This is a genomic window from Bryobacter aggregatus MPL3 (assembly GCF_000702445.1).
Taxonomy (GTDB): Bacteria; Acidobacteriota; Terriglobia; order Bryobacterales; family Bryobacteraceae; genus Bryobacter; species Bryobacter aggregatus.
The window spans coordinates 1,266,200-1,323,532 of record NZ_JNIF01000003.1 but is presented as its reverse complement, the minus strand read 5'-3'; the positions used below and the strand labels follow the sequence as shown (position 1 = coordinate 1,323,532).

The following is a 57,333-nucleotide window of genomic DNA, read 5'->3' as shown; positions in this document are numbered from 1 at the left end:
GCGGCAAAAGGGAATGAACGTCTCGATGACTTGAGTGCCGACTACAAGCTGAACAAGGGCCTCTTCATGGCCTTCCTTCTGATTTCGATATCGCTCGCGGCTTCGCTGCTGGGCCTGATCCCGGTGAACACGGGCTCCTGGACCCTCGGCATCTTCGCCACCTGCGTGATTGCAGGCCTCTGTTCCTTCGTGCGGATGGACTATCACAGCCGCAAGTATGCGCAGACGCTGTTCCTGCAGTTTCTTGCGACCGTGCCTGCGGGGCGCGAAGGCAGTGGCAAAGGGGAAGGAGGCGGCGGTGGCATGCCGATGGGCTTCGGCGCGGGCACGCGGGGGCGCCTGCCCCATCACGACGACGATGCCGCTTAGCTACTCCCAGCGCAACGCGGTCACCGGCGCAATCCGCATTGCTTTGCGAGCCGGCACATAGCCTGCCCCCAGCGAGACGATCACTACCAGCACCACCGATACGGCCATCACGATCGGGTCCCAACTCTTCATCTCATAGAGCAGGCTTTCGGTATATCTCGCCAGCATCAGCGCAGCGGGCAAGCCGATCGCAATGCCGATGGCGACCATCCAGCCCACTTCCTTCATCACCAGTTTGCGGATGTCCGCGGTGTCGGCGCCCACTGCCAGGCGGATGCCAATCTCCCGTGTTCGCCGCGACACCGTAAAGGCGAGCACGCCGTAGAGTCCGATGGCTGCCAGCAGCGTGGCCAGCACGGCAAAAGCGGCGGCCAGTGTCGAGATCATCCGGTCCAGCCCGATGTTCTGATTCACCTGGACGGCCAAGGTCTTCAAATCCTCCACCGGAAGATTCGGATCGAGTTCCGCCACTGCCTTGCGTACCAGCGGCAGAATCTGATCGGTGGGCACGGCGGTGGCGACATAGAGCATCGCGTAACTCAGGTTCTTATCCTGCTTGTAAGGCAGATAGAACATGGGGGGAATCGCGTCCTTGACGTCGCTGTACTTTGCGTCTTTCGCCACACCGACAATCTCGATGTCGTTCTTCTGCCCGGCGCCCACTTGCATGCGCTTGCCCACCAAGCTCTGGCCTTGTCCGAACTTGCGAACAAAGGACTCATTCACCACGGCCACCTTCGGAGCGTTCTCGCCATCGCTATTGGTAAACTCCCGCCCAGCCACCAGCGGGATGTGCATCAGGCGAAAGAAGCCAGGCCCCACATCGTTCAGCATCGAATGCGTGTCGGTGTCGGGGCCGGCCTGAAAGCCATCGACAGAAACATTGCTGCCATAATTGCTTCCCGCAATCAGCGGCACTAGCGAAACGGTCGCCCCCTGCACGCCGGGAATCGCCGCCAGCTTGCCTTCCAGTTGCTCAAAGAGCGCCTTCGCGCGGACTGGTGTGTATTTGTTCAGCTGCGGCGACAGGCCGAAGGCGATCACATTCTCGGTTCTGATGCCAATATTCACCCGCATCACATTCACCAGGCTCTGCAGAAACAGTCCGGCCGAGACGAGGAGCAGCAACGACAGGGCGATCTGTGCGGTCACCAGCGTGCGCCGGAAGCGTGCTGCTGCGCCGCTGCCCGATACGTTTCCAGCCTGGTCTTTCATCGCACTACTAAGGTCTTGCTTTGCCGAATGTACGGCGGGAAACAAGCCGAACAAAAAGCCCGCCAGAATCGAGACACCCAGGGCGAAGGCCATCGTCGACGGCCGGATTCCGGCGGACACCACCGCGTGGAGCCCTCCATCGAAGAAACTCGCAATTCCCATCTGCGTCGCATAGGCGACAAAAAGGCCGGCGATACCCGCCAGCAAGGCGAGCACAAAGGATTCTGTCAGAAGCTGTGCGATCACCTGGCCGCGTTGGGCTCCCAGCGAGAGCCGGATCGAGAATTCCTTGGCCCGGTTTGCCGAGCGCGCCAGCAGCAAGTTCGCGATGTTTGCGCAGGCAATCAACAAAACGAAGCCAGTGATGCCCAGCAGGAGGATCAAGGGGGTGGAAGCCCGCCGGAACATCTCGCTTTGCCCCTGTTCTCCTGGCGTCAGGGTCAACTGCTGGCCGAGGAACTCCTTCTTGAATCGCTCGCTTGCGCCTTTCTGGAGTGGCATGTCCACTTCGCGGATGATCCCCATGAATTGCACCTGCAAGGCGGCTTCGGCCTGCTTCAGGCTCACGCCGGGCTTCAGGCGGGCAAACAGATAGGCCCAGTAATTGCGCCGTTCGTCCAGGCCCTTCCATCCGGGCGACAGCTCCTCGCGCATGCTGATCGGCGCGTAAACCTGAGGGAAGGACCCGAGCGTTGTGCCGTGGAAGCCTTCCGGACTCACGCCAATGACGGTCATGAGAGTTCCATTCACCAGAATCGGCTGGTTCAGAATCTGAGGGTTGCGATTGAACTTTTCGGTCCAGTAGGAGTAATCGAGCACGAGCAGAGGGTGCGCGCCAGGAGTGCGATCGTCATTAGGGCCGAAGAGGCGTCCGAGCGCAGGCTGCACACCCAGAACCGGAAAGTAAGACCCGGAAACCAGCATTCCATCCACATTTGCCGTTTGTCCTTGATAGGCAAGATTCGCGCCAAAGCTACGATGGGCGGCCATGCCGGTGAATACGGTTTGCTGCTTTTCGAGGTCGCGGAACATCGGGTAGCTGAAGATCGACTGTCCGCCGCCGGCGTTGTTGGTCGAGTTGCTGCCACTCCTTGGTCCATTTGCGGAAATGTTTACGAGTTCCGAGGGGGCGCTCACTGGCAAGGGCCGCAGCAAAACTTGTTCAAACACCGAAAAGATCGCGGTATTGGCTCCAATGCCAAGCGCCAGGGAGAAGATTGCGACAACAGACACCACAGGACTCTTTGCGAGAGTGCGAAGGGCGAACCGCAGATTGTGCATGAAGATATTACGCAAGCCGCGCGGAATCGTTTAGTGGATTTTCGGGCTGGGAAACAAAAAAACTACAAAAGGTGGGATGAAAAAGGTCGGCGGGTGTCTCAACTTCGGGGTGAATATTTGAGGCACCCGCCTTCGTAACGGGGATATGTCTAACAGTCGGGAATCCTCGGCGCTCTCGTTACACGGTCTGCAAAATTTTTCAAAAGATTGCGTACCCGCAGCAATCAAATGCTACGTCCGCTGGCTCACGGTTGGCCGGGTACTGCGATTTGCTCCCATTCCGACGGCATAGCTCTGCTAGAATCGAGACGAACCCAATGGACGTACGTGAAAAAGTAAAACAGATTATTGTTGAGCAGCTTGGCGTGGACGAGGCTCAGGTCGACGACACTGCCAGTTTCGTTGATGACCTTGGCGCGGATTCGCTCGACATCGTGGAGTTGGTCATGGCCTTTGAAGAGGCTTTCGGCATCGACGTGCCGGACGAAGACGCGGAGAAACTGACCACCGTCAAAGCCGCGATCGATTACATCGAAACCAAAAAGAAGAAATAGACTGGTCCCCATCCCTTGCCACGCCGTGTCGTAGTCACTGGTATTGGGTTAATTTGCTCCGTCGGAAATCAAACGGAAGCAGTCTGGAAGTCCATTCTGGCGGGAAAGAGCGGCATTGGGCCGATCACCCGCTTTGATGCCTCCCAGCATGCCTGTAGGATTGCCGGCGAAGTCAAAGATTTTGACCCAGCCTCCTTCATTGACAAAAAAGAAGTCAAGAAGATGGGGCGCTTTATGCATTTCGCGATCGCAGCCACCGATGAGGCGCTTGCGATGAGCGGGTTGAAGATCACTCCCGAGAACGCAGAACGCGTCGGTGTTTACATCGGCAGCGGTATCGGCGGCTTCGAGGTGATCGAACGTGAACACGAAAAGCTGCTCAAAGGCGGCCCCGACCGTGTTTCGCCGTTCTTCATCCCAGCCTCCATCGTGAACCTTGCCTCCGGTCAAGTTTCCATCCGTACGGGCGCCAAAGGCCCGAATTCGGCAGTCGCTACTGCCTGCACCACTGGCGCACACGCTATTGGCGACTCCTTCCGGCTCATCCAGCACGGCTATGCCGATGCGATGATCGCCGGTGGCGCCGAAGCGACCGTAACGCCTCTGTGCGTTGCCGGCTTTGCCTCGATGAAGGCGCTCTCCACCCGCAATGACGACCCCGAACATGCCTCCCGTCCCTGGGACCGGGATCACGACGGCTTTGTCATCGGCGAAGGCTCGGGCATTCTCTTGCTCGAGGACCTGGAGACGGCAAAGGCCCGTGGCGCAAAGATTCTCGGTGAGATTGTCGGTTACGGAATGTCGGGCGACGCCTATCACATGGCTTCCCCCAGCGAAGATGGCGACGGCCCGCGCCGCGTCATGTTGAATGCTCTGAAGGATGCGGGTCTTGAGCCGACGGCAATCGATTACATCAATGCCCACGCCACCTCGACCCCTGCTGGCGACGTGATTGAAGCGAGAGCTTTCAAGGCCGCGCTCGGTGAATATGCCTACAAGGTGCCAATCAGCTCCACCAAGGCGATGACCGGCCATTTGTTGGGCGGCGCCGGTGCGCTCGAAGCGGGCATTACGCTGATGGCGATTCGCGACCAGATCGCGCCCGCCACGATGCATCTCGACAACCCCGCCGAAGGCTGCGACCTCGATTTCATCCCCAACCAGGCACGCCCCATGAAGATCGATCTCGCCTTGTCGAATTCCTTCGGCTTCGGCGGCACCAACGGTTGCCTGATCTTCAAGCGCTACGCTGAATAAAGATGAAGATCCTCGTCGCGATCAAGCAAGTGCCGGCTCGCGACTCCCAACTCATTGCCTCCACCGATGGCAAATGGGTAGACGAGTCGAGCCTCGAGTACGAAATCAACGAGCCCGATGCCTATGCGCTTGAAGAAGCGCTGCAGTTGAAGGAAAGCGCCGGCGGTGGTGAAGTGATTGCCGTTTGTGCCGGCCCCGACCGGGCCTCCTCCACCATACGGGAAGCACTCGCCAAGGGTGCAGACCGGGCAATCCACATTGAAGTGGAAGACATCGCCAACTGGGACACGCTCTCGGTGGCAAAGCTCCTCGCTGCTGCCGCCAAAGCCGAATCACCAGACCTGGTGCTAACCGGCTTGCAGTCCGACGACGTCGGCGCGGGCCAAGTCGGTGTGGTGCTGGCGGAATTGCTGGGCCTGCCCCACGCGACGATCATCATGGAAGTGGTAATCGACGGCGCCACGGTACGGGTGAAACGCGAACTCGAAGACGGCTGGTTCCAACATGTCTCGATGCCGCTTCCTGCCGTACTCACCATCCAATCAGGAATCAAGAAGCTGCGCTACGCGACGCTGATGGGCATCAAGCGCGCGAAGACCAAAGAAGTGAAGTCGCTGAGCCCTGCCGATCTGGGTGTGGCGAACACGCCGTCCTATCAGGTAGTCAGCGTGATGCTGCCGCAGAAGTCAAAGCAGACGGTGATGTTGCACACGGTCGCCGAATTGGTCGACAAGTTGAAAAACGAGGTACGGGTGATATGAGCGGCATCCTTGCAGTTCTCGAAGCCGGCCAGAAGATCTCGCTCGAAACCCTCGCTGCTGCCCGGGACCTTGGTGCGAAGCTCCAGCTTCCGGTTCATGTGGTCGAGCCCGACCGCAACTACACCGCCGATGATTACACGGACTCTCTCGCGCAGCTCATTCGCGAGAAGAGCTTCGACCTTATTCTGTTTCCGCACACCTACCAGGTGCGCGACTTTGCGCCGAAGCTGGCAACGCGTTTTGACCGCGCGCTGATTTCCGACGTCATTCGTCTGCGTGTCGAAGGCGCCAAGCTCTTTGCCACCCGGCAGCTCTTCCAGGGCAAGTTGAATGCCGAGCTGGAGCCGATCGGCAAGCCGATTTTCCTCTCCCTGCAGGCCGGAGCTTATGCCCCGGCAGAGGCGCAAGCACCAACAGAAACGCTGCCTGCCGCAGGCACTTCCCGGCAAAAGCCGGAAGAGCGCTACCGCGAGGCGCAACGCGCCGTTGATCTCAGCGCCGCGCCGATCATTGTCAGCGTCGGCCGGGGCATCAAAGAGAAAGAGAATCTCAGCCTTATCGAAGATCTGGCCGCTGTGCTCGGTGCAGAAATCGCCGCTTCGCGGCCCATCTGCGACAACGGCTGGCTGCCGATGGAGCGGCAAGTCGGGAGCTCCGGACAGACCGTTACGCCCAAGCTGTATCTGGCGATCGGCCTCTCGGGCGCCATCCAGCACCTGGTTGGCATGAAGGGCTCCAAGACCATCGTTGCGATCAACAAAGACCCGAACGCGCCGATCTTCGAGGTGGCCGACTACGGCATCTGCGACGACCTCTTTGATGTCGTGCCCGCCCTCACCGCAGCTATCAAGGCCGCCAAAAGCTAGAAGTCCTCTCCTTCCGGCCCAGCCTCGGCTGGGGGGACTTTGCCCTGCCTTCAGTTGAGGCGACTCCCGCAAGTCGTGGCAAACCTATAGGCCCGAACCCAAGGCTGCGGAGAATCCACTTTCAGGATTGCAGTCCGTGGAGTACCTCTCGCCGGGCGTCGTTCCCTTGCAGCATCCATTGAATGTCCGTACGGCGCTCGTACTGTTTTCGGGCTTTGGAGGCGGTGATCCCTCGAGCTTCTTAAAAGTGAATTGCCGCTTCTAGACACCCTCGATGCCGGCGCCGCTTTTCGTTACTATGACGGCATGGCGCCCCTTCTTGCGGTCTTTCTCGTACTTGCCGCGACAGCCGAACCGCTCTCGAAAGAAATGGAATACCGGCTGTCTCTCGCGCGTGCCCTGCCTGCCCCTTACTCTGCTGCGGTGATCGTTGCTCTGATGCCGTCAGCGAAGCTCAGCCGTGGCCAGGCAACCGCGCTTGCCGAGGAAGCCTACCAGTTGGCGGGCGACGATCAGGCAACTGCCGTGCTTGCCTGGACTGCCTATCGCGACAACTACGATCCGAAGACCAACCCGCTTCTCGACTTTCCCCAACGCGAACGCACCCGTCCCGCAAGCTGTGAGCAGACCGAAGTCAACGACCCCAGAAACTACTACCGCAACGCTCGCGCGGCCGGTGATGCGGAGTTCCAGCTTGCCTTACGCAACATTCGTTCAGCGGTGGAGGTGGGACGGGCCATCGAAGTGCTTGCCGGGTTGCCGCCGGTCGAGCAGAATGCGCTCGTCCCCCGGCTGACACGTTTGCTGAGTACAGCGAGCGGTTCCGATCGCGAGTTCCTCTACGCCATCCGTTTCACGCGGCTCCACTCCACGATCCTCGAAGTGGCAGAGGACAGACAGGTGACTTCCGGACGGATGCTGCTGGCGAGCTATCGCAACTTCCTCACCACCAACTTGTCTGGCATGCGCTGCGCCAACAATCGTGCCGAAGAGTTCAAGGGCATCCTCGAAGAATTCAATCGTACGGCCGACAAGATTGGCGGCGTACCCATGCTCCCCTATGAGGCGGCGCGCGTGATTACAGTCGATCCGGGCACCAAGGCTGATCGCATCACCAGTTTCCCGCTCACCTACAAGGTGGCCCAGGCGCCGATTGACGACGTCAGCGTCACGGGAATGTTGCATGAGATTGAGCAGTTTCAGCCGGAGGAAACCCCGGCGACCGGGCCGATCCTGACGGCGAAGGTCTCGATCTATCAGAAATTTGCCGCCCGGCTAAAAGGCAATCGCTTTGAAGACCGCGTGGTGCGCGAGTGGGTACACTTTGTCGCCTACAGCCAACTCCAGGAGGAGAACCCCAAGCTTTGGTTCGCCTGCGCCAGATCCTTTGCCGACTGGGCAAAGAACGATACCGCGAAGCTTTCCGAGCTCGCCAGTGCCGGAGACCCGGCACTGGCCGCTTATGTCCGGTTGGTTACTTTGCTGCCTGAATCCGAAGTAACTCGCGTGCTTCCTTGATGATCGGGCCGTAGACTTCCTTGTCGTAGGGCGGGCAGCCGCTGGGGAACTGTCCCAGATCGTTGTGCTTCTGCCGCATCAGCCAGGTGCAGAAGGTCACAGTGCGGCAAACCTGCTTCGCATCGAGTTCGCCCTTTTCAAGAATGTCCTTGGCAAAGTGCGGATAGGCGAGCGCGCCCCGGCCATAGCCAAAGAAGGCGATATTGCCTTTCTCGATGTTGGCCGCCGCTGCATTGGGCGCATAGATCTGCAACCAGCTATAGCCGGTGCCCACCATCGGCAGGCCGGGAAAGCTACGCTGCAACTCGCCGGCAATGCGGAAGTGCCGCTCAACGCCAAGCAGCGGGTGCTCCGGCATCTCGTAGTTGCCATCGTCCGGCTTCTCAAAAGGACGGCCCACATGCGGGTTGTAGTAGGGGCAGCCGATCGAGACATTCAGCAGGTCGATACCCGCCTTCTGGTAGATCGTGATCGCGTCTTTGACGTCGGCCAGATCTTCCTGCAGCGGGTCTTCGCGGTTGACGCCAAAGCCGTGTGGATAGGGCAAGGGGTAAGGAAGCGGCACTCCGATATTGCCTTGCGCGGCATCCTTCACATAGGGCACGCTATCAAAGCAGCCCAGGCGCATGGTCATCGTGAAATGATTGCCAAACTTGGCGCGCAGCTTGCCAAGGACGTTGACCGCAAAGCGGGTCCGGTTCTCGATGCTGCCGCCATAGCGGCCTTCGCGAAGCTTCGCCCCCATCAGCTCTGAAAGCAGATAGCCGTGGGTCACTTTCATGTCGAGCGAGGTGAAGCCGGCCTCTTTGGCCAAGGCCGCGCCGGCGACGTAGTCGTCCTCCATGCGCTCCAGTTCGTCGTCGCTGATGACAGGATGGTCCGCTGGCGTGTTCGACTTCTGGTCGATCAGCGGATTGTGATAGGCGATGGTCTTGTGCGGGAACGAGTAACGGCCGGAATGGGTCAACTGCATCGGCACGAGTAGATCATCCACCGTGCCCCAGGTGGCCTTGTGGCGCTTTTCGATCTCCGACAGAATGCTGCGATAAGACGCAACGTTCTCGCGGGTGATCCACAACTGCCGCGCGTTGGCGCGCCCGTCGCTGCGAATCGCAGTGGCCTCAAACCACACGAGCTTCGCGCCGCCTTCGGCAAAGCGCTGGTAGCGGCGAACGGTCAGTTCTCCGGGAGTGCCATCCAGCTCTGCGTCGCATCCTTCCATCGGATGGATGCACATGCTGTTGCCGATCTCGCGGCCAGCAACGGTAACTTTACGGGCGAGAATTTCAGAAACACGGGATTTGTCGTGGACAAACGCCGTATTTCGGCAGCCGAGCTGCGCCGCTTCAGCTTCAAGCTCGCTGAGCGTCTTGTATTGGAAGTACCTCATTTTCCTTCTTGTGTCCGGGGAGCAATGCAATTGCGATTGCACCAATGGCCGCCATCACGAACACCACGTTTAAGGCTACACCATAATCGCCGTAGTTCTCGCGCAGCCACGCCACGCCGTAAGGGAACCAGGTTTGCCCAATCGTGTCTGTCGGCAGGATGATTGCCATGGCCCGGAACAGCGAGTTCACTCCAAAGCGATCTGCCGCCATCAACGGAATCATCATGTAGTCGGCGCCCATGCCAAAGCCGAACAGGATCGAGAACAGATAGACGCTGAATTCCTGCTCCGGCCGCACCAGCAACAGCAGCGGAATGGTGCCGGCAACGATGAAGTAGGTGATGAGCATGACGACTTTCTTCTGGAAGCGGTCGGCCATGTAGCCCATCACCATGCGCCCGGCCACCGAGCTCAAGGAGATGATGAACAACGCGTTCGCGCTCGTCTCATTCAGCAGCGCCTGCGTGCTGAAGCCCTGTTCCTTGAAGATGAACTTCATGTGCTGGTTGACCGAACCGATGGCGCCAATCGAACAGCAACTGCCCACCAGCAGGAGCCAGAAGGAGCGTTGTCCCAGCAGATAGCGGAAGCTCTTCGGCGCAACCTTCTGATCGGATGCCGCTTGTGCGGCCCCGTCCGGAAACTGGCCCAACTCCGCCGGCTTGTCCTTGATGCCGAAATAGGCGAGCGGCCAAACCAGCAACATCAGGCAACCGATGACCACCAGCGCCTGCTGGAAGCCGAAGTTCTCTGTAAGCGGCTTGGCAATCAACTTCTGCGAGATAGCCGCAAACACGCCAACGCCCAGATACACCACCGCCATCGCCTTGCCACGGTTGGTGCGGAACCACTGGCTCACAATCACCTGATGGACAATCGGGCCCGAAAAGATGTAGCCCACCGTGTATAGCACCCAGAAGGACCAATAAACGTAGATCGAACTGCCCATGGTGCCAAAGCCAACAAAGGCAAGGCCTGTCAGCCCGGTACCGGCGATCAGCAGCTTGCGCGGACTAAAGCGATGCACCAGCAGCGGCCCCACCCAGAGGGTGAGGGTGGCGGCAATTGGAAAGCCGAGCGTGATGTCCTTGCGGCTCCACCCGAAAGTCTTTTCGTAGTAGTCGTAGAAGAACGGCATGCCGTAGTAGGGAATCCCCACCGAAATGCCGAAGGTCAGGAAGGCGAGAGCGACAATCCACCAGCCGTAAAAGCTTTTCTGCGCAGTATCTTGAGCCATTGGAAAAGTTTAAGGTATCACAGCGTGCGCAGGTGAAAACCGCCATCGACATTCAGCTTCTGTCCGGCACAGTAGTCGAGCAGTCCGTCGGCGATGGCGCGCACTGCTTTTGCGATGTCTGAGGCCTCGCCCATGCGCCTCTGTGGCAGCAGGCCGGCGGCAATCTTTTCCTCGTACACCGACTCGACCTTCGAGATCATGTCGGTCCGGATGATGCCTGGCTGGATCTCGAAAACCAGAACGCCTTCCGGGGCCAGGCGCGCCGCATAGGTTTGGGCGCACATCGATAGGGCTGCCTTGCTCATGCAGTAATCGGAGCGATTCAGGCTGGTGGCATAGGCCGAGAGCGAGGTGACAAAGACGATCCGCCCGGAGCGGCGTTCCACCATCTGGCGGGCAACGGCTTGGGTGAGAAAGTGCGGCCCCTTGAGGTTGGTGCCCACCAGCTCATCGAAGCTCTCCTCGGTCGCATCGAGAAGATCCCGGCGCTCGCGCGGGGCGATTCCGGCATTGTTCACTAAGAGATCGATGCCACCAAATTTTTGCTCGGCAAAGGCGACCAGAGCCGCGCGATCAGCGGCAGAGGAAATGTCGCTCTGGAGAATTTCGGCTCCGGTTTCTGCCCGGAGGCTCTCCGCTGCTTCCCGATTGCCACGATAGGTGGCAATCACCTGGTGTGTTTTTGAAAGTTCCTGCGCGATGCCGCGCCCAATGCCACGGCTTGCGCCCGTGACGACAGCGATTTGTTTATGCACTCTTGCGGGATTTGATGCGATCGAGAATGCCGCCAGCGATGACTTTGCCCTTCTCGAATGCTTCTTCGTACGCCGCGCGGCGTTCGCCGCGCGTGTATTTGTAGCCCAATCGGTAGTATCTCTCAAGACTCTTGCCGACAACAAAAGTACCGGCATAAGCTACTGCCGCTTTGGGAATGAGCCCACCGCCCATCGGAATCTTTCCCACCAGTTCGCGTGCTACGGCGCGCCAGCCGAAGGCGCCGGCAATGATCGAGCCGATTTCGGTCCGTTGCTCGCCATAACCCACCCGGTGATCGTTTGCCGCACCCAGCAGGAAGGTCAACCGGATCTGATTCATGGTCAGAATGACGGAATCGGAAGCAAATTCGCCTACCGCCCAGGTCAATCCGAGGATCGGCGCGATGTTGGGCAACGCGGTGGCGAGTGCAAAGCCGGCATTCTCCAGCGAAACTTTGTGGATCAGACGGGTGCAGACTTCTTCCCGGAAGGGCTGGAAGAGCCGGGCGAGAGGCAGGCCCAACTGCTCGTGCTTGTCGAGGATCTGCCGCACCACTTTCTTCGGGTCATCACGGCGGAAAATAAAGGCATCGGCCGGAGCAATGGCGTCCTCAGCGTAGATCTCGACATCAAACTGCGGCGGCTTGTTCAGCTCGCCAGCCAGATAAATCATCTGCGAGGCTTCGGTTCGCTTGGCCGGAGAAATGCCCGGCGGCAGCAGCCAATCGGCCATCGCCGTATAGCTCGAGGCCTGGGAGGCAATGAGATGAATCGCCACCGGCTGCTCGGCGGTCGACCGGACTTCACTCGGATTCAAGGTCGAGATGGCCTTACGCAACTGTGGAAGAAAACTCATGTTACTCACCCCTAATTTTACATACGTAGTACAGCGTCCAGCCGTTGCCGCCACTGCCCATTTAACCCCACACGTAGTATCGAACACTCGGTTGGCAGCCACTGCAGCACTGCATCTGTCATCGGATGAAAGTGGAGTGATGGTGAGACTAAAAACACGCGGGGAGCGTTTCTGCTGAGCTCCAGCCCGGGAAAGTACCCAGAGCCTGGAAAATCTCCGTGATCGAGGTGGTGACGCACCCGTAGCCAGTAATCAAAAGCCTGCAAGGGCAGATGGATATCCTCGCTCGCCTTCAATTCGAGGATCGCCAGACGGCCCTCGAGGTCGATTCCCAGCAGATCGACGGCGCTACGCTCGCCCTGCAGCGATCCGAGCGCCTGCCCGTAGATCCAATCCGGCTGGAGGCAGGCATCGATTTCAGTCAGATGGCGGCGCACCTCCGCCTCCAGCCATCGTTCCGGTTCGTTCCGGTAAATTGGGTTCGTTTGGTTGCTGGCTCCGGCTTGGCGCAGGGTCAGGACTTCCTCGATCTGCCGCACAATCTCCGGGGCATCGCGCTCTGTCGCCTTTTTCCGTCTGGGCACTCCGAATTCGAGAAGCGGCAACTGATTGCCAGAAGGGCTGCGCAGGCGCCCAATCTCCAGCCCGCGAATCCGGTAGGACAGGCTTCCGTCGCTCTCCTCGGTGGTGTCCACTTCCGGATAGCGTCCGAGCAGATACACCCACCAGGCCGGTCCCCCCAACCGGGAATAGCGCGGCAAGAGTGTCGTTTCGAGATTGCCGGAGTTTGCCGGGTCCAACAGATACTCGTCGCCGTTCGCTGCATACAGCCAGATCTCCACCCGCAGCCGTGGATGGAGATTCCGAGCCAGCAAGACCACCGGTCTTGCATATTTTTCAGGTAGATAGAGCAGTAGACGGCTCGCCGCAATCTCGCCGTGATGGCGCTGCACCCAGTCGAGCCACACGAGCGCGAAAGTCAGCGCATGAAAGCTGGTGTCGCGATCGGGCGCCGCGAGTGCGGCGACGGCTTCCGTTCCTCGCGTCAAGAGCGCAGTCGGAAACACGGGTGACAGCGACGCCTCGAGCTTCGCCTCACTGCGAAAGGTCTCCCAGCGCCAGTTCCCGAAGTTGCGATTCAGAAATAGGCGGAACTGCTCCCGGAACGCAGAGCGGCCAGTTTTCTCGATTGCCACCGCGGTGCGCGCATCGGCGACGTCCACCAGCCGAACCGCCGCTTTCTTTTTCCCAAATCGAAACGCTTCGAGCTCCAGACTCTTCCGGATCGGCACACCTGCGCTGAGGATCTTGCGCGACCACACCCGGCTCCCATCCCAGGCCTCGAGCCATGTGCCACGGGCGGTGATATCGACGCGAAAACAATCGCGCGCGAGCGCCAGCGGCTTCTCTCCGGGGGCAAGGAGAGCCGGACTCTCGCAACTTGCAATGAAGTTTCCAATTGCCTCGGCGATCCGTTCCGGAATCATGCCCGATGTTTGTGCACGCTCCATGCCAAACTTTGGGTAGTGCTCCAGGATCGACTCTCCACCGTTGAAGAACGCCTCACCCTGGCCTGCCAGCGCGCGGGCCGCAAGCGCGACGAGGTGCTGCTGCTTGCTGTCACCAAGATTTTCCCCGCCGAGGTCATTCTCGAAGCCTATGCGCTGGGTCTACGCGACTTCGGCGAGAACTATGTGCAGGAGTTTGAGGGCAAGTATCCGCTGGTCCAGCACCTCACGGACGCGCGTTTCCACCTGATCGGCCATCTCCAGTCGAACAAGACAAAGAAGGCTTCTGAGCTGTTTTGTTGCATCCACACCATCGATTCACCAAAGATCGCGGCTCGTCTGAACGGCGAGAAGGAAGTCTTCATTGAAGTGAAGCTCTCAGAGGAAGCCTCGAAACACGGCTGCGCACCCGCCGACCTGCCTGCGCTGATCGACGCGATTGCCGCGCTTCCGAATCTGAAGCTCAGCGGTTTGATGACGATGCCCCCTTGGGACGAGAACCCTGAGACGGCGCGCCCCTACTTCATCCAACTGCGCAAACTGGCGGAACAGTACAAGCTGCCGAAGCTCTCGATGGGCATGTCGAACGATCTGGAAGTGGCCATTGAGGAAGGTTCCACTATCGTGCGCGTGGGCACGGCGCTTTTCGGGAAGCGCCAGAAGCCGCAATGAAGCTCGGCTACCACGCGCCGCTGCCTCCTGCGAAAACCGGCGTCGCCCAATATGCCGCCACGCTATTGCGGCATCTCGCGCCGCTCTATGAGGAAGGCGGCGACCTCTACCAGATCGGCAATAACGGCCTGCACTGGGAGATTTACCAGCAAGCCCTCGCGAGGCCCGGCATTGTTCTGCTGCACGATGCCTGCCTGCATCACTTGCTGCTCGGCAAGTTGAAACGGGATGAATACATCGAAGAGTTTGTCTACAACTACGGCGAGTGGTTTCGCCAAACGGCGTTGCGCTACTGGGAAGCGCGGGCCGGCAGCGCCGCCGACGCAAAATACTTTGCCCGTCCCCTGCTCCGCCGCCTGGTGGAGCGCGCGAAGCTCACGATTGTCCACAACGCCGCCGCCGAGGCTGCGGTGCGCCATCATGCCCCCGCCGCGAAAGTGGCGCTGGTGCCGCACCTCTTTGAGCCTCCGCGCGATCACTGCTACGGCGAGATTGAACAGTATCGCGAGCAAGTGTTGGGAGTCACCAGGGACGAGTGCCTGTTTGCCGTGCTCGGGCATCTGCGCGAATCGAAACGCATCGATACGATCCTGTCCGCTTTTGAGCTTTTGGTCGTAAAAGGTCTGAAAATCAGGCTTCTCGTGCAGGGAGACTTTGTTGGCCCCGATCTCGAGCGGGCGTTGGCGCCACGGCTGCGGACATCCCACATCCTGCGCCGCCCTTATCTGAGCGAAGACGAGTGGTGGTTGCAGGCGCATGCGATCGATGCCGTGATCAATCTGCGTTGGCCGCTGGCAGGCGAGTCCTCCGGAATCGCGACGCGGCTGATGGGGATCGGCAAGCCAGCTTTGCTGACACGCAGCCTTGAAACCCGCGATATTCCCGAGGCTGCCGCCATCCAAATCGACCCCGGCCCGCCCGAACGGGCGCAACTCGAACACTTTGTCGCCTGGCTCGCGCTCCAACCCGAAGCACGGCGCGCCATTGGGCGCCATGCGGTCCTCCACACCCGGCAGTTTCATCACGTGGAGCGCGTGGCGGCCCAAATCGCAGAGCTCCTGCGCGCCAACACTTAATTCTTTAGTTGACCATTTGCGCCTCCGGTGCTATTAATTCTTTAAGAGTTCCATGGCGCGGAAGAAATCAACTACCCTCACGGAAGCCGAATTGCGGCTGATGAATGTCCTATGGACGCGCGGCAGCGCGACGGTGAACGATGTGCTGGAAGGCCTTTCCTCGGAGCCGCCGCTTGCTTACAATACCGTACTGACCACCTTGCGCATTCTCGAAGAGAAGGGCTATGTCCGGCACAAGAAGGATGGCCGCGCCTTTCTCTATGTGCCGAAAGTCCAGAGGGAGCAGGCGCAGAAGAGCGCGCTCCGGCAGTTGCTGAGCCGCTTCTTTGAGAATTCGGCGGAGCAACTGGTGTTGAATGTACTCAAAAACGAAAGACTCGATGCCGACGAACTGCGCCGGCTCAAAACCATGATCGGAGAGGCGGAATCATGAGCATCTTTCTCGAAGGTTTTTTCAATGGATGGTGGCAAGGGATTGTCCTGACGCTGCTGGTCTGGCTGGTGCTACGGGATCTTCCTCGTGTGAGCGCGGCCACCAAGGCGAGTATCTGGCAGTTGACCCTGCTGGTGGTGATCTTGCTGCCCCTGCTGCAACGCATTCCTCTGCCGGTATTTGAGCAGGCTGTTCCCGCTGCTTCCCTTGCGCGCGGTGCGGAGACTCCCCTGCCGAAACTTCCGATCGAGTCTGTGGTCCGGACGCCGCAGGTGGAGGTGGAAGAGCATGAATCGAAGCTCCTGCTCTTTGCTGCTGTTGTGCTCGGTTTCGTTCAACTGCTTCGCCTCGTTTGCGGCTACTGGATGGTTCGCAGGCTGAAGCGGAAGTCGATTCTCACGGAACTGGAACTGCCGGTCCCGTTGCGGCGTTCCGTTACCGTGCAACTCTCCGACCGGGTGGGCATGCCGATGGCGCTGGGCTACCGGCATCCGGTGATTCTCATTCCGCGCGCCATGATGGCGGGCCTGTCTGCGGAGGAACTCCGCCTTGTTCTGCTCCACGAGTGCGTGCACCTGCTGCGCCGCGACGATTGGATGGCGCTTGGCGAACGGATCCTGCGCGCGATCTTCTTCTTCCAACCCGCGGTGTACTTCATTGGACGGCAGATTGAGCGGGAACGCGAGATTGCTTGTGACGACTGGGTGGTGGCCCATACAGCCGACACCGCGCCTTATGCGAAGTCGCTGGCCCGTGTCGCGGAACTGGGTTCCGGCTCTGGGCTGCCCTTACTGGCAACGGGCGCCGGAAAGCCCAAAGAGATCTTCCAGCGTCTGGAAACGCTGCTGGACCGTACCCGCAATCGCATGCCGCAGGTTTCGGGATTGCTGCTGTTGGCTGCTGTGCTGACCTTGCTGTTTGCCGTCTCTCAAGGCACGGCCTTCAGCCGCTTCTTCGGGTCGGAGTATTACTCCTCGCGCATGCTGGAAACGAACGGAAACAAGCGCAGAGTGGTGAAGGTGCGGGGGGAAGCGCGCTATCGCGCTGACGATCAGGATGTGGAATGGATGTCGCCCGGCGCCAAGATCCTGATGGAGCAATCCGATGGTTGGCAAACCCGAAAGGTGGAGCTGGAACCCGATGCAGACGGCCGGATCTCGCGGCGCTATTTCGTCGATGGCCGGGAGCATAGCTGGGACGGAGAGGCGGAGCGCTATCTAGCCAAGGTCCTGCAGCCGTGGGTGCGGGAGCAGGGGCAAAATATTCCGGAACGGGTGACGCGTCTGCTGGCGCAGTCGGGCGTCTCAGAAGCAATTGACGACATCCGGACCATTGGCCGCGAAGATGTGAAGCGAGCCTATCTTGAAGAACTCATGCTGCGTTCGAAGCCGAATGAGTTGCAACTCCAGAAGATTCTGAAAGTGGCCCGTGACATGGGGTCAGATTCTGAGAAGCGGCGCTTCCTCGAGCGGACCGGCTTCTTTGACAGCGGTCTGGAGCCACAGGCCATGGCCTTGGTGGATAGCATCCACTCGAATGAAGACCGGCAGGCGCTCCTCGAGCGGGTGCTGATGCGGGGGCTCCGGGGGGATGGCGCGTTGTTGCGCTTTCTGCACTCGGTGGAGTTGCTCGAGTCCGATGACGCCAAGGGGAATCTGCTGGTGTATACGGCGAGTGAGGCAAAGGGGCCTCTGCCGGGCGCGTATTTCGACACGGCGGCGACGGTGCATTCCGATGCGCAGCGGAGCCGCGTGCTGGTGGCCTCGATGCGCCGCCGGGAGGGGGTGGCCGCGAATCTCGGTTCGATCCTGAAATTGCTGCGGGGACTCCCGTCGCAGGAGACACAAGCGGAGCTGCTGCTGGAGCTGGCGATCACATTTCGGGGGGATGGAAAGGCGCTCGACGAGATCGGCGAAGTGGCCCGGGAACTGCATTCGACGAAGGAGCGGGAAGAAGTTCTGCGAGGGATTGCAGAACGGCGTTTGACGGCAGCCCTCTGAGAACGCTAACGTAATAGGTGAAGTATCGCGGTGAGGCGCGGTAGCCAAGTGGTAAGGCAGAGGTCTGCAAAACCTTTATGCACCGGTTCGACTCCGGTTCGCGCCTCCAAAATACTTCGAATCCTAAAGACAGAAGTTCTTCTGTTTTGGCGGCTTGCGAGCCGTCCCACCCCCTACAATCACCGAGTAGCCCTAAACCGTCGCTACGGCAAATACCGCCTCCTACGGGAGCCATCCTCCTACAAAAGTCGCGACATGTCGTGACCTTTGCAAAGCAGATGCCCGATGATGCGGTGGGTGGCATATTTGCTCGTCGTTTTTGCCATTGCTGTCCTGCTGTGGAGCCTTCTTGCCTGCGAGCCGATGCTACGCCGCCAACGGCCGTCCACAACCTTCGCACCTCCCTTAGAATTTGGCCAACAACCGGCTTTGTGTGGCCGCCTGGCAAATGGTTCTGCTCCATGCGTTCGTCAAGAAAGCGCAAAAGACACCCAAGGCTGACATTGATCTGGCACTGAAACGAATGAAAGGAGAACCACGATGAAGAAGAAAAACATCGGGTCGTCTTTCGATAGCTGGCTCCGCGAGGAGGGCATCTATGAGGAAAGCACTGCGACGGCAATTAAGCGCGCCAGGTAGAAGCTGCGATGAAAGAGCAGAATGTCTCCAAGGCTAAGATGGCAAAGCGCATGCACACGAGCCGCGCCTCACTGGATCGCCTGCTTGACCCGGACAATGATGCGGTGACACTTAGCACTCTGCAAAAGGCTGCTACGGCTGTGGGCGGCCAGATCCGGCTTGAGTTGGTTTGAGGACTGTTTGCAAGACCTTTATGTATCGCTTCGACTCCCGTTCGCGCCTACGGACAGAGCCCCTGCTTGTGAGCCTTCTTCCTTCCCTCCAACTCCAATTTTGAAATCGATCCGCAATTCCTTTTGTCGATATACTGCTTTGAGCCGGCCGGCGATCGTGTGTAACAGTTCTCGCGGGCGAGAATATATTGATAGCTTCGCTGTGCTGGTCGTGGCGTTTGAAGGATAGAGCGGCGCTCCGGTGGCTCCGAGCTGAGTGGAGTGTTCATCACCGGCTGCGTCTGGATTTTTTTTTAGCGAAGGACTGAACGGTAGACACGTGACAACCTAAACTCTGTTGCTTTTCATACGATTTCCTTCAATTCAATTGCACTTCTCCCTGCTCACGTAGCGCTTGGAGCCCGATGGCGAGAGAGTGTAGCAACCGCCACGAGGCCCACGCAGATATCCGGTGTTTCCCGACGCTACGCGCGACGTCTGTGTGACGAGCCCTGGAGTTTTAGGTGCTAGAGGGGCGCAATAGCTGCGATCGACATATCGCTTTCGCCCGCCGGATCCCAAGGTGTAGCAGCCGCCTCGGGGGCCAATGTAAAACTGAGCAGAAGCATCAATCGCCAGCAATAACAGCAGACAGGCGACAAACTGGAAGACTCCGTTTGTACGCATCGGGTTGAATCCTTTAGCCTAAAGACAGATCGGTCTCGATTGCATCGCCTGACCAGCGTCAGGTCACAATTGCGATCCTACAGCTTATCTCGGTGCTGCATCGCATGCTTGCAGCTTCATCCGATACCATGTCTTGAGATATGGCTAGCCACTCCACTCAACCCAATCCTGTCCGCCCCTGGTGGAGTCTCGAAGATTGGACGACGGTCTGGATTGGTTTGATCAGCCTTATTGCGATCGTGGGCGGCTACCGCCCGAAGACCCCGGGGCTCAAGTGGGGCTCCCTGCTCGACCTACCCTCTCTGATGACCGCCAATTGGCTCCTTGGCTGGGCCGGAATCGCAGTTGTGATCGGCTTGCTCACCTGCCTCGGCATGTTCATCATGCGCGAGCGCGTCTCGAAACAATTGCTGGCCTTCCCTTTCGTATTCGCTCTCGGCTTAGCCGCTCAGCTTTTTGCGGGGAACTCGATTGCCAGCCACTGGGGGATCGAGTCGGTGATTTTTGCGCTGGCGATTGGCCTGTTGTTTAGTAATGTCATTGGTACTCCGGAATGGTTGCAGCCTGCTGTGCGCACCGAGTTCTACATCAAGACCGGACTCATCCTGATGGGCGCCACCATCCTCTTTGCCGATATCCTGGCCGCTGGCGCGCTGGGGATCTTCCAATCGATTCTGGTTGTGCTGGTCGTCTGGTATTTCAGCTTTTGGCTCTGCAAGAAGATGAAGCTCGATGACGAGTTTGCCACCATGCTTTCGACGGCTGTTTCCATTTGCGGTGTCTCGGCCGCGATTGCCGCCTGCGGTGCGATCGAAGGCGACCGCAAAAAGCTGAGCTATGTCACCTCGATCGTCCTGATTGTGGCTGTGCCGATGATCGTCATCCAGCCTTATTTGATCCGTGCCTTTGGAATGCCGGACGTGGTGGCCGGGGCCTGGCTGGGCGGGACTCTTGATACTACCGGTTCCGTTGTGGCTGCGGGCGAGTTGATCAGCGAGACGGCAGCGAAGATCGGGACCATCGTCAAATTCTCACAGAACGTGCTGCTTGGCCTGGCCGCCTTCCTGCTCTCGATCTGGTGGAGCGCGCGGAAGTCGGCGGCAGGCAAAGGAACCAGCGCGATTGTGATCTGGAACCGCTTTCCGAAGTTCGTTCTTGGCTTCATCACCGCCTCGCTGATCTTCTCATTTGCCTTAGAGCCCGCGCTGGTCAAGACGACGAAGCCAATCATCACAAACCTGCGGAATATCTGGTTTGCGATGGCCTTTGTCTCGATCGGCCTCGAGACGAAATTCACCGACTTGCTCACGATGGAAGAAGGCCGTCCCTTCTGGGCCTTCCTCGGCGCCCAAGCCTTCAATGTTGTCTGGACCTTGATCCTGGCCTGGCTGGTGTTTGGCGGCATCTTTTTTGAAGTGCCGCAGGTCTAGCGGCTAGGGCTGGATGCGCAAGTCTGCAAAGTGCGCGATGGTTCCCGGCCCTACCCAAAGTCCGATGGCTCCTTTGACGAGCGGCTGTTTGAGATCCTGTACCACCAGCACCGGCTGCGTGGCATTGCCCACAAAGAGCCGTGCTGTCTTGCCGGAAACCTCGATCTTCAGCTTGGTCCATTCGCCGGGAACCAGGTCGACATAGGACTCATACTTGCCTGGAGTTTCTTCCCGGAGCTTCTCCCATGGATAGCCGGGCTCGGAGATGTACTGCGTGCTGTGATTGCGTTGGAGCTGATCTGCCGAGCGTCCGTTTTTGGGACGAATGTAGAAGCACTCATATTGTGCGTTCGCCACGCGGAAGGCGATGCCGACAAAGACTCGTTGGCCTAGCGGCGCATTGGGCGCGGTATCGCCGCTGATTTCCACTTCGATGGTCCCGTTGTCGAAGGAGGTGTTCTTGACGAGGGTCATGGTGTTGGTGGCGTTGGTCCCTGCGGCTTCTGTGACGCGTATGGCCGGACGCCCTTTGTAAGTCACTTGTTCTGCACGGGTTTCTTTCAACTCTAAGTTGCCGGGCGCCAGAGATTGCCCACTGGCGAATGTCGCGGCTATGAGAAAGGAGAGGTAGAGATGGGATCGCTGCATCGCTAGGGAAATACGCGCTCGCCGCGGATTTGTTCAATCCGAGTGGAGTGAATCTTCTTCGAGCGGTTCAGAACCAAAACGAAGTCTGTGCCCGTCAGGATCCTCAACCTGGAACTCCAAGGCCCATGGGTAGTTGGTGGGCGGAAGGACAATTTGGACGCCTTTTGCCTGGTACTGCGCGTGCAGCTGTGCTGCGTCCGAGACTCCGATCCACACCCAGGTCCCTGGCGCTCCTTGTGCCCCTTGGCAGAGATAGATTCCCGCGCGGTCGCGGTTCACACTGGTGAACTCGGAATTGCCCCAGGGCGCATTGCGAAAGCCGAGCAGGTCGACATAGAAGTGCAGGCTCTCCGCCATGTTCTTGACGCGCAGAATTGGCTGGCTGTTCTCAAAGTGGACGGACATTTATAACCCCAATTTCTCGCGTAGCTCGCGAGCCCGGTCTTTGGAGGCCGTGAGCTCTGTCTTTTGGGCATCCTTCAAGCGAAGCATCAGTTTGCCGCCGAAGTAAGTATACAGCTCAGAGACCCAGGCGAGATTCACCAGCGTCGAGCGGTGGATGCGAAAGAAACGGGCCGGGTCGAGCTTCCCTTCGAGTTCTGTAATCGTCTGATCGATGATGTAAGTCTTGAGTTCTGTGGCGGCGAAAGAGAGTTTGTCTTCCGCGTAGAAGTGGGTGACGCGGCTGAGATCAATGAATTCGACTCGATCGCCGCTCCTCGAACTGATACGTTCCGGATAGGTGGGGGCGAGCTTCGCCGCAAAGTGAGCAAGCAGGGCATTGAGGTCGGGCGCCGGCTGGCGGCCTCCACGAATGGCCTCCAGTTTGTCGATGGCCTGGGTCAGTTTTGTCTGCTCGATGGGCTTTAAGAGATAGGCGACGCTGTTGGTTTCAAAGGCCTGCAGCGCGTATTGGTCGTAGGCGGTGGCGAAGATGACCAGCGGCTGGTGGCTGAGGCGTTGCAGCAACTGGAAGCCGTCCATCTCCGGCATCTGGATGTCGAGGAAGAGGAGGTCGGGCTTGAGTGACTCGATCTGTTCGAGGGCGAGCTGGGGGTCTGTGGCAGAGCCGAGGATGCGGATGCGCAGGTCGGTCTGCAGCAGGCGGGTGAGCCGCTCGACGGCAAGCCGTTCGTCGTCGACGAGGAATGCGTTCAACATGGGATGCGGAATGTGACCTCCATGCCGGGATCGAGGCGGCGTGCCTTGAGGGTCGCGCCGGCTCCGTAATTTCCTTCGAGGCGCTGGCGCAGCATGTCGAGGCCGTGTCCGGCGGGCAGGCTGTCCGGTGAGAAGCCCGGCCCGGTGTCGCGGACTTCGAACTCGATCTCGCTGCCGAGCTCCCGCACGCGGATCTCGATCCGCGCCCCGCTGCGCAGTGCGCCGACTGCGTACTTGACGCTGTTCTCGGTGAGAGTTTGCAGCGACAGCGCAGGCACCTGCACCGCATGCAAGTCTTGCGGAACATCGAAATGATACTGCAATCGCTCGTCGAAGCGGGTCTTCTCGATCTCGAGATAGCCGCGCGTGATGCGCAGTTCATCCTCGAGAGAGACGAGCCTCCCCTGCCGGTCGAGCGAGAAGCGAAGCAATGCGGCGAGGTTCTCAATGAGCGCTTCCGCCTGGGCCGGATTCGAGCGGACCAGGCTCGAGATGGAATTCAAGGTATTGAAGAGGAAGTGCGGGTGGACGCGGGATTCGAGACTTTGGAGCTTCGCATCGGCTGCCGCTTTGAGTGCCCGTTCGCGCTCGAGCTCGCGGGTGCGGAGTTCGAGGCTGCTGGCCTGGACCTGATGGCGCGCGTGTTCAATGATATAGGACACGGAGCCGATGACATTGCTGAACAGGAGACAGATCAGCATACTGCTGGCATAGCCCATGCGGATGGGGAAGAAGGGTTGCAGAGTCAGGATGAGATAGGCGATGGTGCCTCCAGCGAGCGCAATCAGAGAGAACAAGCCCAGGATCTTGGCCCAGCGGACGAGGGAAGAGCCCGCGATGCGAGGCGCGCATTTCGGCATGATCCATAGCGCCAGCCCGCTGACAGAAATGGAATAGATCCCGGAGATGAAGATGGAAGGGATCCATCGGGAGGGCCGGAAATCACCATCAAAGGCGGCGATCGTCAGCACCATGAGCAAGGCGATCGCGGTGTTGGTGATGAGGATTCGGACCAGGAGGCGCATGTACTATTTGCCGGGAGTGTGGCAGCCGACGCAGTTGGTCTGCGCGAGGGGCCGCGGCTGTTTCGTTTCTTTCCATTGTGCGGCACGCCTGTTGTAAGCCGTGTTCGGTAAGGATTCGAGAAGCAGGTCAAAGAAGTGCTCCGCCTTTTCGAGATTGCCATTGCGACTGTAGGCATCTGCCAGGCCGAAGAGCAGTTCGCCGCGCGGATGGGTGCCAACCTGGTCGAGTTGGTCCTTCTGTTGGTCGGAGATCTCAAGATAGTCGGAAATGCCATCTTCGCGCAGGGGGGCGCCAGTTGCTCGTGCAGGTGGCGGGAGGCGGTCACCTGCACCGCGCCAGACGAGCGCCTCAGCATGATTGGGTTCTGTGGCGAGTACCTGTTCGGCTTGTTGCATTCCGCGCTCAAAGGCCTCGCGATTGCCGGCAAAGCCAGAGAAGAAATCGTTACGAACCAGATGGTCCAAGCGCGGCTGGGAGCGGAGGAGGGGAACGAGGAAAGAGATCATCGCGGCGAGGAGCAGGAGCATTCGCTTTGTCTTCATGCTTCAGTTTTGAGCGGCTCTTGCGGGAGAGTCGCTCTTTTCCGACGAAACAGCGGAATTCCAGGATGAAGCGGATAGAATCGAGAGTTGCGGAATTTCGGAAGAATTTGGGGTCCGGCGCTGGCGCTGATGCTGGTGTCGACGATTAGCTATGTGGATCGAAACGCGATTGCGGTTTTGATTCCGACGATCCAGCAGGAAACGGGGCTCACGGGACGTGAGTATGGCTGGATTGTTGCGGCCTTTTCGTACGCCTATATGCTGGGCAATCCGCTTTGGGGCATCCTACTGGACCGCCTGGGCGTTCGCTCGGGAATGACGCTGGCGGTGGCGGGTTGGAGTCTGGCGAGCGCACTGCATGCTTTGGCGGGCGGTCTGGGTAGCTTTGCAGTGTTGCGGACGGCTCTGGGCTTTTGCGAAGGGGCGACTTTCCCGGGAGCGCTGCGGACGGTGATGCAGACCCTTGAGCCAGAGCGCCGCTCGCGCGGGATCGCGTTGAGTTATTCGGGCGGGTCCTTGGGTGCGATTCTGACGCCCTTCATTGTGACCCCGATTGCGTTGGCCTTTGGCTGGCGGATGGCGTTCTGGGTGACGGGCGGAGCCGGTTTGGTGTGGCTGTGCTGGTGGTGGCTTCTCTGCCGCCGGCCCGATCTGGCGGCGCGTCCCAAGATCGACAGCGAAGGCTTTGGGTGGAAGGATCCGCGCGTGGTCGCCTTTGTCGCAGCCTATGCAATGGGCGCGGTGCCGCTCGGCTTCATTCTCTATATGGCCGGAATGTATCTGTCGCAGGTCTTCGGGTTGAGCCAGAAGGCGTTGGGAGGTGTGTTGTGGATCCCGCCGGCGGGTTGGGAGTGTGGTTACTTCTTCTGGGGCTGGTGGATTGATCGTCAAGTGAAGCGTGGGTCCTCGATTGAAGATGCCTGTGGCAAGGCGTTTCGGATCGGTTTGGTGTTTAGCCTGCCCTTGGCTTTTGCGCCACAGATCGCTTCTTTGCCCTTGTTTCTCGGGGAACTGTTTCTGGCCATGTTTGTCACCGGCAGCTTTATTGTCGGGGGGATTGCCTATGCAACGAGCGCGTTTGGGAATCGCCGTGCGGGCCTGATTGCAGGTTTGGGCGCGGGGAGTTTTTCGGCCTTGACTGCCATGACTGCGCCGCTGTTTGGCGGCTTCTTTGATCAGAAGAACTACTCGTACGCGTTTTGGGTGGCGACGGCGTTTCCCGTCGCCGGGTATTTGCTGTGGGTATGGCTCAGAGACGGATATGAATTTTCTTCCGATAGAGCCAATACACCACGCTGAAGATCACCAGGACATTCGAGATCGCGTAGAGCAGTGAGGCGTTTGCCGGGCTGGCGATCGGCAGGAAGACATTCGTCAGAATCCATTTTGAGCTGGGCATCCCATCGATCGAGGTGAGCGCGAGGATGCGGCCAAGGACGCCCGAGAGTACGAAGGAGACGATCGCGTTGCCGCCGTAGATCTGGAAGAAGCTCCAGCCGCGACGATTTCCCTTTTCATCAATCCACCAGTGCAGCGCGCCGAAGATCAGCGAGGCGAGACCGGCCATCAGTAAGACAAAGCTGGGAGTCCAGAGGCTTTTGTTGATCGGTAAGACCGTGCCGAGCAGCAGCCCGGCGATGGTGAGCAGCGCGCCGCTGACCAGATAATTGGCCGCGAGGATGCCACAGAGAACCGTGGCGATGGCCGGGAGCGTCGAGAGGATTCCCTCGGGATCCCAGACCTTCGAGGTCGCCCACATGTGGTCCTTGAGAAGCAGGCCGTCAATATAGCGGGCGGCATTCGAGTCGATGCTCCAGGGATCGCTGCCTGCGCCGGGATAGGGCAGGTAGAGCATCGTTGCGGTGTAGACCCCGAACAGCGCCAGGATCGCGAGGATCTGTCCGCGGCGAGAAGTGTAGAGATAGATCAGCGTCGCAAAGAAGTAACAGACGGCGATGCGCTGCAAGACGCCGGGGATGCGGACGTGGGCGAAGTCGAATTTCGGAACAAGGTTGAACAGGAAGCCGATCAGGAAGATGAGGCCAGCGCGGCGGGCAGTATGGAGCAGAAGCCTGGTCTTATCCGATCCTTCTGTGCGGCGGCGGGCGAAGGAGAGAGTCATCGCGACGCCCGAGATCCAGAGGAAGAAAGGGAAGACCATATCGGTGGGCGTCCAGCCATGCCAATGGGCATGTAGCAGAGGCGCGTAAACACTGAAGCTGGGGCCGGGGTTGTTCACCAGAATCATGGTGGCGATGGTGAGGCCACGGAAGACGTCGAGGGACTGGAGGCGCTGGGACATCGGAGGGTCAGGAAGAGTATGACAGAGACAGTCGCACTCCTGAGTAGGGCGTCGTAAGCTTGGGTTGATGTGGATACTGCCAGTCCTGTTGTTGGCGCTTGCGCAAGAGCAGCCAGAAGTCACCTTTGGGACGACTGTGGTGAGTTCTTCGGGATTCGAAGGGAAGATCTACTTCATCAAGAAGTACCCGAAGGAGATGCCGAAGCTCGAGAAGATGAAGCCGAAGGGGAGCATTTATGCGGATGCATTGAATGTTCCGCCGCAGGACTTTGCGAAGGGGTTTCCGGGGATTACGGACCGCAATGAGTGGTTCGCGATCGACTACGGCGGACGCTTCTGGGTGGAGACGGAAGGGGAGTATCGATTCCGATTGTTGTCGGACGATGGGGCGCGGCTCTATCTGGACGGGCAACTGGTGATCGATAACGATGGGATGCATCCGGCGGAAGAAATGAGCGGCAGTGCGGTGTTGAGCCGGGGCATCCATACGATTCGGGTGCCCTATTTCCAGGGGCCGCGATTTGCGGTGGCCCTGGTGCTGCAGGTGGCGCGTCCGGGACGGGATTTCCAGGTCTTCCGGATGAGTGAATTCCAACCTGCCGAAGACACTGCCGATTTGGTGACGGGCGTGGTGCGGAGCGTGAAGCCGGGGATTCGCGTCAAAACTGACAATTGAGGCGGAGCGCCTCGCGCAACTGCCCGTAGTATTGGTTGCGGCTGACCTCGATCACGCCGAATTGGGAGAGGTGTTCCGTCCAGTACTGCACGTCAAGCAGCGTAAAACCTTTTGCCTGGAGGTGCTGGACCAGACAGGCGAGCGCAACCTTCGACATGTCGCGCACCGTGTGGAACTTCGATTCGGCAAAGAAGGCGCTCCCCAGGTGGATGCCATAAGTGCCGCCGGCCAGCTTGCCATCAACCCAGACTTCGACGGAATGCGCGTGGCCTTTGCGATGCAGGTCAGCGTAGACGGCAATGATCCGTTCGGTGATCCAGGTGTCCTTGGGCCTGCCTTCGCCGCGGGCGGCGCAAGCCCGCATCACCTGTTCAAAGGCGGTGTCGAAGGTGACCGTAAACCGGGCCCGCTTGAGTGTGTGTGCGAGGCTGCGCGAAGTATGGAATTGCCCAATGGGCAGAATGCCGCGATGCTCCGGCAAGTGCCAAGAGATCACGGGTGCATCCAGATAGCCCATGGGGAACACGCCTTTGCGATAACCTTCAAGAACCTCGTGGGGATCGAGCCGATCGGTCACACGAATTACATCCACAGATCCAGTGTAAGAGGTGAGAGATGGCATCGAAGATTCGTTGGGGCGTTTTGGGCAACGCGAAGATTGCGCGCGAGAAGGTGATTCCGGGCATGCAGAAGGGCGAGCTGTCTGTGGTGACTGCGATTGCGTCGCGCGAACCGGAGAAGGTGAAGGAGATTGCGGAGCGCCTCGATATCCCGACAGTCTATGGCAGTTATGAAGCACTCTTGGCCGATCCGAATGTGGACGCGATTTACAATCCACTGCCAAACGATCTGCATGTGCCGTGGTCGATCCGCGCCGCGGAGGCCGGCAAGCATGTGCTGTGTGAGAAGCCGATTGGGCTGAGCGTCGCTGAGGCAGAACAACTGATTGCCGCGCGCGATCGCTATAAGGTGAAGGTGGGCGAGGCTTTCATGGCGAAGACGCATCCGCAATGGGTTCGTTCTCTCGAACTGGTGAAGAATGGCGATCTGGGCGAACTGCGCGCGATGATTGGGATTTTCAGCTACTTCAATCGCGATGCGGCGAATATTCGGAACAGCGTCGAGAAGGGCGGCGGCGCGTTGATGGACATCGGTTGTTATCCGGTGACGCTGTCGCGGATGATCTTCGAGGGGGAGCCGCTGCGGGTGGCCAGCTGCATTGAGCGCGATCCGGACTTTGGGGTCGATCGGCTGACGAGCGCGATTCTGGAGTATCGGCAGGGGCAGTGTGTCTTTAGCTGCGGGACGCAGATGGCGCCGTATCAGCGGATCACGATCCTCGGGACGAAAGCGAAGATTGAGATCGAGATTCCGTTCAACGCGCCGCCAGACAAGCCGACGCGTTTGATTTTCGATGGGACGCGGGTGGAAGAGTTTCCAATTTGCGATCAGTACACGATCCAGGGGGATCTGTTCAGCGAGGCGATCCAGAAGAATGGGCCGGTGCCGGTGGGATTAGAAGATTCGCTGGCGAACATGAAAGCGATCGAGGCAATTTTCCGGGGTGGGACGAGTGGGAAGTGGGAGGCGGTTGCGGGATAACCCGCCCCGGACGAGCGGCTTGGGTTTGCACATCCTTCGGTGTTGCTACCGGTCGTCGCTCACAACGAGTGCTGGGGCTCTTGTTATGCTGACCGCTTGCGATGAGATACGAGTTTTTGCTTGAGAGCTACGAATCGGAGCGGGTGAAAGTCGTCAGTGCGTGGAGCATGTTTCGCGATGAGGACTTATCCTTTCGTCCGCACCCGCGGGATCCTCGCGGTCGCAGTTTGCACGAGCAGATGGTGCACCAGTGCGTGAGTGAGGACGTCTGGTTTCGGACGATGCTGGGGATTGACGTGGGGGCGCCGCCCTTGCCGGAGGAAGAGACGCGGCTGGCCTTCATGCGCCAGTATGCGGAGGATAGCGCCAAGCGTTTGGCAGCTCTTCGCGAAAAGGAGGAAGCGTGGTGGGAGGAGGAGGCGACCTTCTTCGATGTACAGCGCTCACGAGCCTGGGTCATGACGCGACGGATGACGCACACGGCCCATCACCGGGGCCAGCAACTGGCGATGCTGCGGATGCTGGGCCGGGAAGAGTACAGTAACTATGGCCCGAGCGCCGATACAGGCGGCCTGATGCAGAGTCATGCGCCGACGATTTACCCCTATGACAGTTTGGAGGCGCTGCTGGACGGCGAGGCGGCTGGCGGAAAGAAGGTCGGTCTTCCCGGGCCTGGGAGTCAACCCGTGACCGAGCGGCCGGGCCGCTGACGGATGGAGATCCTTCCAGCTTCGATTAAAACTCGAAGACGAAGCGTTCGTGTTCCCGTTGCCAGATGGCTCCTGTTTGAGTGATTGTCAGATACCAGGTTTCGCGCTCGAGCGGGCTTTGCGGACGTAGAGCCATGGGGTCGAGGACGGCGTAGTTGGTTGCCCGGATCGGGTCGCGTACAGACCGGTAGCGGATGACCTGGATGTCCAGTTCTCTCGCCAGCCGAGCGAGGGACTGCGTATCGGCGTAGTTCTCTGTCTGCAGCCAAGTCTCTGCCCATTGGGTGAGCGGCGGTGTCTGGAGATTGATAGTGCGGCCAGCGACCCCGAAGCGAAACACGGTTTGCGGGGCGGCAGGGATCTCCGCCAATCCGGCGCTTTGCTGCGTGAAGCGCCAGCGCCAATAGCCCATTTCTGCACACGCCGTGCGGCGTTCAGCGGCTCCGTAGAGCACGCCCGGGTCAGGGAAGGCGCGGAAGCGCGATCCATAGGGTGAGGGTGGGTAGCGGAACGGCGTCGCCAGAAGATAATGCAGTCCCGTAGTCGCTGGCGGGGCCGGTGGCTTCGTTTCTTCGAGGATGCGCTCGAGCAAATCCTGACGCACGGGATCGTTGTTGGTGAGGCGTAGCGTCGAGACAACGTGCTGGGCTTCAACGGCGCGCCACGGGGTATAGCGACCGTTGCGGCGGGCTTCCAGAATGGCGGGGGCGAGTTCCTCAGATGGGGGCACGGGAGGAGTCCAGATACTGCACCACGCGGACGAAGGACGGGATGTCGGCGAGCAGACTGGCTGGAACGGCCTGAAGGGCTTGATTCTCGCTATGCAGCCAGCGGCGGGAGAGTTCGTCGTTGCCCCCGGTAATCGAATCGAGGGAACGGAAGAGTCTCACGAAGAGCGCTCCGAGCTGCCATTCCTTCGATGCGGGGTCGAGGCGATAGCGGCCATTCCCCATGCGCGAAATGCTCGCCGGGCTGATGCCGAGAATCTGAGCGAGGTCGGATTGCGAGACCTGCAATAGCGTAGCCGCTTTGAGGACGGCGTGGGTGAGAGTTTCGCGTGCCGCCTCCGACTGCGTGCTCTCTCCTGCACGCTGCATTTTAGGGTTTCCGATGCTGAACTCTCCTGCAAGAATCATACGTAGATTTTTCTCAGGAAACAAGAGATTCGCTAGCTGGGAAACTCTTCCGGCCAGTAGAGTTGCAGCCAGAAATCGAAAGCTCGATCGAATCGCCGGAGGTCGCCAATCAGGTAGCTGCGCTGTTCCTCGTAGTAGCGCAATTGCAGAGTGTGCGAATCGAGAAGCCCTCTTTCGACCAGATAGCGCACGTCTTCGCGATCGGTCTGGCTGTTGCGTTCCAGTTTCGAAAGAGCCAGATCGTGCGCTTCGAGGACGAAGAGTTTGAGTTTCTGGAGCGTCGGGGCCTCGATCGGGATGAGCCGCTCCGTGTGATCGCAAGGCGGGCTGACGATGTTCACTTGCTGGATGTAGATGCCGTATTTGCGGTGGAGTGGGGAGCCCCGTCCGGCAAGCTCATCCACTTCTTTCGATTGGTCGAGCGGTGCGAGGGAACAGGCATCGATGTCGACGGTGGCGCGTGGCATGCCATAGCCGATGGTCATGGCAAAACCGCCCATGCAGGTGAGGCTGATGGGCATGGAGAGCTGACGGTCGAATTCTGCGAGACCGCTGACCCAGGGCTCAGTGAGCTGCATGGGGCGTCAGCCAGCGCCTGACCCGGTCGGACTGGAGATCGGTCAAGAGATTCCAGTGTGCGGCCAGCGGGGCTCGGCTGTCCCGGAGCCAATCCCGCTCGAGCTTTGGCATGCCATTGCTGCAAAGCGTCTGCTCGGCGGCGAGACGGGCGGGTTCCAGTTGGGCCAGCATCGTCGCCAGATGGGGTTTGGCTTCGAGTTCCAATGCGAGAGCTGTGAGATAGCCGAGGTGGTTCTGCAGGTTGCGGAGCTTCGCCTCATTCACCAGCCAGGTCTGAGGGAGCGTTTCGAAATGGAGCAGCAGCCAGGGCAGCGCCTCGACGAGGCGGGTGCCGAGTTGGGCGTGGCGCAGGCATTCGAGGACGACCACGGCTGGATTCAGCTTCGAGCCCTTTTCGAGATGGACGAATCCGGGATAGCCGAGCGCCGCGAGGGTGGCGGCGAGCGTACCTTCGTCGAGGCCTGTGTCTGAAAGCACCAGCGGCAGCGTGGCCGGCTTGTGGCCGAAGGCGGAGGAGAGCTTCGCCTGGAGCTTGGCGTTCAGCGGGCGCTGACCGGATTCCAATTGGGACAGATAGGGTTGCGAGACGCCGAGGAGCGCCGCGTAAGTCTGCTGGTTCAGGTCCTGCTGGTGTCGGTGGACGGAGAGCATGGAGTGTCCTTGCAATAATTATTGCATAAGGCAAGATTTGTGAAAAGGCCGGCTTTGTGGGCCGGCCTTGGGGATTTAGTCTTCTTCTTCGACCGCTTCGAGACTCATGTCGCGATGCAGCCAATCGGGGGTTTTGAGAACCTCGCGAGGCCGGGAACCATCGGGAGGACCGATGATGCCCTCTTTCTGCATCCGGTCGAGCATACGTGCGGCACGGCCGTAGCCGAGGCGTAGACGGCGCTGCAGGATTGACGTCGAGGCTTTACCCATTTCGCAGATGACCTTGACGGCATCTCCGTAGAGCGGATCGGCGTCGCCCTCGGGGGCGTCCTCGTCGTTGGAGTCTTCGGTCTCCTCGCTCGGCGGCGCGATGAGGAAGGTCTGGTCGTATTCGGGCTTGGCTTGGCGCTTCCAGAACTCGACCACCGAGTTGATCTCCTGTTCGCCGACATAGGCTCCGTGGACGCGGTGCAGCCGGGAGGAGGCGGGCGGCAGAAACAGCATGTCGCCCTTGCCGAGCAGGTGCTCGGCGCCCATGGTGTCGAGAATGGTGCGCGAGTCGACACGGGTGGCGACGCGGAAGCTGATGCGGGCCGGGAAATTCGCCTTGATGACGCCGGTGATGACGTCGACGCTGGGGCGCTGGGTGGCCAGCACCAGGTGCATGCCGACGGCGCGGGCCATCTGCGCGAGGCGGGCGACCGAGGTTTCGACGTTGTTGCGCTCGAGCATCATGAGGTCGGCCAACTCGTCGATGATGATCAGGATGTAGGGGAGCGGCCGGACATCCTCTTCGAGCATGCCCTCGGGGTTTGCATCCTCGTCAAAGAGATTGCGGGGCTCGTTGGCGAGCTGGCGCATTTTGCGATTGAACTGGTCGATGTTACGGACGCCGCGCGAGGCGAGCAGCTTATAGCGGCGCTCCATCTCGAGTACGGCATTGCGGAGCGCGTTCGAGGCCTTGCGCGGATCGGTGATCACCGGCGTGAGCAGATGCGGAATGTCCTCATAAATGCCGAGTTCGACGCGCTTGGGATCGATCATGATCATGCGCACCTCGTCGGGCGTCGACTTGTACAGCACGCTCATGATCATCGAGTTCAACATGACGGACTTGCCCGAGCCGGTGGAACCGGCTACCAGCAAGTGCGGCATCGTGTCGAGCGTGAAGATCTTGATGCGGCCGTTGATGTCCTTGCCGAGCGACATGGTGAGCCGCGAGCTGTTGCCCTGGAAGTCTTCGCCTTCGATCACCTCGCGCAGGGCAATCACTTCGCTGTTGCGATTGGGGACTTCGATGCCGATGGTCGGCTTGCCGGGGATGCGCTCGATGAGGATCGATTCGGCCTGCAGGCCGAGGCAGAGATCTTCCGTGAGGTTCGTAATCTTCGAGTACTTGATGCCGGCCTCGGGTTTGAATTCGAAAGTGGTGACGACCGGGCCGGGGTTGATCTGGGTGACGTTGCCGAGCACGCCGAATTCCTCAAAGCGTTCTTTGATGCGGGATGCCGTCTCGCGCAGCTCTTGCGAATCGAAGATGCTGCGGGCCTGCGGCTCGTTGAGGATGCCGGTGGGGGGCAGCTTATAGAGATTCGGGACACCTTCCCGCGAGCGGGTTCGCGTTGGAGCTACGGCGACGTTGCTGCTGGCCGGCGTGGGAGCGGGCGGTGGGGGAGGTGCATCCTCGAGAGTCTTGATCGGAATGTAATCGTCGTCCGCGGATGGGCGTGGCATCTGCTGCGGCTCATTGTCCTCGGAATCAAAGGAGGGGACCGAGGCACTGACGGTCTGGGTCTCCCAAGGGGGGACCTCGCCGCCTTCGTCTTCCGTCAGGCGCGGTGCCGTGCGGCGGCGTTGGAGGAGGGACGGCACTTCGTCCGCGTCGGCCTTGGCGGATTTGGCCTTGGCCGGCTTGCGCTTGGGCAGGCTGAACTGGAAGCTCGGCAGTTTGAACTTTGCAAAGAATGCGCCAATTGAGCGGAAGATCGCTTGCGGGATGGCCCACCACTGCAGCAGGATTGCGACAGAGAAGGTGGAAATCAGATACAACGAGACGACGAGCACGGCAGCGGTGAGCAGGGCGGCTCCGGTGAAGTTGAAGTAGTGGACCATCAGGTCCGCGAGGATGGTGCCGAAGAGCCCGCCTGCCTGAATCGAACCGGAAAAGGCACGCGCGCCGGGAGCGAGCGAGAAGCTGGTGCAGGCCCCGAGGACAAAGAGAACGGCGCCTGTCACCTTGACCCAGGCTGCTTCAATTGGCTTTGATTGCATCCACTTCCAGGCGAGCAGCAGAATCAACGCGGGGATCACAAAGCTGGAGAGACCAAAGATCTGGAAACAAACATCGCTGAGATGGGAACCGAAGCGGCCGACGAGGTTGGAGGGTTTGACGACGGAGGTGGCGGTGTTCCAACTCGGATCGTAGGCCGAGTAAGAGATCAGGCTCAGCATGATGGCCAAGCCAAAAAACAGGAACACGAACGCGAGCGCCTCGTTGAGGCGCTTGTGAGCGGTTGGACCTAAAAGCTTCATCCGCGTGAACGGACAAATGCCAGAGCGATCACCAATATACCAAAGACGATTCGGTAGGCGATGAAGGGCTTGAGTCCGTGCTTTCTGATAACTCTGAGGAAAAAGGCGATCACGCCGAGGCCGACAATGCCACTGACGGCGATGCCGATGAGGAAGGGCGTCAGTTGGCCTTCGCTGAGCCCATGCTTCTTGAGGTCGTAGACAGACTTCAATCCAGAAGCCGCAATGATGGGCGTGGAGAGCAGGAAAGAGAAGCGGGCTGCGGCTGAATAGGTGAGGCCGCGGAACAGGGCGGTGGAGATCGTGATGCCGCTGCGAGAGGTGCCGGGAATGAGGGCAAGAGTCTGAGAGACGCCCACCAGGAGCGTGTCCGTCAGGGTCATCTCGCCAATATGCTTTTCACGCCAGCTGTAGCGTTCGGCGAGCCAGAGCAGGATGCCGATGAGGATGAGCATGGTGCCCATGATGTAGGGATTGCGCAAGCCGGTTTCGATGCTGTCCTTAAAGAGTCCACCGGCAATGCCGGCCGGGACAGAGGCCAGCGCAAGGTACCAGAGGAGCTTGGGCGCTTGTTTCAGTTCCGGATCGTCGCCCCATTGCAGGCCAAATCCCTGCGAGAGGATCTGGAGCCAGTCTTTAAAAAAATAGATGAGAACTGCAAAAAGTGTCCCGATATGAAGCGCAATGTCGAAGTCAAGGCCCTGATCGGGCCATCCCAGCATCCAGGGGACCAGGAAAAGATGAGCAGAACTACTAACAGGTAAAAACTCGGTGAATCCTTGGACAATCGCGAGGACGATTGCCTGATAGACGGGCATAATGGGTATTGTAAGGCCCCGTGTGCCTTCCCCACGTTAAATGATCTAAACCGAATGCCAAGTACAAAAATCGTAGCCACCCTGGGACCCGCAACGGATTCCCCTGAGATGATCCGAAAGCTTCTGACCGCTGGTGTCGATATTTTTCGCATCAACGCAAGCCATGGACAGAAGGAAGACCACGTCAAGCGAATCCGTTTGGTACGTGAGATCGCAACAGAGATGGGGATTCACGCTGGAGTTCTTGTGGATCTGCAGGGTCCGAAGATTCGGCTGGGTGAGTTTGAAAATGGCGGTTGTGTGTTGGTGGAAGGCAATGTCTTCACACTCACGACGGAGCAGGTGTTGGGCACCGAAAAGATTGCCTCCACCAGTTATGCCGAGTTTGCGCGTGACGTGCGGCCGGGGAATTTTGTGTTGATTGCCGATGGTTCCGTGAAGCTGCGCGTGTTGTCGACCGATGGTGTGGCGGCGCGTTGCGAAGTGATGATTGGCGGGCCGATTAGCAATCGCAAAGGCATCAATCTGCCGGGCGTTGCGGTGAGTACGCCGTCCTTGACACGCAAGGACAAGGCCGATCTGCAATTTGCACTCGAGGAGAAGGTAGACTTCATCGCGCTGAGCTTTGTGCGGCAACCGAGCGATGTGATGCGGTTGAAGCTGTATCTCGAAGAGCACGAGTCGAAGATTCAGGTGGTGGCCAAGATTGAAAAGCCGGAGGCGGTGGAGAATCTGAATGCGATTCTTGCCGAGACGGACGGCGTGATGGTGGCGCGTGGCGATTTGGGTGTGGAGATGGCCATCGAGAAGGTGCCTGCCATCCAGAAGACGATCATCCAGCGGGCCCGCAGCATGGGCAAGTTCGTCATTACTGCGACGCAGATGCTGGAGAGCATGATCGAGAACGCTACTCCAACGCGCGCGGAAGTGAGCGATATTGCGAATGCGATCTATGACGGCACCGATGCGGTGATGTTGTCGGCGGAGACTTCCACTGGCAAGCATCCTGTCGAGGCGGCGAGCGTCATGGACCGGATTGCGATGGAGACCGAAGTGAATCTTCGCTATCGCGGCTACCAAGAATTGCCGGCGATGGCGAATCCGACGCACTCAGAAATCATTGCCGATTCCGCTTACCGGGCAGGCCGTTATCTGGGCGTCGCGGCGATCGTGGTGTTTACCGCCAGTGGTGGGACGGCCCGCTTGATCAGCCGCTTCCGGCCGCCTGTGCCGATCTACGCCTTTACGCCTTTTGAGGACGCTGCCCGGCAGTTGTCGATGATTTATGGCGTGACGCCGATTGTGATGCCGACGCCGGCCTCCACCGACGAGATGCTGGTGCAGATGGATCAGGAACTGCAGCGCCGTGGTTATATCAAGCCGAACGATCAGATCGTTTTTGTCAGCGGGCAACCGATTGGGATTCCGGGCAGCACCAATATGTTGAAGCTGCACCGGGCCGTCGAGTGGCCGTCAGCTTAGGGCAACGTGGCGTCGAGCAGACTGTAGGCAAATTCGTCGAGGGTCTTTTGCGACATGTCTGTGTTGTTCAAGATCACAACCGTTGCTTCTCCGTCCAGGCGATGCGCCAGGACGGAGCGGAAGCCGTTGACTCGTCCCGTCTCCCAGGCAAAGCGATGAGGCTTGCCCTGGATTTGTAGTGTTTTTACTCTTCCCCCTAATGCATAGGCGGCGCTTTCGACTTCGATGTGCGTGAATTGGCGGAGCGACTGCGGAGAGAGAAAGCCTTTGTCGTAAATTGCATGCGCGGCGCTCATTAAGTCGGCTGCGGTGCTGTAATAGCCGCCAGAGGCAGCGAGGTAGGAGGGCCGGGGTGCGGTCCGGCGCTCCGGCGGTTGTATTCGACTGTAGGAGATGGCCGTGGCTGGAGAATCCGCATAGGACTGATCTGCCCGTGTGCTGCTGAGTTGTAGTGGATCGAGCGTGAGTTGGCGCATCGCCTGCTCGTAAGGCAAGCCGGTGACTGTCTCGAGAATGCGGTAGACGATGATCCAGTTGGTGATTGCGTAGTCGAACTTTGTGCCCGGTACGGCGTTGAGATCGCCCTGGCAGAACTGTTCGAGCGCTTCTTGTGCCGTCAGTCGCATCAGGACAGCGGGGTCGGCTTTGCCGGAGGAGGGGAAGAGGTTGGGGATGCCGCTGGCATTGCAGAGGAGATGCCTCAGCGTGACCTTGGAGCCGGTATCGGCCCGGTACTGGGGCAGGTAGCTGAGGATGGTTGCGTCCAGGCTGAGTTTGTTCTGCTCCACAAGTTTCAGAACGGTCGTGGTGCTCAGCCATTTTGAGATGGAGCCAATGGCAAAGGGAGTCGTGAGGCTAAGCGCTTTGTGTTCTTCAATATTGGCGGCGCCAAACGCTTTGGCGTAGCTCATTTTTCCCCGTTTGCCGAGCATGACCAAGCCATAAAAGGGTTGGGTCTTTGCGAATGTTTCGGCAACCGGGTTGCCAGATGCAGAGAGGCTAGCCGCGCCACACAGAAGAAGCCATTCGCGCCGGGAGGATGGGGAGAGTTTGGAATTCATTTGCTATCGCTTGAGTACGAGTTTTTTGAGCGCAACGTTCAAAGAAGCGTCGAAGGCTCGTACGGTCACGATCGATTCGCCGGGCGGCAGCGTAATCTGTGTGGAAGCGGATTCGTCTCGCGAATCAAAAATGCCATCAGAGGCATCGAGCACAATCCATCGGCCGGCATTGATCGAGTATTCCATCCGGCGAATCGGAGACGCCGCATCGGTGCAGTGCACCTGGAGCGTATTCCCAGTGATGGAGGCCTCGATCACTGGAGGTGTTTGATCGAGCTGGACCGGCACGCTGGTGAAGTCTGCTGCGCGCGCGGTGGACGTTGAGTTCGATAGGATGTCGCTCGCGATGAGACGGAAGAGATAGCGGCCGTCGGCAAGAGTATCGGCGTCAATCGTGAAGCTGGATTCCGTCGTGTCCTGCTTTAAGAATTTCCATTCGGATTCGTCTTCGGCGCGGAACTGCAGCGAATACTGGAGGATGTCGTTATCGGGGTCTTCGGCCACCCAGCTCAGCATCAGTTGCCGCCCGGCGGGCCGCGTGGCGAGCAGCGATGCGGTTCCCGCGCTGGTAGAACTGCTTGCTTCTCCCGTGTCGGTAATGGTGAGCGTATAGGTGGAGCTTGACGATGCGGCAGCCTGCGGCTTGGGTGCATTGGACGGGACCATGGCCAGTACTGCGGTGAGTGATTTCACGATCGGCGGCTGGTTGCGTGGCAGGTAATGCAGCGAAGTAGCGCGGAGTGCGAAGTTCGAGTCTGTTGTGAAGCGCCATTGGATATAGCGGCTGGTCGGGCTTTGGATGTTCGACCCGTTTAAGGGCTGCCATGAAGACCAGGTCGCATCCGGTTTTGCCGCATTGCCACTGCGGGTTTCAAAGCGAAGCGCTGTGTTCGCGACGGCGTTGAGCGCACCCCAGCGCGCAATGTTGCTGGCCTCATGGACCGGAGACTCGTAGGAATAAGGCGGCGTAGGGGTATTCGCCAGCACAAGGAGCTTAGGGGCGGTGGTGGCGAGTGCGAGCCAAGTGGTTGGCGTTGGAACAATACGGCCGATTTCTGTTTCGCCCGTTTCTACAAGCAGAGAAGGACTGCGGTCTGCATCGAGACGGTAAATGCGGCCATGATTGTCGCTCGAGAAATAGAGTTTGCCGCCCGACAGCGCGATGTCATAGATGCTCTCCTCTTTGGTGACAAAGAGCGAGTCAACGGTAAGGTCAGGGTTCAGTCTGAAGATCGCGGAGCGATCGAGGCCGGGGACGTCGAGAGTGCTGGTGATGGCGGGTGTGGCCGTGGTGGTCGTGCCTGTGGTGGTGGGGGGTGAGGGCTTGGGCTTGAGATCGATGCCGGCTTGTGCTTCTTCCGTGACGGTCAGGGTAGTGGTGACCTGGGGGAGCCCGGTGGTGGCTGCGCCGGCTGCGGGTGTTGTGGATTGGGATCGGCGAGCTGCTACGCCGCCCATGGCCAGAAAGTAGATCTCTCCCTTCGTGCCTGGTACTACGCTCCGGATCTCGGTGAAGGGGGCGTCATAGAGGATCTGGGCGCTGCCTTTGGCCGGGATGCGAAACAGAATTCCATTCGGGTCAGAACCTGCGAGCAACGTGCCATCGGGTGTGAGAGCCAGGCTGGTGATATTGGACTGGCTGGAATCATAATAAACCTCACTGCTTGTGGCTGTTGTGCGGTAGACCCTACCGTCGTCGCCTCCTCCTGCAAATACGGCGTCCCGTGTGGCAAGCAGGGACCAGATGAACTTGGCGCCCGTGCGGGCGTAGAGTGTTGCCTGGTTGGGCGTGAGCCGGTAGATGTTGCCCCCGGGGGAAGAGGCGGCAAAGACCTCTCCTGCCGGATTCACGGCGAGCGCAAAGATATGCGGATCTGGAACGGTGGCGAAGAGTTCCGGCGTCTTGGCGTTCGGTGCAAGGCGGTAAACATGGCCCTTGGGGCCAGTGCCCAAATAGACGGAGCCATCCGGGGCTTGGGCCAGCGACCACAACGAGACATCGTTCAGCGCATAAGATGCCGCAATGGCGGGGCCGGGGATAAGCACCCCATCCCGGGTGAGCGAGATGTTCTTCAGCTTCCCTTTTACGAAATCGCCATACTGGGACAGTTCCCAGGAAGTGGGGCTAGAGGCAAGCACCAGACAGAGCAGGTAAATCATTACTTTTCGATCTCGAGAGTGGCAGTTCGGGAGCCTGCAACCACCCCATCAGGCAGGCGGGTTTCCTGGTCGATGAGGCGAGACTGGTAGGTCGGCAGATAAGCGCCTGGAGTCTTTTGGAGTGTAGCGGCGATGGAAGGGGGAAGGTTGGACAGGTCACGCGAGGCGGACTGGAACGCTGGCGCTGAGCGCATGACGCGCACGTAGAACGCGTTGCCCGGGTGTAGCGTGTTGAGCACCTGGATGAGCTCGGCAGGGGACCGGAAGACGGGGCCTCCGGCTTGGTAGAAGGACCGGAAATCGAGCAGATTGGCCGCAAAGGAATCGAGGACGCTAATGGTGAGTGTTTCTCCGCCGGGGAGCCAGGAAGGCGGGGTGAAGGGCGTGTCAATGATCCGTTCGGTTCCATCGGTATTGGTGAGGTGAGTCTGGATGACGAGCGCCTCTCCAGGCTTGGCGCTGCGCCGGGAGAGCGATACCGAATCAATCACCCATTGCTTGCGCGCCGGCTGCGCGGTGATGTCGAAGCGAATCGATTCTGGCAGCAGAGTTTCGGCACTGTGCTGTTGGAAGAAGGCAAAAGGAATCGCCCCGCCAAGGGATGCGGCAATTGGCAGATTGGAATCGCCCGAGTAATGGCCCTCGATGAGCAATGGCGAGGGCTGTCCAGGGTACTGGATGCTTCCCTTGAGGTCGATGGTTCCAGTACTCCCGCTGCGAAAGTGATGATCGACGGTAGAGAAGATTGCCATCTGGAGCAGCAACGGCGAGAGGACGGTATGGCGGACCATGTCGATCTTATAGTCGCGGCTGGTGACGCCATCGCGGTAGCGGATGAGGAGCGGCGTGAGCTTCGGAAAGCGGTTGAGCTCGCCGGAAACGGCAGCATCGCCATCAAAGAGGATAGAGCCCATCGGCTGCAACGATTGACTGATCTTAAAGGACGTATTCAGGTTGGGGAGTGGTGTGATGACCTCGGCCTTGGAAAACGGAAAATCGACTGCCCCACCGCCGAAAAAACGGTGTCCAAACGCATAAAGCTGCTTCCCGGCAATATGTGTGACGGTGCCGTCCGCTCCGGCAGACATATCGCCGCTCAGCAGTTGCACCGAGATCATGTCCCCAGGACGAAGCGGGGACGCGGGACTGGTGGGCTGATTGCCAGATACCCCCTGTTGGAGGGCAAAGCCCATCTGCTGCAACTGCGGGCCAAAGTACTGTAACGTCGCGGCGCTAAAGCCCGCGAGAGAAATCGGTGTCAAAACTGGAATCGCGGCGGTACCTGCTGGTGGGGGCGTTTCCGGTGTCGCAATAAGTTGTGGCGAACCCAGGTGCAGCTTGGCCGCATGAGGCATCGCTGCCGGGGCGGAGGCCAGCATCTCAGCAATCGGACGAATGCCGCAGATGGGCTCTTTTGCAAAAGGAAATGCGAAGGCAATGGCGCCGATCAACTTTCCGTCCACATAAACAGGACTGCCGCTCATGCCCTGCATCACCCCGGTCAGCTCCAGCCGGGAAGTGAGGAGACGCGCCAAAATGATGTCTTGCCCGGGACCTGTATCGCGAAGCACGCCAAGGATGCGAAGCGGAAATTCCTCAGGGTTTTGGCCCCGAAAAACAGTCAACGCTACGCCGGGCATGTCGGGACGGAGGGCAGAAACCGGGAGGGTGGCAGGTTGGGAGAAGGCGAGCGAGATTACGAAACTGAAGGCCAGTAGTACCCGCCGCATGATCACATTGTACCTGCGAGGGCGGAGGGGTGCTTCCTTAGACTCCTCTGGCTGTTGTACCTTGGAGTTGGCAGAAGATGTGGCTTGCTGAATCGACCCCCAAATGAGTAGTCCGGCTCAAGTAAATCCCGAACCCCTGGCAACTGGTAAGTTGAGTCCCGCGCTTTCCCCGTTCACCCCCTCGATCCCCTGGGCTCCCATGGCCTGGATTGGGGGGCTAATGCTGGTCTCCTTCTATCCGATGCTGACTCGCCTGGTGAGTCAATGGATGAATGATGACGACATGTCGCACGGATTTTTTGTCCCGATTGTGGCTCTCTGCATCGCATGGTTGCGCAAGGACGAGATCCTGGCCACTCCATTGCATCGGAATTATTGGGGATTAGCCGTCATGTTCTATGGCGGTGTGCAATACATTCTCGGTACAGTTGCTGCTGAACTTTTCCTCATGCGCACCTCGATCATCATTACGCTCACTGGGATGGTGTTCTTTGTCGGAGGGCGGCAATTGCTCCGTCTGTTGGCATTTCCGCTCTTTCTCCTGTGCTTCATGGTGCCGATTCCGTCTGTAATTTACACGCAAATTACCTTCCCGCTTCAGATTTTTGCGAGCGTGGTTGCTGAAAAGGTATTGCTGTTGCTCGGAATTCCGGTGTTGCGGGATGGCAATGTTTTGGAGCTTTCCGAGCATAAGCTCTCTGTTGTCGAGGCTTGTAGCGGGATTCGTTCGCTCCTCTCGCTGACCTTTCTTTCTCTGGTCTATGGCTTTTTCTTCGACGACCGGAACTGGATGCGGGCTCTTCTCTTAGTCGCTACGATTCCCATCGCGATTGCCGCAAATGCGTTTCGTGTGTCGGTGACCGGGATTTTGTACGAATACAAAAGTGAATGGGCTGAAGGGTTCTTTCATACCGCCGAGGGTTGGGTGATCTTTATGGTCGCTCTTGGTCTTCTTTTGGCTTTCCATCGTTTCGCAAATTGGTTTTATCAGGGAGTTCAGCATGCCAGAGCACAAGCGCAACCAGTTTCTTAGTTCGACCGTATTGATCTTGACCGCTTTTCTCGCGGCCCAGACCGGTCTCTATTTTCTGCTGACCAAGGCGGAGAAGGTGGCTGCCGCACGGCCCTTGTCGCAATTCCCCGATCAGTTGGGTTCCTGGACGAAAACACAAGAGGGGGTTGTGGATGAGGCGACACAGGCAATCCTCAAGGCGGACGACACACTGACGCGCTACTACGGGAGTTCGCAGGCTGGGGTCGGCGCAAACCTGTTTATTGCTGCATTCCGGAGCCAGCGCACGGGTGCTGTCCCGCACTCGCCAAAGAACTGTTTACCAGGTAGTGGTTGGACCTGGACGGTGAACGATCGGATTCCTCTGACTTTGCCGGGACGAAGCCAACCGATCGAGGTGAACCGCTATATCGTGCAACGTGGCGAATCAAAGAGTCTGGTGCTGTACTGGTACCAAAGCCGCGACCGGGCCGTGGCCAGCGAATACATGGCCAAGCTTTATACAATGCTCGACGCGATCAGGGATAACCGCACCGATACGGCCCTTGTGCGGGTGGTGGTCCCTCTCAATGGGAATGACGGGGATGAAAAAGCGTTGGCGGCGGCAGAGGACTTTGTGCGGTCCTTCTACACACCGTTGTTGAAATATCTGCCTGCCTAAGCGTGCCGCATCGCGGAATGGACATCCACGGTACATTCCAGCAATTTGTCGGAAGATTTCCGGCTCTTCTGGAAGTCCAAAAAATTGGCGTTGCCGTGAGTGGAGGGGGCGATTCTGTCGCACTCGCCCGCTTGGCGGCCGAGGCGGGCCTTCCCGTCGTTTTTCTCCATATGAACTACGGCCTGCGTGGGGCCGAGAGTGATCAGGATGAGACTTTTGTCGCCGCACTGGCCGCAGAACTTGGCTGTGAATTCCGGGCGGAGCGTGTGGCGCCTGGCAACAATTCCGAGGAAGAGCTGCGCCGCTTGCGCTACGAGTGGTTTGCCCAATGCGGTGTGGATGCGGTGCTGACCGGGCACACACAGGACGATCAGGCAGAGACGCTTCTCTTTCGGATTCTCCGGGGGACAGGACCTGCGGGCCTGTCCGGCATTTCGGAGTCCAGTCGCCATCGCATCTATCGGCCTTTGCTGGCGCTAACGCGACAGGAAATTCGGGACTGGCTCAATGCTTCCGGTTTTGCCTGGCGGGAGGATTCATCGAATGACCGCTTGGCCTACCGGAGAAACTGGATTCGTCATGAGCTAATGCCCTTGATTCGCATGAACCTGAATCCGAAAGTCGATCAGGCTCTTGCGGGCCTGGCGGAGATTGCCACAGACGAAGAGAGCTGGTTGCGCGACGTGGTGGAGGAGGCGCTTGTAGGCTTGGTGAGTGTGGAGGGAGACGGTATCGTATTGGATTGCGAACGCTTCCGCCTGGTCCCGCTCGCACTGCAACGCCGGATGGTCCGGAAATTGATTGAGCAGGTAAAAGGGAATCTGCTGGGCATCGATTTTGCCCATATCGAAGCGGCGATCCGGCTGGCCCTCGAACCAGAGGGCAATGGACGCATCCAGATTCCAGGCCTGGACCTCATGCGCAGCTTTGGATTGTTGCGCTGGATTCGTTTGGAAGTGCTGGCGGCGAGAAGTGTGCGAAATTACCGGATTGCGCTGGAATTTCCAGGACTCGCCACACTTCCGGATCGGGCCGGAATCGTACAGAGCACAATTGACGCGGGAAATCCTTATAATGGAAACAATAGTCTCCTCGATTGGGACCGGCTTCGGGCGGCAGTGGATTCCGAGAATCCATTGGAGCTTCGGAATTGGCGTCCCGGAGATTGTTACCGCCGGATCGGTTCTGAGAGCCCTGAAAAGCTGAAGGAGCTGTTCCAAAAGCACCGGATTCCGTTATGGAGACGGCGAAGTTGGCCGATAGTGGTTCTAAGGGATACTCCGGTATGGGCTGCGGAATTTGGCCCAGCGGTCGAATTTGCGGCTGGGCCGGGAACGCGAACCTCTCTCCGGCTCGTATGGATGCCGGACTGTCGCGACTAGCCAAAAGTCTGGGATCGATTTCGGCAGATGATGAATCAAGTTACGAACTGTTTACGTCTTTAAGGTAAGAATGAACTCCAACGTCAAGTCGGTCATATTTTGGGCGGTCATCATCTGTGTGGTGGCACTCATATTCGTGGTGGTTCGCAAAGGCAACAATAAAGCGGACGCCCAGGTCACTTTCAGTGACTTTATGAAGCAGGTTGAGGACAACCGCATCAAGAGCGTACAGATCACCGGCACGGATGTTCGCGGGATCTATCGAGAAGACGGCTCTGGTCTGAAGACCGTAATCCCAGCCAATTATCCGGCGCTGTTTGACGTTCTTCAGAAGAAGGGCGTGAACACGGAAGTCAAGGAAACGGGTTCGAACGGAATTCTGAGCCTAGTGTTCCAAATGGCACCGTTCATCCTCCTGTTGGGCTTCTGGATTTTCATGATGCGCCAGATGCAAAGTGGAGGCAATAAGGCACTTAGCTTTGGAAAGAGCCGAGCCCGACTCCACAGTTCGCAGCAGAAGAAGGTAACGTTTAAGGACGTTGCAGGCGTAGAGGAAGCGAAAGAAGAGCTCCAGGAGATCATCGAATTCCTGCGGGAGCCTCAGAAGTTCCAGAAGCTGGGCGGCCGCATTCCGAAGGGCGTCCTGCTGGTTGGCTCTCCTGGCACCGGTAAAACTTTGCTTGCTCGCGCGATCGCTGGCGAGGCGAATGTTCCGTTCTTCTCCATCTCTGGCTCTGACTTCGTCGAAATGTTTGTGGGTGTCGGCGCCAGCCGCGTTCGCGATTTGTTTGAACAAGGCAAGAAGAATGCCCCTTGCATCATCTTCATCGACGAAATTGACGCCGTGGGCCGCCATCGTGGCGCGGGCCTGGGCGGTGGTCACGATGAACGCGAACAGACTCTGAACCAGTTGCTGGTGGAGATGGACGGCTTTGAATCAAACGAAGGCGTCATCCTGGTGGCCGCAACCAATCGTCCTGACGTGCTGGATCCGGCGTTGCTCCGCCCGGGCCGCTTTGACCGCCGCGTGGTGGTGGGCCGGCCGGACGTGAAGGGCCGCGAACAAATTTTGAAGGTACACACGAAGAAGATTCCGCTGTCTGACGACGTGGAATTGAGCGTGATCGCTCGTGGCTGCCCTGGCTTTGCCGGTGCAGACCTCGCGAACCTGGTGAATGAAGCGGCTCTGATTGCCGCCCGCCAGAACCGTAAAGTCGTCTCGATGGTGGACTTTGAAGTCGCCAAGGACAAAGTCATGATGGGTGTCGAGCGCCGCTCGATGTTTATCACCGAAGAAGAGAAGCGTCACACGGCCTATCACGAAGCCGGACACGCGTTGGTGGGTGCCTTGTTGCCGGATTCCGATCCGGTGCATAAGGTCTCGATCATTCCGCGCGGTATGGCGTTGGGTGTGACGATGTACCTGCCGACACAGGATCGCAACGACATCAACGTGTTGCAGTGTGAAGCGCAGATTGCAACGGCAATGGCTGGCCGCGTGGCGGATGAGACCTTCCTCGGCCTCAAGACTGCCGGCGCCTCGAACGATATTGAGCGCGCCACGGATTTGGCCCGGCGCATGGTTTGCGAATGGGGCATGAGCAAGCTCGGCCCGCTGAGCTTTGGCAAGAAGGATGAGCAGATCTTCCTTGGCCGCGAGATTGCTCAGCATCGCGACTACTCGGAGGCGACGGCGATTTCGATCGACGGCGAGGTCCGGGGGATGGTGCAGCAAGGCTATGAGACGGCAACGAAGCTGATCACGGAGAATCGCGAAGCGGTGATCCGGATTGCCGAAGCGTTGCTTGAGCGCGAAATCCTCGACGGGAATGAAGTGCGGATGCTGATTGCTGGCGAATCGTTGCCAGCGGCTCGTCCGAACTCCAACAACAAGTCGAACAATAGTGACGGCCAGACGCAGCCAGTATTGCGTTCGGAGAACGGGATTCGTCCGAACCCGAATCCGAACCCGAGTCCCGCTTAAGCGAATGGCGATCCCGCCTTTCAAGGCTTATCTGTTTGACGTAGATGGCACTTTGCTCGATTCCGCCCCCGATATTTGTGGGGCGGTTTTGAGCGTTTTGAAGAACACGTCGCGTCCGGATGTCCCGGTCTCTTTTCTCGAACGCTATATCGGCAAGCATCTGGACGAATTGTTTGCCGACTTGTTTCCCGAGGCAGGACGCGAGCAAATTGACGAATGGGTGCGGGAGTACCGGGTGGTATATCCGGCCCGTGGTCATCGGGCCACCAAGCTCTACCCCGATGTTGCGGAAAGTCTGGGGCGCCTGGGGGGCAGAAAAACGACCGCGACCACCAAGGGGACTCAGACCGCGGTGAACATTCTCACCCAGTTTGGATTGGCCGGACACTTCCAGCACATCCAAGGGACGGATGGCTTCCCCAGTAAACCCAAGCCGGACGTCCTCTTCAAGGCGATGGAAGCGATCGGTGCAAAGCCGGAGGATTGCCTCATGGTGGGCGATTCCGTTCCCGATCTGGTGGCCGGTAAGGCTGCGGGTGTGAAGGTGTGTGCGGTCAGCTATGGCTACGGCTTAGTGGAAGAACTGCGCGCCTGCGAGCCGGATTACTGGATTGATTCGATCACGGAGTTGCATTCGCTGCGTTCTTAGCCTGGTGCGTGCGGCGGCTGAACAGCTTGCTGGGCGTGAATTCCTGCAATAAGGAAGAAGCAAAGCCAAAATAGATGGCGCTATTTCCGGACTGGATGCCTTGTGCGGACCATTTCTGGTTCGGCGTGTATTGGGTCGAGAGCATCCCCACCGCATAACCCCCGACAATCGAAGGCCAATTGAAGACCTTCTTGCCGGACTGGTCATAAGTGACAAAGTTGAAGGCGAGGGCGTGTCCGATGCGCGGCAGCACCTTGGTGCATTTGCACTGGATGTAGCGCATCTCGTAGTGAGCGGCCGCGGCCAAGCCCTGTGAGGCCGTGTCCTGCAGCGAGTAGGTGAGAAAGGCATTGCCGTAGCGCTGTCCGAACGCATCCCACCCTTGCCCATAATCCCGCGGACTGTTCGAGAGATGACTCATCCCGGAACTGACCGTGGCGCGGATATACGATCCGGGGCTGGCCGCGATGCCGCGCCACCAGACGCGCCATCGTTCCTCATTGGTCGGAGAGCTCCACTCGAGGCCTCGGGGGACGCGAGTGCCAACCAGCATGTCGGACTGGCTGGGATGGATGATGTTGGAGGCGTCGTGAGGGGCTTCAGTGGGTTCGGCCTCAGCCTGTGGAGCATGGTCCTGGGCGGGCGTATTCAGAGTCTGCGCATAGAGTGCAGTTCCGGCGAGGAAGGCGAATGTTGCGAGGTGACGATACACGTTTTCTTGATCCTAGGAGCGCAGAGTATCCGGTGACTCTGGAAAGACGTATGCGGGAAACGGTGAGTTACTAGCCTCTGCACGGGGGCTCGATGGAGCAATTTTCATGGGACGCGCGGACGGCGGGTTGGGGTATTCTGTTCAGCATGACCAGACGTCAATTGCTTTCTCTCAGTGCTCTCTTGCCAGTGCTTCCGAATGCCGCAAAAGGACAGAATGGGAAATTCAAAATTTCGCTGGCCGAGTGGAGCTTCCATAAGACGATCCAAAGCCGATTGCTGACCAACCTCGACTTCCCGCAAGTGGCGCGGGAGCATTACGGGATTGGCGGTCTGGAGTTTGTCAACACGCTGTGGGGCTCGCCAACCCAGTCCTATCTGGCAAGACTCAAGAGCAATATGAAGAAGTTCTCGGTCGAAGGGGTTTTGATCATGTGCGATGGCGAGGGCATGATGGGCCATACCGATCGGGCGGAGCGGCTGAAGTCCGCTGCTCTCCACCAGAAGTGGGTTGATTACGCGGCGGAACTGGGCTGCCACGCGATTCGGATGAACATGCACACGAATCAGGAGGCGAAGACCGAATCCGAGATTGCGGTGCTACTTGAGCGTTGCCAGGAGAGCTTCACCCGCATCTGCGAGTATGCCCAGGCGAGCAAGATCAACATTCTGATCGAAAACCATGGCGGCGTCTCGTCGAACCCGGATGTGTTGCTGCGTCTGATGAAGATGGTGAATCGGCCGAATTTCGGAACGCTCCCAGATTTTGGAAATTTCCCCAAAGAGACCGATAAGTATCTCGCTGTCGAAAAATTAATGCAGTTCGCCAAGGGGGTGAGCTTCAAGTGCTGGGACTTTGGCGCCGATGGGAAAGAGACGACTCTCGATATGGACCGGATGATGGGGATTGTGAGCAGAGCCGGTTACCGCGGCTGGGTTGGCATTGAATATGAGGGGGAACGATTGACGGAATTCCAAGGAGTGCAGGCGGCAAGACGTTTTCTGGACACCTATGCCGCATAGCAAAGGTCTTACGATAGTAGTTCTATTACTTTGTGGCGGCGGGCCGCATTTTTGTGAAAGGCCGTTCCAGCCCACTGATATACTGAGGGATACTGGAAGCTCCGCCTCCCCAGGAGAAAATTTGTGAAGCGAACTGGATCTGACGACGCGCTCCGTTGTTCTTTCTGTCATAAGAGTCAGGATGTAGTCGGGAAGCTGATTTCCTCCCCTAGCGACTACCCGCGTGCGTACATCTGCGATGAATGCATCGCGGTGTGTAATTCGATCCTCGAAGACGACAAGCAGGAAAGCACCTACGGCTCGCCGAATAAGCTGCCGAAGCCTTTTGAAATTCGGGAATTTCTGGAGCAATTTGTCATTGGCCAAGAGCCGGTGAAGAAAAAGCTCGCCGTGGCGGTTTACAACCACTACAAGCGTATCCAGATGAACAAGACCCGCTCGGGCGATATTGAGTTGCAGAAGAGCAACATCCTGCTGATTGGCCCCACCGGCACGGGCAAGACCTTGCTCGCGCAGACGCTGGCCCGCATTCTCGATGTTCCATTTGCGATCGTCGATGCGACCACCCTGACTGAGGCCGGCTATGTCGGCGAGGACGTCGAGAACATCATCCTGCGTCTGCTGCAAAACGCGGACTGGGATGTCCAGCGCGCCCAGCAGGGCATTATTTACGTCGATGAAATCGATAAGATCGGCCGTAAGGACGACAACCCCTCGATCACCCGTGACGTGAGCGGCGAAGGCGTGCAGCAGGCGCTGCTGAAGATTCTCGAAGGGACTGTCGCCAATGTGCCGCCGCAGGGCGGCCGCAAGCACCCGCACCAGGAATTCACCCCGGTGGACACGACGAACATCCTGTTCATCTGCGGGGGGGCCTTTGTCGGATTGGAAAAGATCATCTCGCGCCGGGTGGGCCGCAAGCAGATTGGCTTTGCGAACCAGGAAGAAGGAAGCGACAAGGAAATTCGCTTTCCGGCGCCCAGCAGCGGCTATGGCATTGCCGCCGGGGCCAAGCGCGACAGCGAACTGCTGCAGCAGTGCCAGCCGATGGATCTGATCCGGGCTGGCTTCATTCCGGAATTCATCGGCCGTTTGCCGGTGGTGGCGATTCTGGAGGATTTGACCAAGGAAGCGCTGGTTCAGATTCTCACCAAACCGAAGAACGCACTGGTCAAGCAGTACCAGAAGCTGTTCGAGTATGAAAATGTTAGACTTAAGTTTAGCGATGATGCCTTGGAGGCAATCGCTTCGCTCGCCCTCGAGCGAAAAGTAGGCGCGCGCGGCCTGCGGATGATCATGGAAGAGCTCATGCTTGACCTGATGTACTACCTGCCCAGCCAGAAGAAAATCCGCGAATTTCTGGTGACCAAGGAAATGGTCCTCAACCAGAAAATCAACCTTGCCGTTTTAGAGAAGGCCGGTTGATTTCACTTTGAGAAGAATCCGACACAAGAACTAACCGAAGGTGTAGGGCCTGGTAGGGAATCTTCCCGCCAGGTTTTGCGTCTTTAGAAACAGGGAACTATGTTGGCATCAAAAGAGAGAACAGACACAAAACGGCTGCCCATGATGCCGATTCGAGACGTGGTCATCTTCCCGCATATGATGACTCCGTTCGTAGTCGGCAGGGAATCGAGTGTTCGCGCGCTTGAAGAAGCCAACGCGACAGGAAAGCAAATCTTCCTGGCCACGCAGCATGACGCTTCGATTGACGAGCCGCGGCCGGACGAGATCTTCACAGTAGGTACGGTGGCGAACATCGTGCAGAGCCTCAAGCAGCCGGATGGCAACATCAAGGTGCTGGTAGAAGGCGTGGAACGGGGGAAAGTCATCAGTGTCAGCGACGAAGATGGCTTCTTCCGCGCGGTGGTGAAGACTTCGGCATTCCGCATCGAAGGCGGACCGCAGCTTGATGCTCTGGTGAGTCGCGTGACGACTCAGTTTGAGCAATACGTCAAGCTCAGCCAAAACCTCAACTACGAAACGATGGTGGCCGCGATTCGTCCGGACGATCCGGGCAAGCTCGCCGATACGGTGGGCGCGAATCTGCAGTTGACGATCGAGGAGAAGCAGGAACTGCTCGAAATCTTCGATCCGATCGACCGGCTGACCCGCGTTGCCGAAATGCTCGATATCGAAATCGAGAAGTTGCAGGTGGACCGCACGATCCAGGGGCGCGTGAAGCGCCAGATGGAGCGGGCGCAAAAAGAGTACTACCTCAACGAGAAGATCAAGGCGATTCAGAAGGAACTGGGCCGCGGCGAGAAGAGCGAATACGACGAGCTGAAGAAGAAGATCGAAACTGCGGGCATGCCCAAGGACGCCTTTGAGAAGGCGATGAGCGAACTGCGCCGTTTGGAAAATATGCCGCCGATGTCGGCCGAGTCGACCGTCAGCCGCAACTACCTCGATTGGCTGCTTGCCGTGCCGTGGAAGAAAGCCTCGAAGGAAATTCGCGATCTGAATTTCGCGAAGGACATTCTCGAGAGCGATCATTACGGCCTCGACAAGATCAAGGAACGCATTCTGGAGTTCCTCGCCGTCCGCCGCTTGGTTGAAAAGCCGAAGGGCTCGATCCTTTGCTTTGTCGGACCTCCCGGCGTGGGTAAGACCTCGCTCGGCATGTCCATCGCCAAGGCGACGGGCCGCGAGTTTGTGCGTCTGTCCCTTGGTGGCGTCCGTGACGAAGCCGAGATCCGTGGCCACCGCCGCACCTACATCGGTGCGCTGCCGGGCCAGCTGATTCAGATGATGAAGAAGGCTGGAACAAAGAATCCGGTGATCATGCTCGATGAGATCGACAAGATGTCGATGGACTTCCGGGGCGACCCATCCGCGGCGTTGCTCGAAGTTCTCGACCCGGCGCAGAACACTTCGTTCCAGGATCACTATCTCGACGTCGAGTACGATCTGTCGAACGTGCTGTTTATCGCCACGGCGAACGTGCTGCACACGATTCCTGGCCCGCTGCAGGATCGTATGGAAGTGATCCGCTTGTCCGGTTACACCGAGCTTGAGAAGCTCGAGATCGCCAAGCGCTTCCTGGTGCCGAAACAGCTGGAAGGCAATGGTCTCAAAACCGACCAGATCGAGTTTGAAGACAGCGGCTTGCTCGCCCTGATCAACGGTTACACGCGGGAAGCGGGTGTCCGCAATCTCGAGCGCGAAGTCGGCAACGTCTTCCGCAAGGTGGCCCGTTCGCTGGTGATGTCCATGCCGATGGATACTCCGGCCGAAGAAGAGAAGCCGGTGAAGAAGTCGAAATCGAAGAAGAAGGCAGAGATCGTCGACATTGCTTCGAAGGAAGCAGTGCCGGCCGAGGCAAGGCCCGAATTCAAGAAGGCGACGGTCACCGCCGAGAATGTGCACGAGTTCCTGGGACCGGAGAAATACCGGGACACGGTGACCGAGCGCAAGAACGAGATCGGCTCAACGACAGGCTTGGCTTGGACGGAAGTGGGCGGTTCAATTCTGACCACGGAAGTCTCAATCCTCGAGGGTCGCGGCAAGCTGACGACGACGGGCAAGCTGGGCGATGTGATGCAGGAATCGGCGCAGGCGGCCATGAGCTATGTGCGCAGCCGCGCACACCAACTCGGTCTGCCGCGGGACTTCTACCGGCACATCGACATCCACGTGCACGTTCCGGAGGGAGCAATCCCGAAGGATGGTCCGTCGGCTGGCATCACGCTCGCTACCTCGATTTCGAGTGCGCTGGCGAAGATTCCGGTGCGTGGCGACGTCGCGATGACCGGCGAGATCACACTGCGCGGCAAGGTATTGCCGATCGGTGGGTTGAAAGAGAAGTTGCTGGCGGCGCATCGCTTCGGCATCACGGAAGCGATTCTGCCTAAGGACAATGAGAAGGATCTTGTCGATATCCCGGATATCGTCAAGAAGAACATGAAGCTGCACTTTGTCGCCCACATGGATGAAGTGCTGAAGCTGGCACTTGAAAGTGAGCCGGTGGGCATTCCGCCGCACACGATCGAGTACTCGGCTAAGCCAGTGGAAGATATCCGCCACTAAGCTTCATGCAACAGATGAGAGTGGGTCCAGAAATCTGGACCCACGAAAATTCAAAATTTGAGCTAGAATGGAGGGCGTTGGTTCAGACGCCCTCTTTTTTCTATTGGAGACGGGATGTTTGATGTTGAATTCCTAGCCAGCGCAGCAAACCCACAACAATTTCCCCCTGAAACTTTTCCTGAGTACGCATTCCTAGGCCGGAGTAATGTGGGGAAGTCATCATTGCTGAATCGTCTGGCCGGCAAGAAAAAGTTGGCCTTTGTCAGCTCTACGCCGGGAAGGACACAGACCATCAATTTTTTTCGGGTGGGCAGCAGACTTTGTCTTGTCGATCTACCTGGATATGGATACGCGAGAGTTCCGAAATCAGAATCGGCACATTGGAAAGAGCTTGCAGATGCGTATCTGCTTCGACGCCAAACACTCGAATTATCGCTGCTCCTCATCGACTCGCGACGCGGGTGGATGGAACCTGACCGAGCACTTCGGGAATATCTCGAATACCACCAGCGACCATACCTGGTTGTGGCGACCAAGATCGACAAGCTCAACCGGAAGGAAGAAGAAAAGGGCATGAGAGAAATGCGGGCGGAAGTGCCCGGCAGAGAAGTCATGCCGTTCTCGGCCTTAAGTGGCCGCGGAGTGAGGGAAATTTGGCAAACGATAACGAAAACAAAGAGCTAGCGGCCAATTCGCCGCAAGAGACGGCCCCCGAGGCAAACGGAGCAAATGCTGCCGCTGAGAATGCGGGCAAGAACCGCCGTCGCGAAGTCAAAGAGCAGGCGCCGAACCTGAATCTCGTTGAGCTGAAGGATATGAGTATCCAGAAGCTGAACGTGATTGCCAAGGATTTCGGTCTGGTCCAGACGGCCGGGCTCCGGAAACAGGAATTGATTTTCAAGATCCTGCAGAGCCAGGCGGAAAAGAGCGGGTTGATCTTCTCGGAAGGCGTGCTGGAGTGTTTGCCGGATGGCTTCGGGTTCCTGCGGGCTCCCGAATACAACTACCTTCCCGGTCCCGATGACGTTTATGTCTCACCGTCGCAGATCCGCCGTTTCGACCTGCGTACCGGCGACACGATCTCCGGCCAGATCCGTCCTCCGAAGGAAGGCGAACGCTACTTTGCCCTGATCAAGGTGGACGCGATTAACTATGAGGCGCCGGAGGAGACCCGCAACAAGATCTTCTTTGACAACCTCACGCCGCTCTATCCGCAGGAACGCCTGAAGCTGGAGACGACGAAGGAAAACTATTCCGGCCGGGTGATGGACATGCTGACCCCGATCGGCAAGGGCCAGCGCGGTTTGATTGTCGCCCCACCCCGCACTGGTAAGACGATGATGTTGCAGTCGATTGCCAACTCGATTACGACCAATCATCCGGAAGTGAATCTCATCGTGTTGCTGATCGATGAGCGTCCGGAAGAAGTCACCGACATGCAGCGCAGCGTCAAGGGCGAAGTGATCAGCTCGACCTTCGATGAACCGGCCGCCCGCCACGTGCAAGTGGCTGAAATGGTGATCGAGAAGGCCAAGCGCCTGGTCGAACACAAGCGCGACGTGGTGATTCTGCTCGATTCGATTACGCGTCTCGCGCGCGCCTACAACACCGTGGTGCCGCCTTCGGGCAAGGTGCTGTCAGGCGGTGTGGATTCCAACGCGCTGCAACGTCCGAAACGCTTCTTCGGTGCGGCCCGCAACATCGAAGAGGGTGGCAGCCTGACGATTGTCGCCACCGCTCTGATCGATACCGGCAGCCGCATGGACGACGTGATTTTCGAAGAATTCAAGGGAACGGGTAACAACGAAATCCACCTCGACCGCAAGCTGGTCGACAAGCGTGTCTTCCCGGCGATCGACATCAACAAGAGCGGCACCCGTAAGGATGAACTGCTGTTGCCGAAGGATGAGCTGAACCGGATCTGGGTGCTGCGCCGCGTGCTCGCGCCGCTCTCGCCTACCGAAAGTGTCGAATTGCTGCTCGATCGTCTGTCGAAGGCGCGGAGTAACTCGGAATTCCTTTCCAGTATGAACGGCTAAAACGAAGCCAATTTCAAAGAAGATCCCGCCAGGCGCTGTCGCGTTTGGCGGGATTCTTTGTTTCTAGCCCAGGCTCGCTACGGTTATCGGACTAAGCAGCCGATGGGAATGCCAGAGAGACCTTGCAGATGAATCGTGTTTATGGGTGGTTGCCATTCGTTTCCGTCATGGCTGGATGCGCCGCGCCCGGTTATCACATCGACTCGATCGAGAGTCAGGTGAAGTATTTCAAGTTGGATATGCGTGCATCGAAATATTCGGGGCCCTTCATCTTTCAGGGGCTGATCAGTCCATCCCCACTGGTAGCTGAATTTGACACTTTCGATGATGGGAAAAACAGAAATCACTTCTATGCGCAACAGGTAGCGGACGGTTGGCGAATCTTGCCTAAAAGAGAAGATGAACCTGCAGAGTTCAGTTCTCCACCGCCGATGCGAATGGATAATATTGCCTATCCTCGTTGCGTCAATTCTTTCATTCCGGCTGCTCGAAGTGTCAACGGTCAGTTTCATTGGAGAGGGAAAATCTTCACCGCTGCGCTCCCCGATAGCTACTGGTATACCTGTGAGGGCTTAATTGACCAAGCGTCACGCTTTACATATCTCATCTATGTCTTCAGTAGCAAGCTGGATCCTGTTGGCCCAAGGGTGGGCCCCTTCCGCAATGAAGATGGCGCTTTACACCTTGAAATATTCGATCCTCAGTCGGAAGCACGTATTTTTCATTTGGCCGGATTTGGCCGGCCGATTCGGCTCAGCATCACTCAAGTGGGAAGCTATATTCCATTTCTGAGTCCGTATGCTCGTTTCAACTACCTTTTGTGGCAACCGAATATTTCGGAAGTCATCATGATCGATGTCGGTGGCCTATCAAAAGACTCAGGCAACGAGTCAGGAAGATCGCAGGGAAGATAGATGAAAGCTCTCAAAAGCACGCGATTACTCATGAGCATGGCTCTAACTCTGATGTTGTTGTCCGGACAGGATAAAGAAATTCCGCTCGATTCCGGGAATCTTGGTGTCATGAAAGTGAGACCCATGACCTTTACCCGGACTGTGATTCATCCCAAGGGCGGCGCTATCCTCATATTGAAGTCGCCCTCTGTCGTCGAAGTGGCGATCTTGAGTCCTTCGAATCAGAGAATCATTGCGTCCAACGCTTCTTCGTTTGGATTCCAATTTGAGTCCCAATATTCAGATGGCACTACTGGTTTGCCTCAACTGGGAGTCGGCTATGCGACTGCCGTACAGTTTCCAAGCGTGATTGCTAAAGGAAATTGGCGCCTGGAACTAACATCGAATCTCAATGATCCTTTTGACGCCCAATATGTCATCGTCGATGACGATACCGTCCGCTTTCAGATTTTCACCAAGGATGACGGATTTCAGGAAGATCGGGAGGCTGTATTGTCTGCAGCACTCTTTGACGGGAATACACCTCTACCCGGGGCGGCAATTTCTGTGACGATGGAATGTCGGCACGATGTTGCCTCGCTGGTTGAGTTAGTAGATTGGGTAGCGCTGGGGAGTACGGTTGAAGGTGACGTGCGAATTGTTCGATCCCAGCTCAGGTTGAAGAGTAATGCTGTTGGCAACCTCAATGACTTGATGTTTTTCATCGAGCCGGACACGATCGCCCATACGGCGAGTCCTTCCATGCTACCGGTTGGGCAGCTCACACCTGGCCAAGTGTGGACTTCTCCCGAAATTGTGATCCGTCAACCCCGCGGCCCCTTTGATCCTTATTTCCTCACTCGGGCGGAAGCGCGTGGTACGAAAAGTACTTTCAGTTTGTTGGATTCTGGTGACAAGGATTCTGACTGGGAAGTGGGGGATGGAATCTACGGCGCAAAGGTGACGATTTCCAATGCTGGGAACTGCGATTTCACGGCAAATGCCAGTGGTACTTGGAGTAGTGTTGCCTACGAGCGGTCGGCGTTTGCGAGTCTACCTGTTACCCGTTGGTTGGGAAGAATTGGTGGAGTCCAAGACTATTCTGTCGATTCCGACAGTGACGGTAAGCCGGAGGTTGTCGGTTTGTCCGTAGCGCTGAGCGTCCGTAAGGCAGGTCGGTACAAGCTCAGCGGGCGATTGCAGAAGGGAACGAAGTATCTTGAGCTAGCAACTTCAGAATTCCTAACGCCCGGCTCTCATACGATGATCCTGCAAGCGAATGCTGAAGCTCTGCGCCTGGCGGTCGGAGAAAGCGGTCCATTCCAAAGAAGTGGTCTAATCCTCACGATCGATGCCGATTCAGGAATCAAGGAGTTTGTAGATCGTAAAGACGTCGCAGGGCAAACAGTAGCGTGGCAATTGGGAGGTGCACAAATTAGCGTTGTACTCGCTGGAACTCCCACTTTAACTGCTTCTCC

The 57,333-nt window shown here is 58.4% G+C and carries 52 protein-coding genes, 1 tRNA gene and 1 pseudogene (2 of these 54 only partly in view); 31 read left to right on the top strand and 23 right to left on the bottom strand.

The annotated features are described in order from the left end of the window. Positions 1-369 carry the final stretch of a hypothetical protein gene (locus tag M017_RS0106450; RefSeq protein ID WP_155121282.1) on the top strand. It extends 417 nt beyond the left edge of the window, so the window shows 369 of its 786 coding nt (coding positions 418-786); the start codon falls outside the window, past its left edge; the stop codon is at positions 367-369. On the opposite strand, the gene M017_RS0106445 is transcribed toward M017_RS0106450, so the two are convergent. Then, positions 370-2,865 carry an ABC transporter permease gene (locus tag M017_RS0106445; protein ID WP_031496691.1) on the bottom strand — a complete coding sequence of 832 codons (2,496 nt, stop codon included), beginning with the start codon at positions 2,863-2,865 and terminating at the stop codon, positions 370-372. It lies immediately after the preceding gene. A 317-nt stretch (positions 2,866-3,182) separates the two neighbouring features. Here M017_RS0106445 and acpP point away from each other — a divergent pair, with 317 nt between their 5' ends. From acpP to M017_RS0106415, 5 genes are all read left to right on the top strand, one after another. Further along, on the top strand, positions 3,183-3,419 hold the full coding sequence (acpP, locus tag M017_RS0106440) for an acyl carrier protein (protein ID WP_031496690.1): 237 nt from the start codon (positions 3,183-3,185) through the stop codon (positions 3,417-3,419). A 15-nt stretch (positions 3,420-3,434) separates the two neighbouring features. Beyond that, positions 3,435-4,676, top strand: coding sequence for a beta-ketoacyl-ACP synthase II (gene fabF / locus M017_RS0106435; RefSeq protein WP_031496688.1), 1,242 nt, complete (start codon positions 3,435-3,437; stop codon positions 4,674-4,676). Positions 4,677-4,678: 2 nt separating this feature from the next. After that, complete coding sequence (locus M017_RS0106430; protein WP_031496687.1) at positions 4,679-5,437, top strand: electron transfer flavoprotein subunit beta/FixA family protein; 759 nt, start codon at positions 4,679-4,681, stop codon at positions 5,435-5,437. Then, the gene (locus tag M017_RS0106425; protein ID WP_031496686.1) at positions 5,434-6,303 is read left to right on the top strand and encodes an electron transfer flavoprotein subunit alpha/FixB family protein; all 870 of its coding nucleotides are present in this window, start codon (positions 5,434-5,436) and stop codon (positions 6,301-6,303) included. Before M017_RS0106430 ends, M017_RS0106425 begins: the two co-directional genes overlap by 4 nt. Before the next feature lie 252 nt (positions 6,304-6,555). Then, a complete protein-coding gene (locus M017_RS0106415; protein WP_031496684.1) occupies positions 6,556-7,821 on the top strand; it encodes a hypothetical protein in 1,266 nt (421 codons plus the stop codon). Here M017_RS0106415 and M017_RS0106410 read toward each other — a convergent pair. From M017_RS0106410 to M017_RS0106390, 5 genes are read right to left on the bottom strand one after another with little or no spacing between them, the layout of a single operon-like run. Further along, positions 7,778-9,211, bottom strand: a complete 1,434-nt coding sequence (locus tag M017_RS0106410; protein ID WP_031496682.1) for an oxidoreductase — start codon at positions 9,209-9,211, stop codon at positions 7,778-7,780. The genes M017_RS0106415 and M017_RS0106410 overlap by 44 nt on opposite strands. Continuing rightward, complete coding sequence (locus tag M017_RS0106405; protein ID WP_031496681.1) at positions 9,174-10,448, bottom strand: MFS transporter; 1,275 nt, start codon at positions 10,446-10,448, stop codon at positions 9,174-9,176. Before M017_RS0106405 ends, M017_RS0106410 begins: the two co-directional genes overlap by 38 nt. 17 nt (positions 10,449-10,465) lie before the next feature. Next, the gene (locus M017_RS0106400) at positions 10,466-11,203 is read right to left on the bottom strand and encodes a 3-ketoacyl-ACP reductase (protein ID WP_031496680.1); all 738 of its coding nucleotides are present in this window, start codon (positions 11,201-11,203) and stop codon (positions 10,466-10,468) included. Continuing rightward, positions 11,196-12,059, bottom strand: coding sequence for a hypothetical protein (locus M017_RS30165; RefSeq protein WP_031496678.1), 864 nt, complete (start codon positions 12,057-12,059; stop codon positions 11,196-11,198). Before M017_RS30165 ends, M017_RS0106400 begins: the two co-directional genes overlap by 8 nt. 17 nt (positions 12,060-12,076) lie before the next feature. Next, positions 12,077-13,570 carry a hypothetical protein gene (locus tag M017_RS0106390; RefSeq protein WP_155121281.1) on the bottom strand — a complete coding sequence of 498 codons (1,494 nt, stop codon included), beginning with the start codon at positions 13,568-13,570 and terminating at the stop codon, positions 12,077-12,079. Positions 13,571-13,585: 15 nt separating this feature from the next. Between M017_RS0106390 and M017_RS0106385 the strand changes: the two genes are divergently transcribed. The 8 genes and pseudogenes from M017_RS0106385 to M017_RS0106350 all read left to right on the top strand — a co-directional run bounded on the left by M017_RS0106385 (position 13,586) and on the right by M017_RS0106350 (position 20,656). Beyond that, positions 13,586-14,239, top strand: coding sequence for a YggS family pyridoxal phosphate-dependent enzyme (locus M017_RS0106385; protein WP_031496676.1), 654 nt, complete (start codon positions 13,586-13,588; stop codon positions 14,237-14,239). Continuing rightward, the gene (locus M017_RS0106380) at positions 14,236-15,315 is read left to right on the top strand and encodes a glycosyltransferase family protein (protein WP_031496675.1); all 1,080 of its coding nucleotides are present in this window, start codon (positions 14,236-14,238) and stop codon (positions 15,313-15,315) included. The genes M017_RS0106385 and M017_RS0106380 overlap by 4 nt, the downstream gene beginning before the upstream one ends. A gap of 52 nt (positions 15,316-15,367) precedes the next feature. Next, entirely contained in the window at positions 15,368-15,748 is a 381-nt protein-coding gene (locus M017_RS0106375) for a BlaI/MecI/CopY family transcriptional regulator (RefSeq protein ID WP_031496674.1), read from the top strand. Beyond that, positions 15,745-17,748 carry a M56 family metallopeptidase gene (locus M017_RS0106370; protein ID WP_031496673.1) on the top strand — a complete coding sequence of 668 codons (2,004 nt, stop codon included), beginning with the start codon at positions 15,745-15,747 and terminating at the stop codon, positions 17,746-17,748. Before M017_RS0106375 ends, M017_RS0106370 begins: the two co-directional genes overlap by 4 nt. A 34-nt stretch (positions 17,749-17,782) precedes the next feature. Then, a tRNA-Cys gene (locus M017_RS0106365) sits at positions 17,783-17,857 on the top strand. Between the two features lie 339 nt (positions 17,858-18,196). Beyond that, complete coding sequence (locus M017_RS30640) at positions 18,197-18,292, top strand: type II toxin-antitoxin system RelE/ParE family toxin (protein ID WP_155121512.1); 96 nt, start codon at positions 18,197-18,199, stop codon at positions 18,290-18,292. Continuing rightward, a pseudogene (locus tag M017_RS30635) lies at positions 18,289-18,560 on the top strand (helix-turn-helix domain-containing protein). Before M017_RS30640 ends, M017_RS30635 begins: the two are co-directional and overlap by 4 nt. 806 nt (positions 18,561-19,366) lie before the next feature. Continuing rightward, positions 19,367-20,656: a YeiH family protein gene (locus M017_RS0106350; protein WP_035957698.1), complete on the top strand. Its 1,290-nt coding sequence runs from the start codon at positions 19,367-19,369 to the stop codon at positions 20,654-20,656. Between the two features lie 3 nt (positions 20,657-20,659). Here M017_RS0106350 and M017_RS0106345 read toward each other — a convergent pair whose 3' ends face one another. The 5 genes from M017_RS0106345 to M017_RS0106325 are packed head-to-tail and all read right to left on the bottom strand — an operon-like array spanning position 20,660 to position 24,033. Next, positions 20,660-21,304, bottom strand: coding sequence for a hypothetical protein (locus M017_RS0106345; RefSeq protein ID WP_031496671.1), 645 nt, complete (start codon positions 21,302-21,304; stop codon positions 20,660-20,662). A gap of 33 nt (positions 21,305-21,337) precedes the next feature. Next, on the bottom strand, positions 21,338-21,709 hold the full coding sequence (locus M017_RS0106340) for a glyoxalase superfamily protein (RefSeq protein WP_031496670.1): 372 nt from the start codon (positions 21,707-21,709) through the stop codon (positions 21,338-21,340). Then, complete coding sequence (locus M017_RS0106335) at positions 21,710-22,465, bottom strand: LytR/AlgR family response regulator transcription factor (RefSeq protein ID WP_031496669.1); 756 nt, start codon at positions 22,463-22,465, stop codon at positions 21,710-21,712. It abuts the gene before it with no gap. Continuing rightward, positions 22,459-23,490: a sensor histidine kinase gene (locus M017_RS27440; RefSeq protein ID WP_051669559.1), complete on the bottom strand. Its 1,032-nt coding sequence runs from the start codon at positions 23,488-23,490 to the stop codon at positions 22,459-22,461. The genes M017_RS0106335 and M017_RS27440 overlap by 7 nt, the downstream gene beginning before the upstream one ends. A 3-nt stretch (positions 23,491-23,493) precedes the next feature. Beyond that, entirely contained in the window at positions 23,494-24,033 is a 540-nt protein-coding gene (locus tag M017_RS0106325; protein ID WP_155121280.1) for a hypothetical protein, read from the bottom strand. Positions 24,034-24,120: 87 nt separating this feature from the next. On the opposite strand from M017_RS0106325, the gene M017_RS0106320 reads away from it, so the two are divergent. Continuing rightward, positions 24,121-25,332, top strand: coding sequence for an MFS transporter (locus tag M017_RS0106320; RefSeq protein WP_031496656.1), 1,212 nt, complete (start codon positions 24,121-24,123; stop codon positions 25,330-25,332). Here the strand turns inward: M017_RS0106320 and M017_RS0106315 are convergent. Further along, positions 25,283-26,335, bottom strand: coding sequence for an acyltransferase family protein (locus M017_RS0106315; RefSeq protein ID WP_031496655.1), 1,053 nt, complete (start codon positions 26,333-26,335; stop codon positions 25,283-25,285). The genes M017_RS0106320 and M017_RS0106315 overlap by 50 nt on opposite strands. A 67-nt stretch (positions 26,336-26,402) precedes the next feature. On the opposite strand from M017_RS0106315, the gene M017_RS0106310 reads away from it, so the two are divergent. Further along, on the top strand, positions 26,403-27,011 hold the full coding sequence (locus M017_RS0106310) for a PA14 domain-containing protein (protein ID WP_155121279.1): 609 nt from the start codon (positions 26,403-26,405) through the stop codon (positions 27,009-27,011). Here the strand turns inward: M017_RS0106310 and aat are convergent. Continuing rightward, positions 26,995-27,603 carry a leucyl/phenylalanyl-tRNA--protein transferase gene (gene aat / locus M017_RS0106305; protein WP_202901622.1) on the bottom strand — a complete coding sequence of 203 codons (609 nt, stop codon included), beginning with the start codon at positions 27,601-27,603 and terminating at the stop codon, positions 26,995-26,997. The genes M017_RS0106310 and aat overlap by 17 nt on opposite strands. A gap of 23 nt (positions 27,604-27,626) precedes the next feature. On the opposite strand from aat, the gene M017_RS0106300 reads away from it, so the two are divergent. Together M017_RS0106300 and M017_RS0106295 are read left to right on the top strand one after the other, a co-directional pair. Beyond that, positions 27,627-28,613: a Gfo/Idh/MocA family protein gene (locus M017_RS0106300; protein ID WP_031496651.1), complete on the top strand. Its 987-nt coding sequence runs from the start codon at positions 27,627-27,629 to the stop codon at positions 28,611-28,613. 101 nt (positions 28,614-28,714) lie between these two features. After that, positions 28,715-29,323 (top strand): DinB family protein, encoded by a 609-nt coding sequence (locus M017_RS0106295; RefSeq protein WP_031496650.1) that lies wholly within the window; start codon positions 28,715-28,717, stop codon positions 29,321-29,323. 25 nt (positions 29,324-29,348) lie between these two features. Here the strand turns inward: M017_RS0106295 and M017_RS0106290 are convergent, their stop codons facing one another. From M017_RS0106290 to uppP, 6 genes are all read right to left on the bottom strand, one after another. After that, complete coding sequence (locus M017_RS0106290; protein WP_031496649.1) at positions 29,349-30,053, bottom strand: RES family NAD+ phosphorylase; 705 nt, start codon at positions 30,051-30,053, stop codon at positions 29,349-29,351. Beyond that, positions 30,040-30,459 carry an antitoxin Xre-like helix-turn-helix domain-containing protein gene (locus M017_RS0106285; protein WP_202901621.1) on the bottom strand — a complete coding sequence of 140 codons (420 nt, stop codon included), beginning with the start codon at positions 30,457-30,459 and terminating at the stop codon, positions 30,040-30,042. Before M017_RS0106285 ends, M017_RS0106290 begins: the two co-directional genes overlap by 14 nt. 32 nt (positions 30,460-30,491) lie before the next feature. Then, positions 30,492-31,037, bottom strand: coding sequence for a DUF6036 family nucleotidyltransferase (locus tag M017_RS0106280; RefSeq protein ID WP_031496646.1), 546 nt, complete (start codon positions 31,035-31,037; stop codon positions 30,492-30,494). Then, positions 31,024-31,689 (bottom strand): helix-turn-helix domain-containing protein, encoded by a 666-nt coding sequence (locus M017_RS26350; RefSeq protein ID WP_035957697.1) that lies wholly within the window; start codon positions 31,687-31,689, stop codon positions 31,024-31,026. Before M017_RS26350 ends, M017_RS0106280 begins: the two co-directional genes overlap by 14 nt. A gap of 75 nt (positions 31,690-31,764) precedes the next feature. Then, positions 31,765-34,221: a DNA translocase FtsK gene (locus M017_RS0106270; RefSeq protein ID WP_031496643.1), complete on the bottom strand. Its 2,457-nt coding sequence runs from the start codon at positions 34,219-34,221 to the stop codon at positions 31,765-31,767. Next, positions 34,218-35,039, bottom strand: coding sequence for an undecaprenyl-diphosphatase UppP (gene uppP, locus M017_RS0106265; RefSeq protein WP_031496642.1), 822 nt, complete (start codon positions 35,037-35,039; stop codon positions 34,218-34,220). The genes M017_RS0106270 and uppP overlap by 4 nt, the downstream gene beginning before the upstream one ends. A 54-nt stretch (positions 35,040-35,093) precedes the next feature. Here uppP and pyk point away from each other — a divergent pair, with 54 nt between their 5' ends. Beyond that, the gene (gene pyk, locus M017_RS0106260; RefSeq protein ID WP_031496641.1) at positions 35,094-36,521 is read left to right on the top strand and encodes a pyruvate kinase; all 1,428 of its coding nucleotides are present in this window, start codon (positions 35,094-35,096) and stop codon (positions 36,519-36,521) included. Here pyk and M017_RS0106255 read toward each other — a convergent pair. Genes M017_RS0106255 through M017_RS0106245 form a run of 3 tightly spaced genes read right to left on the bottom strand, consistent with a single transcriptional unit; the run spans position 36,518 to position 41,472 of the window. Next, on the bottom strand, positions 36,518-37,582 hold the full coding sequence (locus M017_RS0106255) for a serine hydrolase domain-containing protein (RefSeq protein WP_031496640.1): 1,065 nt from the start codon (positions 37,580-37,582) through the stop codon (positions 36,518-36,520). The two genes, pyk and M017_RS0106255, sit on opposite strands and share 4 nt — an antisense overlap. A gap of 3 nt (positions 37,583-37,585) precedes the next feature. Next, entirely contained in the window at positions 37,586-39,742 is a 2,157-nt protein-coding gene (locus tag M017_RS0106250; protein WP_031496638.1) for a hypothetical protein, read from the bottom strand. After that, positions 39,742-41,472, bottom strand: a complete 1,731-nt coding sequence (locus tag M017_RS0106245; RefSeq protein WP_031496636.1) for a SpoIVB peptidase S55 domain-containing protein — start codon at positions 41,470-41,472, stop codon at positions 39,742-39,744. Before M017_RS0106245 ends, M017_RS0106250 begins: the two co-directional genes overlap by 1 nt. 103 nt (positions 41,473-41,575) lie before the next feature. Between M017_RS0106245 and M017_RS0106240 the strand changes: the two genes are divergently transcribed. The 5 genes from M017_RS0106240 to M017_RS0106220 all read left to right on the top strand — a co-directional run bounded on the left by M017_RS0106240 (position 41,576) and on the right by M017_RS0106220 (position 47,160). Continuing rightward, a complete protein-coding gene (locus M017_RS0106240) occupies positions 41,576-42,505 on the top strand; it encodes an exosortase/archaeosortase family protein (protein WP_080507538.1) in 930 nt (309 codons plus the stop codon). Continuing rightward, positions 42,474-43,145 carry an exosortase C-terminal domain/associated protein EpsI gene (locus M017_RS0106235; protein WP_031496634.1) on the top strand — a complete coding sequence of 224 codons (672 nt, stop codon included), beginning with the start codon at positions 42,474-42,476 and terminating at the stop codon, positions 43,143-43,145. Before M017_RS0106240 ends, M017_RS0106235 begins: the two co-directional genes overlap by 32 nt. 2 nt (positions 43,146-43,147) lie before the next feature. Next, positions 43,148-44,527, top strand: a complete 1,380-nt coding sequence (tilS, locus tag M017_RS0106230; RefSeq protein WP_155121278.1) for a tRNA lysidine(34) synthetase TilS — start codon at positions 43,148-43,150, stop codon at positions 44,525-44,527. A 70-nt stretch (positions 44,528-44,597) separates the two neighbouring features. Next, positions 44,598-46,511 (top strand): ATP-dependent zinc metalloprotease FtsH, encoded by a 1,914-nt coding sequence (ftsH, locus tag M017_RS0106225; RefSeq protein WP_031496632.1) that lies wholly within the window; start codon positions 44,598-44,600, stop codon positions 46,509-46,511. A 4-nt stretch (positions 46,512-46,515) separates the two neighbouring features. Continuing rightward, positions 46,516-47,160, top strand: coding sequence for an HAD family hydrolase (locus tag M017_RS0106220; RefSeq protein WP_031496631.1), 645 nt, complete (start codon positions 46,516-46,518; stop codon positions 47,158-47,160). On the opposite strand, the gene M017_RS0106215 is transcribed toward M017_RS0106220, so the two are convergent. After that, positions 47,132-47,872, bottom strand: a complete 741-nt coding sequence (locus tag M017_RS0106215; RefSeq protein ID WP_031496629.1) for a hypothetical protein — start codon at positions 47,870-47,872, stop codon at positions 47,132-47,134. The genes M017_RS0106220 and M017_RS0106215 overlap by 29 nt on opposite strands. A gap of 146 nt (positions 47,873-48,018) precedes the next feature. Here M017_RS0106215 and M017_RS0106210 point away from each other — a divergent pair, with 146 nt between their 5' ends. The 7 genes from M017_RS0106210 to M017_RS0106180 form a co-directional block, all read left to right on the top strand. Further along, positions 48,019-48,894: a sugar phosphate isomerase/epimerase family protein gene (locus M017_RS0106210; RefSeq protein ID WP_031496628.1), complete on the top strand. Its 876-nt coding sequence runs from the start codon at positions 48,019-48,021 to the stop codon at positions 48,892-48,894. Positions 48,895-49,017: 123 nt separating this feature from the next. After that, the gene (gene clpX / locus M017_RS0106205; RefSeq protein WP_031496626.1) at positions 49,018-50,319 is read left to right on the top strand and encodes an ATP-dependent Clp protease ATP-binding subunit ClpX; all 1,302 of its coding nucleotides are present in this window, start codon (positions 49,018-49,020) and stop codon (positions 50,317-50,319) included. A gap of 99 nt (positions 50,320-50,418) precedes the next feature. Beyond that, a complete protein-coding gene (gene lon, locus M017_RS0106200) occupies positions 50,419-52,923 on the top strand; it encodes an endopeptidase La (protein WP_031496625.1) in 2,505 nt (834 codons plus the stop codon). Positions 52,924-53,037: 114 nt separating this feature from the next. Then, positions 53,038-53,607: a ribosome biogenesis GTP-binding protein YihA/YsxC gene (gene yihA / locus M017_RS0106195; RefSeq protein WP_031496624.1), complete on the top strand. Its 570-nt coding sequence runs from the start codon at positions 53,038-53,040 to the stop codon at positions 53,605-53,607. Further along, a complete protein-coding gene (gene rho / locus M017_RS0106190; protein WP_420313848.1) occupies positions 53,577-54,962 on the top strand; it encodes a transcription termination factor Rho in 1,386 nt (461 codons plus the stop codon). Before yihA ends, rho begins: the two co-directional genes overlap by 31 nt. 128 nt (positions 54,963-55,090) lie before the next feature. Beyond that, positions 55,091-55,876: a hypothetical protein gene (locus M017_RS0106185; protein WP_155121277.1), complete on the top strand. Its 786-nt coding sequence runs from the start codon at positions 55,091-55,093 to the stop codon at positions 55,874-55,876. Beyond that, positions 55,877-57,333: the 5' portion of a hypothetical protein gene (locus M017_RS0106180; protein WP_031496618.1), read on the top strand. 655 nt of this gene lie beyond the right edge of the window; the window shows 1,457 of its 2,112 coding nt (coding positions 1-1,457); its start codon is at positions 55,877-55,879; its stop codon lies beyond the right edge, outside the window. It abuts the gene before it with no gap.

Excerpts from the sequence above, each read along its gene's own strand:
- M017_RS0106445 (WP_031496691.1), bottom strand. The coding sequence starts at position 2,865 with ATGCACAATCTGCGGTTCGCCCTTCGCACTCTCGCAAAGAGTCCTGTG.
- acpP (WP_031496690.1), top strand. The coding sequence starts at position 3,183 with ATGGACGTACGTGAAAAAGTAAAACAGATTATTGTTGAGCAGCTTGGC.
- M017_RS0106430 (WP_031496687.1), top strand. The coding sequence starts at position 4,679 with ATGAAGATCCTCGTCGCGATCAAGCAAGTGCCGGCTCGCGACTCCCAA.
- M017_RS0106425 (WP_031496686.1), top strand. The coding sequence starts at position 5,434 with ATGAGCGGCATCCTTGCAGTTCTCGAAGCCGGCCAGAAGATCTCGCTC.
- M017_RS0106410 (WP_031496682.1), bottom strand. The coding sequence starts at position 9,211 with ATGAGGTACTTCCAATACAAGACGCTCAGCGAGCTTGAAGCTGAAGCG.
- M017_RS0106405 (WP_031496681.1), bottom strand. The coding sequence starts at position 10,448 with ATGGCTCAAGATACTGCGCAGAAAAGCTTTTACGGCTGGTGGATTGTC.
- M017_RS30165 (WP_031496678.1), bottom strand. The coding sequence starts at position 12,059 with ATGAGTTTTCTTCCACAGTTGCGTAAGGCCATCTCGACCTTGAATCCG.
- M017_RS0106390 (WP_155121281.1), bottom strand. The coding sequence starts at position 13,570 with ATGGAGCGTGCACAAACATCGGGCATGATTCCGGAACGGATCGCCGAG.
- M017_RS0106380 (WP_031496675.1), top strand. The coding sequence starts at position 14,236 with ATGAAGCTCGGCTACCACGCGCCGCTGCCTCCTGCGAAAACCGGCGTC.
- M017_RS0106375 (WP_031496674.1), top strand. The coding sequence starts at position 15,368 with ATGGCGCGGAAGAAATCAACTACCCTCACGGAAGCCGAATTGCGGCTG.
- M017_RS0106370 (WP_031496673.1), top strand. The coding sequence starts at position 15,745 with ATGAGCATCTTTCTCGAAGGTTTTTTCAATGGATGGTGGCAAGGGATT.
- M017_RS30640 (WP_155121512.1), top strand. The coding sequence starts at position 18,197 with ATGGTTCTGCTCCATGCGTTCGTCAAGAAAGCGCAAAAGACACCCAAG.
- M017_RS0106350 (WP_035957698.1), top strand. The coding sequence starts at position 19,367 with ATGGCTAGCCACTCCACTCAACCCAATCCTGTCCGCCCCTGGTGGAGT.
- M017_RS0106345 (WP_031496671.1), bottom strand. The coding sequence starts at position 21,304 with ATGCAGCGATCCCATCTCTACCTCTCCTTTCTCATAGCCGCGACATTC.
- M017_RS0106340 (WP_031496670.1), bottom strand. The coding sequence starts at position 21,709 with ATGTCCGTCCACTTTGAGAACAGCCAGCCAATTCTGCGCGTCAAGAAC.
- M017_RS0106335 (WP_031496669.1), bottom strand. The coding sequence starts at position 22,465 with ATGTTGAACGCATTCCTCGTCGACGACGAACGGCTTGCCGTCGAGCGG.
- M017_RS27440 (WP_051669559.1), bottom strand. The coding sequence starts at position 23,490 with ATGCGCCTCCTGGTCCGAATCCTCATCACCAACACCGCGATCGCCTTG.
- M017_RS0106325 (WP_155121280.1), bottom strand. The coding sequence starts at position 24,033 with ATGAAGACAAAGCGAATGCTCCTGCTCCTCGCCGCGATGATCTCTTTC.
- M017_RS0106315 (WP_031496655.1), bottom strand. The coding sequence starts at position 26,335 with ATGTCCCAGCGCCTCCAGTCCCTCGACGTCTTCCGTGGCCTCACCATC.
- M017_RS0106310 (WP_155121279.1), top strand. The coding sequence starts at position 26,403 with ATGTGGATACTGCCAGTCCTGTTGTTGGCGCTTGCGCAAGAGCAGCCA.
- M017_RS0106300 (WP_031496651.1), top strand. The coding sequence starts at position 27,627 with ATGGCATCGAAGATTCGTTGGGGCGTTTTGGGCAACGCGAAGATTGCG.
- M017_RS0106295 (WP_031496650.1), top strand. The coding sequence starts at position 28,715 with ATGAGATACGAGTTTTTGCTTGAGAGCTACGAATCGGAGCGGGTGAAA.
- M017_RS0106285 (WP_202901621.1), bottom strand. The coding sequence starts at position 30,459 with ATGATTCTTGCAGGAGAGTTCAGCATCGGAAACCCTAAAATGCAGCGT.
- M017_RS0106280 (WP_031496646.1), bottom strand. The coding sequence starts at position 31,037 with ATGCAGCTCACTGAGCCCTGGGTCAGCGGTCTCGCAGAATTCGACCGT.
- M017_RS26350 (WP_035957697.1), bottom strand. The coding sequence starts at position 31,689 with ATGCTCTCCGTCCACCGACACCAGCAGGACCTGAACCAGCAGACTTAC.
- M017_RS0106270 (WP_031496643.1), bottom strand. The coding sequence starts at position 34,221 with ATGAAGCTTTTAGGTCCAACCGCTCACAAGCGCCTCAACGAGGCGCTC.
- uppP (WP_031496642.1), bottom strand. The coding sequence starts at position 35,039 with ATGCCCGTCTATCAGGCAATCGTCCTCGCGATTGTCCAAGGATTCACC.
- pyk (WP_031496641.1), top strand. The coding sequence starts at position 35,094 with ATGCCAAGTACAAAAATCGTAGCCACCCTGGGACCCGCAACGGATTCC.
- M017_RS0106255 (WP_031496640.1), bottom strand. The coding sequence starts at position 37,582 with ATGAATTCCAAACTCTCCCCATCCTCCCGGCGCGAATGGCTTCTTCTG.
- M017_RS0106250 (WP_031496638.1), bottom strand. The coding sequence starts at position 39,742 with ATGATTTACCTGCTCTGTCTGGTGCTTGCCTCTAGCCCCACTTCCTGG.
- M017_RS0106245 (WP_031496636.1), bottom strand. The coding sequence starts at position 41,472 with ATGCGGCGGGTACTACTGGCCTTCAGTTTCGTAATCTCGCTCGCCTTC.
- M017_RS0106240 (WP_080507538.1), top strand. The coding sequence starts at position 41,576 with ATGAGTAGTCCGGCTCAAGTAAATCCCGAACCCCTGGCAACTGGTAAG.
- M017_RS0106235 (WP_031496634.1), top strand. The coding sequence starts at position 42,474 with ATGCCAGAGCACAAGCGCAACCAGTTTCTTAGTTCGACCGTATTGATC.
- ftsH (WP_031496632.1), top strand. The coding sequence starts at position 44,598 with ATGAACTCCAACGTCAAGTCGGTCATATTTTGGGCGGTCATCATCTGT.
- M017_RS0106220 (WP_031496631.1), top strand. The coding sequence starts at position 46,516 with ATGGCGATCCCGCCTTTCAAGGCTTATCTGTTTGACGTAGATGGCACT.
- M017_RS0106210 (WP_031496628.1), top strand. The coding sequence starts at position 48,019 with ATGACCAGACGTCAATTGCTTTCTCTCAGTGCTCTCTTGCCAGTGCTT.
- lon (WP_031496625.1), top strand. The coding sequence starts at position 50,419 with ATGTTGGCATCAAAAGAGAGAACAGACACAAAACGGCTGCCCATGATG.
- yihA (WP_031496624.1), top strand. The coding sequence starts at position 53,038 with ATGTTTGATGTTGAATTCCTAGCCAGCGCAGCAAACCCACAACAATTT.
- M017_RS0106185 (WP_155121277.1), top strand. The coding sequence starts at position 55,091 with ATGAATCGTGTTTATGGGTGGTTGCCATTCGTTTCCGTCATGGCTGGA.